This is a genomic window from Pseudomonas sp. Con_6 (assembly GCF_059379395.1).
Window position 1 is genome coordinate 680,173 of sequence record NZ_CM182011.1, and the last position, 44,828, is coordinate 725,000.

General features: G+C 63.1%; 41 protein-coding genes and 1 pseudogene (2 of these 42 only partly in view). 20 read left to right on the forward strand and 22 right to left on the reverse strand.

Annotated elements, in window-relative coordinates; translation table 11 throughout:
• From AC5QPF_RS03050 to AC5QPF_RS03100, 11 genes are all read right to left on the reverse strand, one after another.
• A protein-coding gene (locus tag AC5QPF_RS03050) for a multifunctional CCA addition/repair protein (RefSeq protein ID WP_494961971.1) crosses the window boundary here: on the reverse strand, window positions 1–300 show its beginning. Its footprint begins 930 nt before the window's first position; the window shows 300 of its 1,230 coding nt (coding positions 1–300); the start codon lies at window positions 298–300; its stop codon lies beyond the left edge, outside the window.
• A gap of 66 nt (window positions 301–366) precedes the next feature.
• Window positions 367–1,929, reverse strand: coding sequence for a SpoVR family protein (locus AC5QPF_RS03055; protein ID WP_494961972.1), 1,563 nt, complete (start codon window positions 1,927–1,929; stop codon window positions 367–369).
• Window positions 1,926–3,197: a DUF444 family protein gene (locus tag AC5QPF_RS03060; protein ID WP_494961973.1), complete on the reverse strand. Its 1,272-nt coding sequence runs from the start codon at window positions 3,195–3,197 to the stop codon at window positions 1,926–1,928. Before AC5QPF_RS03060 ends, AC5QPF_RS03055 begins: the two co-directional genes overlap by 4 nt.
• A gap of 141 nt (window positions 3,198–3,338) precedes the next feature.
• The gene (locus AC5QPF_RS03065; RefSeq protein WP_316920362.1) at window positions 3,339–5,261 is read right to left on the reverse strand and encodes a PrkA family serine protein kinase; all 1,923 of its coding nucleotides are present in this window, start codon (window positions 5,259–5,261) and stop codon (window positions 3,339–3,341) included.
• 282 nt (window positions 5,262–5,543) lie between these two features.
• Window positions 5,544–5,873, reverse strand: a complete 330-nt coding sequence (gene glpE / locus AC5QPF_RS03070) for a thiosulfate sulfurtransferase GlpE (protein ID WP_494961974.1) — start codon at window positions 5,871–5,873, stop codon at window positions 5,544–5,546.
• A 32-nt stretch (window positions 5,874–5,905) separates the two neighbouring features.
• Window positions 5,906–6,748, reverse strand: a complete 843-nt coding sequence (locus tag AC5QPF_RS03075; RefSeq protein ID WP_494961975.1) for a symmetrical bis(5'-nucleosyl)-tetraphosphatase — start codon at window positions 6,746–6,748, stop codon at window positions 5,906–5,908.
• The gene (apaG, locus tag AC5QPF_RS03080; protein ID WP_330074374.1) at window positions 6,748–7,128 is read right to left on the reverse strand and encodes a Co2+/Mg2+ efflux facilitator ApaG/CorD; all 381 of its coding nucleotides are present in this window, start codon (window positions 7,126–7,128) and stop codon (window positions 6,748–6,750) included. The genes AC5QPF_RS03075 and apaG overlap by 1 nt, the downstream gene beginning before the upstream one ends.
• A gap of 103 nt (window positions 7,129–7,231) precedes the next feature.
• A complete protein-coding gene (gene rsmA, locus AC5QPF_RS03085; RefSeq protein ID WP_494961976.1) occupies window positions 7,232–8,035 on the reverse strand; it encodes a 16S rRNA (adenine(1518)-N(6)/adenine(1519)-N(6))-dimethyltransferase RsmA in 804 nt (267 codons plus the stop codon).
• On the reverse strand, window positions 8,032–9,021 hold the full coding sequence (gene pdxA, locus AC5QPF_RS03090; protein ID WP_494961977.1) for a 4-hydroxythreonine-4-phosphate dehydrogenase PdxA: 990 nt from the start codon (window positions 9,019–9,021) through the stop codon (window positions 8,032–8,034). Before pdxA ends, rsmA begins: the two co-directional genes overlap by 4 nt.
• Entirely contained in the window at window positions 9,018–10,337 is a 1,320-nt protein-coding gene (surA, locus tag AC5QPF_RS03095) for a peptidylprolyl isomerase SurA (protein WP_494961978.1), read from the reverse strand. The genes pdxA and surA overlap by 4 nt, the downstream gene beginning before the upstream one ends.
• Window positions 10,318–13,176, reverse strand: a complete 2,859-nt coding sequence (locus AC5QPF_RS03100) for an LPS assembly protein LptD (RefSeq protein WP_494961979.1) — start codon at window positions 13,174–13,176, stop codon at window positions 10,318–10,320. The genes surA and AC5QPF_RS03100 overlap by 20 nt, the downstream gene beginning before the upstream one ends.
• Before the next feature lie 272 nt (window positions 13,177–13,448).
• Here AC5QPF_RS03100 and AC5QPF_RS03105 point away from each other — a divergent pair, with 272 nt between their 5' ends.
• Genes AC5QPF_RS03105 through AC5QPF_RS03115 form a run of 3 tightly spaced genes read left to right on the forward strand, consistent with a single transcriptional unit; the run spans window position 13,449 to window position 15,893 of the window.
• Window positions 13,449–14,462 carry a phosphotransferase gene (locus AC5QPF_RS03105; RefSeq protein ID WP_494961980.1) on the forward strand — a complete coding sequence of 338 codons (1,014 nt, stop codon included), beginning with the start codon at window positions 13,449–13,451 and terminating at the stop codon, window positions 14,460–14,462.
• Window positions 14,459–15,130, forward strand: coding sequence for an N-acetylmuramate alpha-1-phosphate uridylyltransferase MurU (murU, locus tag AC5QPF_RS03110; RefSeq protein ID WP_494961981.1), 672 nt, complete (start codon window positions 14,459–14,461; stop codon window positions 15,128–15,130). Before AC5QPF_RS03105 ends, murU begins: the two co-directional genes overlap by 4 nt.
• 1 nt (window position 15,131) lies before the next feature.
• The gene (locus tag AC5QPF_RS03115; protein ID WP_494964119.1) at window positions 15,132–15,893 is read left to right on the forward strand and encodes a TerB family tellurite resistance protein; all 762 of its coding nucleotides are present in this window, start codon (window positions 15,132–15,134) and stop codon (window positions 15,891–15,893) included.
• Here the strand turns inward: AC5QPF_RS03115 and AC5QPF_RS03120 are convergent.
• Complete coding sequence (locus tag AC5QPF_RS03120; RefSeq protein ID WP_494961982.1) at window positions 15,890–16,882, reverse strand: DUF3530 family protein; 993 nt, start codon at window positions 16,880–16,882, stop codon at window positions 15,890–15,892. The genes AC5QPF_RS03115 and AC5QPF_RS03120 overlap by 4 nt on opposite strands.
• A gap of 95 nt (window positions 16,883–16,977) precedes the next feature.
• Here AC5QPF_RS03120 and AC5QPF_RS03125 point away from each other — a divergent pair, with 95 nt between their 5' ends.
• The 9 genes and pseudogenes from AC5QPF_RS03125 (at window position 16,978) to trpE (ending at window position 27,801) form a co-directional block, all read left to right on the forward strand.
• Complete coding sequence (locus AC5QPF_RS03125; protein WP_494961983.1) at window positions 16,978–19,362, forward strand: PAS domain S-box protein; 2,385 nt, start codon at window positions 16,978–16,980, stop codon at window positions 19,360–19,362.
• A gap of 15 nt (window positions 19,363–19,377) precedes the next feature.
• A complete protein-coding gene (locus tag AC5QPF_RS03130; protein ID WP_494961984.1) occupies window positions 19,378–20,007 on the forward strand; it encodes a response regulator in 630 nt (209 codons plus the stop codon).
• 289 nt (window positions 20,008–20,296) lie between these two features.
• Window positions 20,297–21,421: an ABC transporter ATP-binding protein gene (locus AC5QPF_RS03135; RefSeq protein ID WP_458980237.1), complete on the forward strand. Its 1,125-nt coding sequence runs from the start codon at window positions 20,297–20,299 to the stop codon at window positions 21,419–21,421.
• A gap of 40 nt (window positions 21,422–21,461) precedes the next feature.
• A complete protein-coding gene (locus tag AC5QPF_RS03140; protein ID WP_494961985.1) occupies window positions 21,462–22,496 on the forward strand; it encodes an extracellular solute-binding protein in 1,035 nt (344 codons plus the stop codon).
• 66 nt (window positions 22,497–22,562) lie between these two features.
• Window positions 22,563–23,810 carry an ABC transporter permease subunit gene (locus AC5QPF_RS03145; protein WP_494961986.1) on the forward strand — a complete coding sequence of 416 codons (1,248 nt, stop codon included), beginning with the start codon at window positions 22,563–22,565 and terminating at the stop codon, window positions 23,808–23,810.
• 10 nt (window positions 23,811–23,820) lie between these two features.
• Complete coding sequence (locus tag AC5QPF_RS03150) at window positions 23,821–24,648, forward strand: ABC transporter permease subunit (protein ID WP_494961987.1); 828 nt, start codon at window positions 23,821–23,823, stop codon at window positions 24,646–24,648.
• A gap of 111 nt (window positions 24,649–24,759) precedes the next feature.
• On the forward strand, window positions 24,760–25,434 hold the full coding sequence (gene rpe, locus AC5QPF_RS03155) for a ribulose-phosphate 3-epimerase (RefSeq protein WP_494961988.1): 675 nt from the start codon (window positions 24,760–24,762) through the stop codon (window positions 25,432–25,434).
• A pseudogene (locus AC5QPF_RS03160) lies at window positions 25,431–26,247 on the forward strand (phosphoglycolate phosphatase). Before rpe ends, AC5QPF_RS03160 begins: the two are co-directional and overlap by 4 nt.
• 72 nt (window positions 26,248–26,319) lie before the next feature.
• On the forward strand, window positions 26,320–27,801 hold the full coding sequence (gene trpE, locus AC5QPF_RS03165) for an anthranilate synthase component I (protein ID WP_494961989.1): 1,482 nt from the start codon (window positions 26,320–26,322) through the stop codon (window positions 27,799–27,801).
• Between the two features lie 121 nt (window positions 27,802–27,922).
• Here trpE and estP read toward each other — a convergent pair whose 3' ends face one another.
• The gene (gene estP, locus AC5QPF_RS03170; RefSeq protein WP_494961990.1) at window positions 27,923–29,827 is read right to left on the reverse strand and encodes an esterase EstP; all 1,905 of its coding nucleotides are present in this window, start codon (window positions 29,825–29,827) and stop codon (window positions 27,923–27,925) included.
• 365 nt (window positions 29,828–30,192) lie between these two features.
• Between estP and AC5QPF_RS03175 the strand changes: the two genes are divergently transcribed.
• From AC5QPF_RS03175 to AC5QPF_RS03190, 4 genes are all read left to right on the forward strand, one after another.
• Window positions 30,193–30,786 carry an aminodeoxychorismate/anthranilate synthase component II gene (locus AC5QPF_RS03175; RefSeq protein ID WP_494961991.1) on the forward strand — a complete coding sequence of 198 codons (594 nt, stop codon included), beginning with the start codon at window positions 30,193–30,195 and terminating at the stop codon, window positions 30,784–30,786.
• 9 nt (window positions 30,787–30,795) lie between these two features.
• The gene (gene trpD / locus AC5QPF_RS03180) at window positions 30,796–31,845 is read left to right on the forward strand and encodes an anthranilate phosphoribosyltransferase (RefSeq protein ID WP_494961992.1); all 1,050 of its coding nucleotides are present in this window, start codon (window positions 30,796–30,798) and stop codon (window positions 31,843–31,845) included.
• Window positions 31,842–32,675 (forward strand): indole-3-glycerol phosphate synthase TrpC, encoded by an 834-nt coding sequence (trpC, locus tag AC5QPF_RS03185; RefSeq protein ID WP_494961993.1) that lies wholly within the window; start codon window positions 31,842–31,844, stop codon window positions 32,673–32,675. Before trpD ends, trpC begins: the two co-directional genes overlap by 4 nt.
• A gap of 146 nt (window positions 32,676–32,821) precedes the next feature.
• Complete coding sequence (locus tag AC5QPF_RS03190) at window positions 32,822–33,526, forward strand: lipoyl protein ligase domain-containing protein (RefSeq protein WP_494961994.1); 705 nt, start codon at window positions 32,822–32,824, stop codon at window positions 33,524–33,526.
• On the opposite strand, the gene crp is transcribed toward AC5QPF_RS03190, so the two are convergent.
• Window positions 33,523–34,167, reverse strand: a complete 645-nt coding sequence (gene crp, locus AC5QPF_RS03195; protein WP_330074398.1) for a cAMP-activated global transcriptional regulator CRP — start codon at window positions 34,165–34,167, stop codon at window positions 33,523–33,525. The two genes, AC5QPF_RS03190 and crp, sit on opposite strands and share 4 nt — an antisense overlap.
• Before the next feature lie 191 nt (window positions 34,168–34,358).
• Between crp and AC5QPF_RS03200 the strand changes: the two genes are divergently transcribed.
• The gene (locus AC5QPF_RS03200; RefSeq protein ID WP_494961995.1) at window positions 34,359–34,781 is read left to right on the forward strand and encodes an OsmC family protein; all 423 of its coding nucleotides are present in this window, start codon (window positions 34,359–34,361) and stop codon (window positions 34,779–34,781) included.
• Window positions 34,782–34,785: 4 nt separating this feature from the next.
• Here the strand turns inward: AC5QPF_RS03200 and AC5QPF_RS03205 are convergent, their stop codons facing one another.
• The 6 genes from AC5QPF_RS03205 to hemJ form a co-directional block, all read right to left on the reverse strand.
• Window positions 34,786–35,826 carry a DUF2157 domain-containing protein gene (locus AC5QPF_RS03205; protein WP_494961996.1) on the reverse strand — a complete coding sequence of 347 codons (1,041 nt, stop codon included), beginning with the start codon at window positions 35,824–35,826 and terminating at the stop codon, window positions 34,786–34,788.
• A gap of 6 nt (window positions 35,827–35,832) precedes the next feature.
• Entirely contained in the window at window positions 35,833–36,480 is a 648-nt protein-coding gene (coq7, locus tag AC5QPF_RS03210) for a 2-polyprenyl-3-methyl-6-methoxy-1,4-benzoquinone monooxygenase (protein WP_494961997.1), read from the reverse strand.
• A 65-nt stretch (window positions 36,481–36,545) separates the two neighbouring features.
• Window positions 36,546–36,884, reverse strand: a complete 339-nt coding sequence (locus AC5QPF_RS03215; protein WP_009408519.1) for a histidine triad nucleotide-binding protein — start codon at window positions 36,882–36,884, stop codon at window positions 36,546–36,548.
• A gap of 72 nt (window positions 36,885–36,956) precedes the next feature.
• Window positions 36,957–37,730, reverse strand: a complete 774-nt coding sequence (locus AC5QPF_RS03220; protein ID WP_494961998.1) for an SDR family NAD(P)-dependent oxidoreductase — start codon at window positions 37,728–37,730, stop codon at window positions 36,957–36,959.
• A gap of 72 nt (window positions 37,731–37,802) precedes the next feature.
• The gene (locus AC5QPF_RS03225) at window positions 37,803–38,759 is read right to left on the reverse strand and encodes a nitronate monooxygenase (RefSeq protein ID WP_494961999.1); all 957 of its coding nucleotides are present in this window, start codon (window positions 38,757–38,759) and stop codon (window positions 37,803–37,805) included.
• A gap of 30 nt (window positions 38,760–38,789) precedes the next feature.
• Entirely contained in the window at window positions 38,790–39,212 is a 423-nt protein-coding gene (gene hemJ / locus AC5QPF_RS03230) for a protoporphyrinogen oxidase HemJ (RefSeq protein ID WP_494964120.1), read from the reverse strand.
• A gap of 142 nt (window positions 39,213–39,354) precedes the next feature.
• Between hemJ and argC the strand changes: the two genes are divergently transcribed.
• Entirely contained in the window at window positions 39,355–40,389 is a 1,035-nt protein-coding gene (gene argC / locus AC5QPF_RS03235) for an N-acetyl-gamma-glutamyl-phosphate reductase (protein ID WP_494962000.1), read from the forward strand.
• 142 nt (window positions 40,390–40,531) lie between these two features.
• Window positions 40,532–40,882 carry an iron-sulfur cluster insertion protein ErpA gene (gene erpA, locus AC5QPF_RS03240; RefSeq protein WP_330074406.1) on the forward strand — a complete coding sequence of 117 codons (351 nt, stop codon included), beginning with the start codon at window positions 40,532–40,534 and terminating at the stop codon, window positions 40,880–40,882.
• 57 nt (window positions 40,883–40,939) lie between these two features.
• Here the strand turns inward: erpA and AC5QPF_RS03245 are convergent, their stop codons facing one another.
• Window positions 40,940–42,031 (reverse strand): anhydro-N-acetylmuramic acid kinase, encoded by a 1,092-nt coding sequence (locus tag AC5QPF_RS03245; protein WP_494962001.1) that lies wholly within the window; start codon window positions 42,029–42,031, stop codon window positions 40,940–40,942.
• 3 nt (window positions 42,032–42,034) lie between these two features.
• A complete protein-coding gene (locus AC5QPF_RS03250) occupies window positions 42,035–43,462 on the reverse strand; it encodes a peptidoglycan DD-metalloendopeptidase family protein (protein WP_494962002.1) in 1,428 nt (475 codons plus the stop codon).
• Window positions 43,463–43,675: 213 nt separating this feature from the next.
• Here AC5QPF_RS03250 and tyrS point away from each other — a divergent pair, with 213 nt between their 5' ends.
• Window positions 43,676–44,828 carry the 5' portion of a tyrosine--tRNA ligase gene (gene tyrS / locus AC5QPF_RS03255; RefSeq protein ID WP_494962003.1) on the forward strand. 47 nt of this gene lie beyond the right edge of the window, so 1,153 of the gene's 1,200 nt are visible here — the first part of the coding sequence; its start codon is at window positions 43,676–43,678; its stop codon lies beyond the right edge, outside the window.

Here is a 44,828-nt window from a genome sequence, read left to right on the forward strand (position 1 = left end):
CTCGGCCATGGCATTGATGGTCAGGTCGCGTCGGATCAGGTCCTGTTCGAGGGTGACATCGGGGCTGGCGTGGAAGGTGAAGCCGCCGTAGCCGACGCCACTTTTGCGTTCGGTACGGGCCAAGGCGTATTCCTCACCGCTTTGCGGATGAAGGAACACCGGGAAGTCCGTGCCCACAGGCCGATAGCCGAGGGCCTGCATCTGCTGCGCGGTAGCGCCGACCACCACCCAGTCGTTATCGGTGACCGGCCTGCCGAGCAGGCGATCGCGCACGGCGCCGCCGACTTTGTAGATCTGCATGAAAAACCTCCGTAGATGCCCCACAGGATAACCTGTGTGACATCACGGAGGCGGCTGGTGTTGGTGTCAGAGGTGAACGACGGCGAGGTCGAGGCGACCGTGGTCGCCACCATCGCTGTGTTCGCCCCGTGGCGGCACGTGGTGGGTCTTCATCAACTGGTCGCCCTGCAGGGTTTCCAGGTGGATATCGAAGCCCCAAAGACGGTGCAGGTGCTTGAGGACTTCCTCGGTGGAGTCGCCCAGCGGCTTGCGGTCGTGCTGTTGGTGGCGCAGGGTCAGGGAACGGTCGCCGCGACGGTCGATGCTCCAGATTTGCACGTTGGGCTCGCGGTTGCCAAGGTTGTACTGCGCCGCGAGGGTCTCGCGGATGATGCGATAGCCGCCTTCGTCGTGGATGGCCGGGACCAGCAGGTCGTCGCGCTGGTCGTCATCGAGGATGCTGAACAGCTTGAGGTCGCGGATCACCTTGGGCGACAGGTACTGCAGGATGAAACTCTCGTCCTTGAAGCTGCTCATGGCGAACTTGATCGCGGATAACCAGTCGCTGCCGGCGATTTCAGGGAACCAGCGGCGGTCCTCTTCCGTGGGGTTCTCGCACATGCGGCGGATGTCGGTGTACATGGCGAACCCAAGGGCGTACGGGTTGATGCCGTTGTAGTAAGGGCTGTCGAAGCCGGGTTGGAACACCACGCTGGTATGGGACTGCAGGAACTCCATCATGAATCCGTCGGTGACCAGCCCTTCGTCGTACAGGTCGTTCATCAGTGTGTAGTGCCAGAAGGTGGCCCAGCCTTCGTTCATCACCTGGGTCTGGCGCTGTGGATAGAAGTACTGGGCGATCTTGCGCACGATGCGCACGATCTCCCGTTGCCAGGGTTCCAGCAATGGCGCGTGCTTCTCGATGAAGTACAGGATGTTTTCCTGTGGTTCGGCAGGGAAGCGTGCGGTGTCCTTCTCGCTGATCTTGTCGGCGCTCTTCGGAATGGTCCGCCACAGGTCGTTGATCTGTTTCTGCAGGTGCTCTTCCCGGTCCTTCTGCCGCCGCCGCTCCTCTTCGGCCGAGATGGGGTAGGGGCGTTTGTAGCGGTCGACACCATAGTTCATCAGGGCATGGCAGGAGTCGAGCAGGTCTTCCACTGCGTCGATGCCGTGGCGTTCCTCGCACTGCATGATGTACTGCTTGGCGAACACCAGGTAGTCGATGATCGAACTAGCGTCGGTCCAGGTGCGGAACAGGTAGTTGCCCTTGAAGAAGCTGTTGTGCCCGTAGCACGCGTGAGCCACCACCAAGGCCTGCATGCAGATGGTGTTTTCTTCCATCAGGTAGGCGATGCACGGATCGGAGTTGATCACGATCTCGTACGCCAGGCCCATCTGGCCACGGCTGTAGGACTTTTCAGTGCTGAGGAAGTGTTTGCCGTAGGACCAGTGGTGATAGCCCAGCGGCATGCCCACCGAGGCGTAGGCATCCATCATCTGTTCGGCAGTGATTACTTCGATCTGGTTGGGATAGGTGTCCAGAGCGTAGCGCTCGGCCAGGCGACTGATTTCGCGGTCATAGGCCTGGATGAGTTCGAACGTCCACTCGGACCCGGTGGAGAGGGGTTGGCGCTTCTCTCTGGCGGTCATGTCACTAACCTGCGCTGGAAGAGTTCACGGAAGACCGGATAGATATCACCGGCCGACACCAGCTGTTGCTGGGCAAACGTATCGGGGAAGGCGTCGCCGATGCGCTCGTATTCGAACCACAGTGCCTGATGTTCGCGAGGGGTGATCTCGACGTAAGTGTAGTACTGGACGAACGGCATGATCTGCTTGCTGAGGATGTCCCGGCAGATTGGCGAGTCGTCGTTCCAGTTGTCACCGTCCGAGGCCTGGGCGGCGTAGATGTTCCATTCGTTGGCCGGGTAGCGTTCGGCCATGATCTCCTGCATCAGTTTCAGGGCGCTGGAGACGATGGTGCCGCCGGTTTCGCGGGAGTAGAAGAATTCTTCCTCGTCCACCTCGCGGGCGCTGGTGTGATGGCGGATGAATACCACCTCGATGCGGTCGTAGTTGCGCTTGAGGAACAGGTACAGAAGGATGAAGAAGCGCTTGGCGATATCCTTGGTGGCCTGGGTCATTGAGCCGGACACGTCCATCAGGCAGAACATCACCGCCTTGGAGCTGGGGTTGGGGTGTTTGACCAGCAGGTTGTACTTGAGGTCGAAGGTGTCAAGGAAAGGAATGCGGTGAATGCGTGCGCTCAGCCGCTCGATTTCCGCCTCGATCTCCTGGATATCGCCGAAATTGTCTGGTTCTTCCCGCTTCAGGCGTGCCAGCTCTTCCTTGGCTTCGCGTAGCTTGGCGCGGCTGCTGCCGGAGAGGGCGATGCGTCGGGCATGAGCAGAGCGCAGGGTCCGGATGATGTTGATCCGCGACGGATTGCCTTCGTTGCTGATCCCGGCGCGTACGGTCTTGAAGGTATCGGTGCCGGTCAGGTGACGTTTGACCAGGTTGGGCAGTTCGAGGTCCTCGAACATGAATTCGAGGAATTCCTCCTGGGTGATCTGGAAGACGAACTCATCCATGCCTTCGCCGGAATTGCCTGCCTTGCCGCGCCCGCCGCCGCCTCCGCCACCCTGTGGCCGCGGGATGTGTTCGCCGGCGGTGAATTCCTTGTTGCCCGGATGCACAACGGTCTGCTTGCCGCCACGGCCGTGGTGCAGCACAGGTTCGTCGATATCGCGGCCGGGGATGCTGATCTGCTCGCCATGCTCCATGTCGGTGATGGAGCGGCGGCTTACGGCCTCCTCGACGGCTTTCTTGATGTGGTCACGGTAACGCCGCAAGAAGCGCTGGCGATTGACCGTGCTCTTGTTCTTGCCGTTCAGGCGTCGGTCGATGACGTAGCTCATGGGCCCTCCGGTAGCTGGGAAACAGCTGCAAGCTTCAAGCTACAAGCTGCAAGAAAGAGCATTCGCCACAGCCGCTGGCCGTGCGGTGCGTCTGCACGCACCGCGGACGGCTTGCAGCGTGTGGCTGACAGCTTGCAGCTGCTACTGGGACTTTCTGACCCGCAGATACCACTCGGAAAGCAGGCGAACCTGTTTGTCCGTGTAGCCGCGTTCCACCATGCGCGTGACGAAGTCGTTGTGTTTCTGTTGGTCCTCCTTGCTCGCCTTGGCGTTGAAACTGATGACCGGCAACAGGTCCTCGGTGTTGGAGAACATTTTCTTCTCGATGACCACCCGCAACTTCTCATAGCTGAGCCAGGTCGGGTTCTTGCCGTTGTTGTTGGCCCTTGCGCGCAGTACGAAGTTGACGATCTCGTTGCGGAAGTCCTTCGGATTGCTGATCCCGGCCGGTTTCTCGATCTTCTCCAGCTCCTCGTTGAGGGCGATGCGGTTGAGGATCTCGCCGGTTTCCGGGTCGCGGTACTCCTGGTCCTGGATCCAGAAGTCCGCGTACAGCACGTAGCGGTCGAAGATGTTCTGGCCGTACTCGCTGTAGGACTCCAGGTAGGCGGTCTGGATTTCCTTGCCGATGAATTCGATGTAGCGCGGCGCCAGGTATTCCTTCAGGTAGCGCAGGTAGCGTTCGCGCACCTCGGCGGGGAATTGTTCCTGCTCGATCTGCTGCTCCAGCACGTAGAGCAGGTGCACCGGGTTGGCGGCGACTTCATGCGGGTCGAAGTTGAACACTTTGGACAGGATCTTGAAGGCGAAGCGGGTCGACAGACCGTTCATGCCCTCGTCGACGCCGGCAGCATCGCGGTATTCCTGGATCGACTTGGCCTTCGGATCGGTGTCCTTGAGGTTCTCGCCGTCGTACACGCGCATCTTCGAGTAGATGTTGGAGTTCTCCGGCTCCTTCAGACGCGAGAGCACGGTGAACTGGGCCAGCATCTTCAGGGTGTCGGGTGCGCAATGGGCCTTGGCCAGGGAACTGTTGAACAGCAGCTTGTCGTAGATCTTGATCTCGTCACTGACGCGCAGGCAGTACGGCACCTTGACGATGTAGATCCGGTCGATGAAGGCCTCGTTGTTCTTGTTGTTGCGGAAGCTGTGCCATTCCGATTCGTTGGAGTGGGCCAGCAGGATGCCGGAGTAGGGGATCGCGCCCAGCCCTTCGGTACTGTTGTAGTTGCCTTCCTGGGTGGCGGTGAGCAGCGGGTGCAGAACCTTGATCGGCGCCTTGAACATCTCGACGAATTCCATCAGGCCCTGGTTGGCCCGGCACAGCGCGCCCGAGTAGCTGTAGGCATCGGCGTCATTCTGTGGGAATTCTTCCAGCTTGCGGATATCCACCTTGCCCACGAGGGCCGAGATGTCCTGGTTGTTTTCGTCGCCCGGCTCGGTCTTGGCCACGGCGATCTGGTTGAGAATCGAAGGGTAGAGCTTGACCACCTTGAACTGGCTGATGTCACCACCGAACTCGGCCAGACGCTTGGTCGCCCAAGGCGACATGATGGTGTTCAGGTAGCGCCGCGGGATGCCGAAGTCTTCTTCCAGAATGGCCCCGTCCTCGGCAGCGTTGAACAGCCCGAGGGGCGATTCGAACACCGGCGAGCCCTTGATTGCGTAGAAGGGCACCTTCTCCATCAGTTGCTTCAGCTTTTCTGCCAGGGATGACTTACCGCCACCCACCGGGCCGAGCAGATAAAGGATCTGTTTCTTCTCTTCCAGACCCTGGGCTGCATGACGGAAGTAGGAGACGATCTGGTCGATGCACTCCTCCATGCCGTGGAAGTCCGCGAAGGCCGGATAGCGGCGGATCACCTTGTTGGAGAAGATCCGCGACAGCCTGGAGTTGTTCGAGGTGTCGACCAGTTCCGGCTCGCCAATGGCCATGAGCAGGCGCTCGGCCGCTGAGGCATAGGCGCTGCGGTCGTTCTTGCAGAGCTCCAGGTACTCCTGTAGCGAGAGCTCCTCCTGACGGGTGGACTCGAAGCGTTGTTGGAAGTGGCTAAAAATACTCATGACGTCACCTCGCTCGATACGTGGAGCCGACGCCGGATCAGTCAGCTGATGCTGGCATGCAATCGGGATGGACGATTGCTGTATACCCCCCAGAACACCTTGAAATCGCTACCGATGACCCGCACGCCGGTGTACCGGCTCTCCCCTTTTTTGGATGGCCTGGGCTTAAGGATAGTTGGTAATCGGCGAGGTCAAGGGCGGATGAGGGATAAGTTCGCCATGACCGTTCGTCTGGTCAGGCGCGAGCCCGCGCGGGACGCGGGCTGCGGGGGCGGGAAAAAATTATTCTGCAGATCCCTGGCTGGTTTCCGCGGGGAAGGTGCCGCGCCACAGCTCGAAGCCGCCGTCGAGGCTGTAGACATCCGAGAAACCCTGGCTGACCAGGTAGGCCGCGGCGCTCTGGCTGGAGTTGCCGTGGTAGCAGACCACTACGGTCGGGGCGTCGAGGTCGGCGTTGCGGATGAAGTCGGCCACCGTGTGGTTGTCCAGGTGACTGGAGCCGGTGATGTGGCCGCTGGCATAGGCTTGCGGGTCGCGAATGTCGACCACGACCGCACCTTGTGTGCGCAGGGCCTGGGCCTGCTCCGGAGGGATGCGCTTGAATTCGCTCATGGGGCGGTTTCCTTCAACAATGACAGGGCATTCTACTTTGCTGCTGCCGGCGTGGCATCCTTGCCAGCGCATTCGCAGCGATGCAGTTCGCCGCTGTCGACGTTCATCAGGGTCATTGCCCCGCCCCACACGCAACCGGTGTCGAGGGCAAACACGTTGGGCGCGTTGCAGCGCCCTTCAAGGGCCGCCCAATGGCCGAAGATGATCTTTACGTGCCGTGAGCGGCGGTCCTTGTGCGCGAACCAGGGCTTGTAGCCGGGCAGCGCGGTATCCGCACCTTCCTTGCCTTTGAGATCGAGCTTGCCCTCGGCGGTGCAGAAGCGCATGCGGGTGAAGTAGTTGGTGATGACCCGCAGGCGCTCGACGCCGGTCAGGTCCTTGTTCCACTTGGCCGGCTCGTTGCCATACATGCCGTCCAGGTACTGCTTGAGACGCAGGTCGTCGCGCAGCACGTCCTCTACTTCTGCGGCATGCTCCAGGGCCTTGCCCAAGGTCCATTGCGGCGGGATACCGGCATGGACCAGCACGGCCCCACGGGCTTCGTCGAAATGCAGGAGCTTTTGCCGGCGCAGCCAGTCCATCAGCACGGGGGCATCCGGCGCCTCGATGATTTCGCGCAGGGTATCGCTTTTCTTCAGGCGCTCGATGTTGTGCCAGACCGCCAGCAGGTGCAGGTCGTGATTGCCCAGCACGCAGACCAGCGAGTTGCGCATGGCGTACAGGTAGCGCAGGGTTTCCAGGGACTGCGGGCCGCGATTGACCAGGTCACCGACCAGCCACAGGCGATCGACGGCTGGATTGAACTTGACCCGTTCCAGCAGGCACTTGAGCGGGTCGAGGCAACCTTGCAGGTCGCCGACGGCATAGGTCGCCATCAGTGCAGGGCCCCGGGTACAGCGAGGCGAAACGGCGCGATATCGGCTTCGAAGCGCGTTCCGTCCTGGGCGAACATCTGGTAACTGCCTTCCATGGTGCCAACCTTGCACGAAAGAACCGCGCCGCTGCTGTAGGTATGGCTTTGACCCGGCGCGATGAGCGGTTGTTCACCGACGACGCCATCGCCGCGCACTTCTTCCACCTTGCCGTTGCCGTGTGTGATCACCCAGTGGCGCGACATCAGCTTTGCCGCGAGGCTGCCGTTGTTGCTGACGGTGATGGTGTAGGCAAAGGCGTAGCGGTCGTTTTCGGGTTGCGACTGCTCCGGAAGGAAGCGGGTGACGACGCTGACGTCGACCTGGTACAGGGGATCGGACATGCGGAAAGCCTTCAAGACGAACGGATGCTGCGATTTGAGGGTCAGTCTAGGCCATGGGGATGGCAGCCGGCCAGCCTCACGGGGAGGCTGGCCATGCCAGTGGTCACTTGGCGGACTGTTCGGCGAGTTTGTCCGCGAGGCGGACGAAGGCGGCGAGGTCGAGTTGCTCGGGGCGCAGGCTGCCATCGACGCCAGCCGCTTCAATGGCTTCGCTGCTGAGCAGGGCCTTCAGGGTGTTGCGCAGGGTCTTGCGACGCTGGTTGAACGCTTCGCGGACGATGCGCTCAAGCAGGCGGTGGTCCTTGGCCGGGAAGGGCAAGGTCTCATGCGGTACCAGGCGGACGATTGCCGAGTCCACCTTCGGCGGCGGATTGAACGCACCGGGACCGACGTTGAACAGGTGCTCCACGCGGCAGTGGTACTGCACCATGATCGACAAGCGGCCCCAATCGCCACCGCCGGGGCCTGCTGCCAGGCGCTCGACGACTTCCTTCTGCAGCATGAAGTGCATATCGCGGATCAGCTCGGCATTGTCCAGCAGGTGGAAAATCAGTGGCGTGGAGATGTTGTACGGCAGGTTGCCAACCACTCGCAGCGAGCGGGGTGCTGCGCCGAGGGTAGTGAAGTCGAATTTCAGCGCGTCGCCCTGGTGCAGGCGGAAGTTGTCGCGGCTGGCGAACTGCTGGTTGAGGATCGGCACCAGGTCCTTGTCCAGTTCCACCACATCCAGTTGCGCGCCACTGCCCAGCACGCCCTCGGTCAGGGCGCCCTGGCCGGGGCCGATTTCGAGGATGTGTTCGCCGGCTTTGGCGTTGATGGCACGGAGGATACGGTCGATCACGCCCGCGTCATGCAGGAAGTTCTGACCGAAGCGCTTGCGCGCCCGGTGTTGGTATTGCTCGGTCATAGTCGGGTCTCGGCCATCTGGTAGGCGGTTTCCAGGGCGACCTGCAGGCTGCCGGTGTCGATCCTGCCGGTGCCGGCAAGGTCCAGGGCGGTGCCGTGATCCACGGAGGTGCGGATGATCGGCAGGCCGAGGGTGACATTCAGTGCAGCGCCAAAGCCCTTGAACTTGAGCACGGGCAGGCCCTGGTCGTGGTACATCGCCAGCACTGCGTCGCAGTGCTCCAGATATTTGGGGGTAAACAGGGTATCGGCCGGCAGCGGGCCGCGCAGGTCCATGCCTTCGGCGCGCAGGCGTTCCAGCGTCGGCTCGATGATGTCGATTTCCTCGCGGCCCAGGTGACCGCCTTCGCCGGCATGCGGGTTTAGTCCGCACACAAGGATCCGTGGCTGGGCGATGCCGAACTTCTGTTGCAAGTCGGCATGCAGGATCCGCGTGACCCGTTCCAGGCGCTCGACGGTGATGGCATCGGCGACCTCGCGCAGCGGCAGGTGGGTGGTGACAAGGGCCACGCGCAGGCCGCGGGTGGCTAGCATCATCACCACTTGGGCGGTGTGGGTCAGCTCGGCGAGGAATTCGGTGTGGCCGGAGAAAGCGATACCGCTCTCGTTGATCACGCCCTTGTGCACCGGGGCGGTGATCATGCCGGCGAAGTGCCCGTCCAGACAGCCTTGTCCGGCGCGGGTGAGTGTTTCCAGGACGAAGGCGGCATTGGCCTTGTCCAGTGTGCCGGCTACGGCCTTGTGCGCCAGTGGCGTGTCCCAGACATACAGGCTGCCCGCAGGTGCGGGCTTGTCGGGAAGGGCGGAGGGGCTGGCCGGCAGCAGGTTGACGGCCACACCCAGCTGTGTGGCCCGCTCGGCGAGCAGGTCACGGCTGGTGATGGCGATCAGGGGGTGAGGCTGGGCTTGCGAGGCGAGCAGCAGGCACAGGTCTGGACCTATGCCTGCGGGTTCGCCGGGGGTGAGGGCGAAGCGCTGCGGTTTCACTGGGCGGCCTGTTCGGCGCCAGGAAGCTTGATTTCCACGTAGGCTTCGTCGCGGATCTGACGCAGCCAGCTTTGCAGCTCTTCATCGTACTTGCGGTTGCGCAATACGGTCATGGCCTGTTGCTCACGAGCCTGGGCGGTGCTGTCGGTCGCACGGCGGCCAAGAACTTCCAGGACATGCCAGCCGTACTGGGTCTTGAACGGCTTGCTCACCTGGCCTTGTGGCGCGTTGGCCATGACTTCGCGGAACTCCGGTACCAGAGCGTTCGGGTCGATCCAGTTGAGGTCGCCGCCGTTGAGTGCGGAGCCCGGGTCTTCCGAGAAGCTCTTCGCCAGTTCGGCGAAGTCTTCGCCGGCCTGGATGCGATCGTACAGTCGCTGGGCCAGGACCTTGGTTTCGGCTTCGCTGCGGATCTCGCTTGGCTTGATCAGGATGTGGCGCACATGGACTTCGTCACGCAGTTGGGTCTGGCCGCCACGCTTCTCTTGTAGCTTGAGGATGATGAAGCCGCCCGGGGTGCGGACAGGCTCGGTAACATCACCCACGGCCATGGTGCTGAGCATGCGGTCGAACGGCGGTGGCAACTGGGCTGCCTTGCGCCAGCCCATCTCGCCGCCTTCCAGCGCGGTTTCGCTGGCCGAACGGGCGATTGCCAGTTGGGCGAAGTCGGCACCCTGTTTCAATTGCTGGTAGATCTCGCCGGCCTGGCGGGCCGCGGCCTGGATAGCGGTGGAACTGGCGCTTTCCGGGGTAGGGACCAGGATGTTGGCCAGGCGGAACTCTTCGGACAACTGCATCTTGCCCATGTCGGAGGCGAGGAAGTTCTTCACTTCCTGCTCGGATACCTGGATGCGCTCGGCGACACGGCGCTGGCGCACGCGGCTGATGACCATCTCGCGGCGTACCTGCTCACGGGCGTCGTCGAAGGACAGGCCGTCATGGGCCAGGGCAGCGCGGAACTGCTCCAGGCTCATGTTGTTACGCTGGGCAATGGTGCCGATGGCCTGGTTCAGTTCTTCGTCGGTGATGCGGATGCCGGAGCGCTCGCCGATCTGCAGTTGCAGGTTCTCGACGATCAAGCGCTCCAGTACCTGCTGGTCGAGGACGCTGGCCGGAGGTACGGCGCCGCCGCGCTTGGCGATAGTCTGCTGGACCTCGTGGACGCGCTGGTCCAGCTGGCTCTGCATGACCACGTCGTTGTCGACGATGGCGACGATCTTGTCCAGGGACTGCACCGCGGCGTGGGCGGCGGTGCTGCTCAACATCACAGCGCCCAGCATCAGCGGGCGCAGACAATCAATAAGCTTGGTCTTCACGTGTACGGTAACCTTGAATGCCTGTGTCGAGGAAACTCTCGACCTTGTTGCCCACCACGCCACCGAGGCCTTTCAGCACGATCTGCAGGAAGACGCCGTGGTTGCCTTTTTCGTTTTGCGGAGTTGCCTGGCTGAAGTCGTCGTAGTCAACCCAGTAACGGTTGATCAGACGCAGCTTCCAGCAGCAGTTGTCGTACTCGAAGCCACCGAAGGCTTCCAGCGTGCGGTTGCGGTTGTAGTCGTGCTGCCAGCGGGCGATCGCAGTCCACTGAGGAACGATCGGCCACATGACGGAGAAGTCATGTTGCTGGATCTTGTAGTAGTCCTTGACGTAGTTCGCGTCGCCCGGCTTACCGTAATCCCCGCCGCCCACCTGCCACTGACCGGTGGTGGTGTTGTAGGAGATCGTGTCATTGCGATAGCGATAGCCAAGGTTGACGACCTTGTTCACGTTGTCTTCAGGCTGGTAGTGGAACATCGCGCTGCCCGAACGGGTACTGCGGCTGTCCGGATCCCAGTTGAAGTCGGAGTTGAAGCGCCAGTCGCGGTTGAAGCGATACTCGTATTCCAGTGCATACGGCGAGACGTCGGATTGCGAGTCGGTACGGGTGCGGTAATCGATGCCTGGCAGCTGGACCTTGCGGTCCTTGAAGTACAGTGCCTGGCCGATACTGAAGCGCTGGCGCTCGAAGCCATTTTCCTCGATCCAGCGGTTGGTCACGCCCAAGGACAGCTTGTTCTCGTCACCGATACGGTCAGCGCCGCTGAAGCGGTTGTCGCGGAACAACGAGGCGTAGTTGAACGTGGATTCACCTGTATCGAACAGCGGGATATCGCTCTGGTCCTTGTAAGGCACATAGAGGTAGTAGAGCCGCGGTTCGAGCGTCTGGTTGTAGTTCTTGCCGAACCACTGGGTGGCACGGTCGAAGTACAGGCCGCTGTCTACGCTGAAGATGGGCACGTTGCGGGATTGCGAGCCACTGTAGTCGCCATTCAGGCGCAGGGTTTCTGTATCGCCTCTCGCTTTGGCGGTCGCAATGTCATCCTTGCCCTTAGCGTCTAGGTCAAGGTTGTAGTAGGTCGTTACGTATTTGAGCGATGGAGTAATGTAACCATAGGTGTTGCTCAGAGGCAGGCTGATCTTCGGTGCCGCGTTGAGGCGGGTGCCATTTGCACGGGCCACGCCGAAGATGTTCTCGTCGAGACGTTTGCCACCAATGACGTTATCCAGAGAGTCCAAGACAGAACCGGCGGAGAGGTCCGGGTTGCCTTCCTTGTCGAACACCAGATCGTTCTTCAGATTACGGTCGAAACGAACCGCTTCGGTGGAGTAGCTGAAGTCAAGACCACCCGGGTGGAACGGAAGCTCCCCGTCGAGCGTGATCTGGGGCAGGCGATTGTAAGGGGTGATCTGCGAGATGGTCGCCATCTCGTACGCCTGGACGTTCAGGCCAGCGGTATAGGACTCGCCCCGATAGGTCAACTTGCCTTGCTGGTTGACGAAATCGCGTTTCTGCACACCGATCTGATCGGACTCCAGATCCTGGAAATAGAACGGATCGCTGATGTCGGTGTAGTCGACTTCCGTCATCAGGCGTTCGTCCAGACCACCCTTGTGCTGCCAGTTGATCATCCAGCGCTTGTCGGTGTAGTCGGTCTGCTTCTTGCGGTCGTCGTCCTGATCATTCAGCCAGGCACCGCCGAACTGTCCTTCGCTGGACTTGGTCAGGTAACGGAACTCGCCTTCCATCAACAGGCCGCGCTTGGCCATGTAGCGTGGATACAGGGTGGCGTCGTAGTTCGGCGCAAGGTTGAAGTAGTACGGCGTGACCAGCATGAAGCCGGTGTCGCTGCTGGTACTGAAGGACGGCGGCAGGAAGCCGGACTGGCGACGGTCGTCGATCGGGAAGTAGATATACGGCGTGTAGAGCACCGGAATATCCTTGACCCGCAGGGTGACGTTGGTCGCGGTACCGAAGCCGGTGGCCGGGTTCAGGGTGATGTTGTTGCCCTTGAGCTGCCAGGCGTTGCTGTTCGGCTCACAGGTGGTGTACGTACCGTCCTTCAGACGGATGATGGCATTCTCGGAACGTTTGGCGTACAGCGCGTTACCGCGGATACGCGACTTGTGCATCACGTACTCGGCGTTGTCGACCTGCGCTTCGCCGGTGTCGAGCTGGATCTCGGCGCGGTCGCCGACGACCAGCGAGCCGTTGTCGCGGATCTTCACGTTGCCGACCAGCTCGCCGCGGTTCTCGGCCTGGTACAGGTTGGCCTCGTCGGCCTCGGCCTGCATGCTGCCTTGGCGCATGACCACGTCACCGGCGAGGGTGGCGACCTGCTGTTCCTGCTGGTAGCGGGAGACCTTGGCGCCGAGGAAGGTCGGCGACTCGTCCTTCGGCGTGCTGTCGTTCATGCCTGGACGCGGTGGCTCGATGTAGGTACCGGAGCAGTACGGGCCGGTCTCGGCCAGTTGGGCCGCGGTCAGCTTCTCGCGGGGTACCCAGTCGAGGTGGCTGTAGTCGGCGCTACGGGATTTCAGACCACGGCCTTTGGATTCGGTGACCAGGACCGGGCGCGGGCCCTTGTCCTCGCCCGAACCGGTCTGTTCGGGCGTGGCGTTGCCCGAACTGACTGCGGCGCCGTCATGCACCGGGCGCGGTGGCAGGGCATTCGCACTGGTCTTGGGCTTGCAGTCCCATCCACCGGCGGCGGACACCTGGCAGTCATACTGCTCGGCAGCCACCACGTACGACGTGGCCAGAGGTTGCAGGGCCAGCAGACCGCCAGTCACCAGCAACGGGAATTTTTTACGAAACGCGGGGGATTTCAATGCCATCTTATTAGTCCGGGCTTCCTGCGTGCCATCTGCCCGCGTGTGGGGCCGCACGCCTCTCGATGGTCTGAAAAAGATGCTGGATGATAAAGCATGCCCCGCTTGACGGCTAGGCTCTGTAAGAAATGCATCCCAGTCGCTGGCGGTGGGGTGAAAACAGGCTCGGAATGCGCATTTACAAGCAGTAAACTCCGCTTCCTTGCCTGTATTCGCCTGGCCTGGCCGGGGTGCGAATACCTTTCATACAGAGCCCGGGGCCGTCGGAGACCCTTGCAATGCCCGATCACGATGTACGCCTGCAACACCTCAACGTCTGGCTCGATGAGCAACTGGCAATCCTTTTTCGAACGCAGGACTGGGGACCTGTTCCCGCCGGCAGCCTGACCGCGGCCAGCAGCGACGCCAGTTTCCGCCGCTATTTCCGCTGGCAGGCGGAGGGCCGCAGCTTCATCGTCATGGATGCGCCGCCACCGCAGGAGAACTGCCGTCCGTTCGTCGATATCGCCCGTCTGTTGGCGAGCGCCGGGGTCAATGTGCCGGTGATCCATGGCGAAGACCTGGAGCGTGGCTTCCTGCTGCTGAGCGACCTGGGCCACCAGACCTACCTGGACGTGATCGACGCCGACAACGCCGACGCCCTGTTCCATGACGCCATCGATGCACTGCTGGCTTTCCAGCGCCTGCCAATGGAGGCACCGCTGCCCAGCTATGACGTGGCTCTTCTGCGCCGCGAACTGGAGCTGTTCCCGGAGTGGTATGTCGGTCGCGAGCTGGCGAAGACCTTCGATGACGTCCAGGCCGCCGCCTGGCAGCGCGTCAGCACCTTGCTGATCGACAGCGCCCTGGCCCAGCCGAAAGTCCTGGTGCACCGCGACTACATGCCGCGCAACCTGATGCGCAGCGTGCCCAACCCCGGCGTGCTGGATTTCCAGGATGCGGTCTACGGCCCGGTCACCTACGACATCACCTGCCTGTTCAAGGACGCCTTCCTCAGTTGGCCGCAGGCGCGGGTCGCCGGCTGGCTGCGTGACTATTGGCAACGTGCCCAGGTAGCGGGGATCCCGGTCCAGGCTGACTTCGAGGACTTCCATCGAGCCAGCGACCTGATGGGCGTTCAGCGTCACCTCAAGGTGATCGGCATCTTCTCCCGCATCTGCCACCGCGACGGCAAGCCGCGCTATCTGGGCGACGTGCCGCGCTTCTTTGCCTATATAGATGAAGTGATTGCCCGCCGGCCGGAGCTGGCCGAACTGGGCGAACTGATCGCCAGCCTGGGGGCGCGTCCATGAAGGCGATGATCCTCGCGGCCGGCAAGGGCGAACGAATGCGCCCGCTGACCCTGCACACGCCCAAGCCATTGGTGCCGGTAGCGGGCGTGCCGTTGATCGAATACCACCTGCGCGCCCTGGCAGCCGCGGGTTTTACCGAGGTGGTCATCAACCATGCCTGGCTCGGCCAGCAGATCGAGGATCACTTGGGCGATGGTTCGCGCTGGGGCCTGAGCATCCGTTTCTCCCCGGAAGGCGAGCCGCTGGAAACCGGTGGCGGTATCTTCAAGGCGCTGCCGCTGCTGGGTGACGAACCTTTCCTGCTGGTCAACGGCGACATCTGGACCGACTACGACTTCACCCGCCTGCAGCAGCCGCTGCAAGGCCTGGCACACCTGGTGCTGGTGGATAACCCGGGTCATCACGGTGCCGGTGATTTTCGCCTGAATGTCGATCAGGTCGAGGATGGCGCCGGGGCCAGCGACACGCTGACCTTCAGTGGCATCTCCGTGATCGACCCGGCCTTGTTCGACGGTTGCAATGCTGGCGCCTTCAAGCTGGCGCCGCTGCTGCGTCAGGCAATGGCCAACGGCCAGATCAGTGGCGAGCATTTCCGCGGCCACTGGGTGGATGTCGGCACCCTGGAGCGTCTTGCCGAAGTCGAGCGCCTGCTCGCCGAGCGCCGCTGACATGCTGTGGCCGAGCACAGTGATTGGAGCCGGTGCCGGCTTCGCCATCGCCAGTATCCCTGGCGCGCTGTTGGGAGCCCTGCTCGGGCAGGCGATGGACCGCCGTTTGCAGTTGCACAGTTGGGCGCACCTGCGGGAGAAACTTGGCGGCCGTCCGGTCCTGCGCGATGACGAAGTGCTGTTCGTCCTGCTGGGACGCCTGGCGAAGAGCGACGGTCGGGTCGTCGACGGGCATATCCAGCAGGCACGGCATGAAATGCAGCGCCTGGAGATGGACGACGGTGCACGCAAGAAGGCTATCGCTGCCTTCAACCTCGGCAAGGCCGGTCGGGAAAAGGTCGATGGCCATCTGCAGCGTCTCAAGCAGCAGCCGAATGCCGCCGAGGGCGTGCTGCGCGCCTGCTGCCGCATGGCCTGGGCCGACGGTCGCGCAGGGCGTGAAGAGCGTGAACTGTTGCTTAACTGGGGCAAGAAGCTCGGCTGGTCAGCCGCCAAGGTTCAGGCCCTGGCCGGAGATTACGAGCCGCGCAAAGCGTCCCTGGAGGGGCCGGGCAGTTTCGCCGAAGCCTTGCGCCTGCTTGGTGTTGGTCCGGATACCACCACGGCACAGATCAAGCAGGCCTATCGCCGTCTGGTCAGCCGCCATCATCCGGACAAGTTGCAGGGCAGTGGCGCCAGCCCGGCCCAGGTCCGCGAGGCGACCGAGCGCACCCGCGAACTGCACCAGGCTTACGCCATCATCCGCAAGCACCGCGATCTTTAATCGACCGCACTCGGACTCAGCCAGCCGCGAATCCGCCTGAACAACTGCTCCTGCTCCGCGGAGCGGTTGCCGGGCATCGCGGCCAGGGCGACCTGCTTGTAGTTGCTGTCCTTCTGGCGCTTGCTGGCTTGCAGGCGCTGCTTCGCTGCCTGCAGGGCGCTTCCTTGATCGTTGTAGTAGAAGTCGGCAGTCGGTACTTTCAGTGCCGCAGTCAGGCTGTCCACGCTGTGTTCGGCCTTGAGCGGCGTCTGTACCGAGACCATCACCAGCTTCTGCACCGGTGCCGGCTGGCGTTCACTCATGTAGCGCGCGGCCCAGTAGGCGCCGGTGCCACTGCCGAGGACCACGATGCTGCGCGCGTTCTGCTGCTGGGCGTAGGCCACGGCGGCGTCGAGGCGGGCGAAGATGCGCTCGGCATCACTGGTGTCGCTGCTCGCATCGGCATTCGCGGTATCGCTGGGCTCAGCCTCGGTCTCTGGTGCGGTGGCCTGGGCGATGTTGGCGTTGGCGTCGGCAGGGGTGTCCTTGGCCGGTGCCGCCTTGCTGGTGTCTTGCGCTTTTGGCGCCGGCGCCGGGCTTTCACTGCGGGCCACCGGGCTGTCGGTGAGCAGGTCGGGCAGGGCCAGGCTCAGGGTGCCCCAATCGGCATCCGGGAACTTGCGTCGCAACGGGCCGACGGTCTTTGGCCAGTCGGCGGTTTCGCCGGCACCGGCGAGGATCACCAGCACCCCGTGAGGCGCTGGGGCGTTGGCCGGTTTCCACAGGGCCAGGAAGCTGTCGCTGCCAGCCTGCAGGGTTTGCTGTTCTTCTTTCGGAACCTGGCGCTCCAACGCCAGGGCATCTTCCTGGTTGCGCTCGACAAGGGCAGGGCGTTGCATACTGGTATCCGCCGCAGCTTCTGGCTTTTTGCCATCCTCGGCATGGACGCCGCAAGGTAGTATCAAGGTCAGGCATAACGCAGGAAGCGTCGTGCGATAAAGTGAGAACATTGCTCGATCCAGGCCAGAATGATTACCGGCAGCCTAATGGTATTTGTCCGGGACGGCCACGTTTGGCGGCCTTCCTTCTATTGACGAGATTCAAGATGATTCGTTTGCGCCGTCTGTGGGTTATCGGCTGTCTTTGCTTGCCCTTGATCGTCGTGGCTGCGCCGGCACCCAGCACGGTTCAGCTGGATCCGGCGCAGAGCCAGTGGCTTGAACAGCATCGCAGCCTGCGGGTCGGGCTGGTCCTGCAGGCGCCGTTCGCTCAGTTCGATCGTCGCTTGCAGCAGCTGTCCGGGGTCAACGTCGAGGTGATGCACCTGCTGGCGCGCAATCTTGGCCTGGACCTGACCTGGCGCAATTTCGCCGACCAGGCCGAGCTGGAGCACGCCCTCGCCGGGGGCGAGATAGACCTGGCTCCGGGTCTGAGCCAGACCCCCGCCGGCCTGCGCCTGTGGTTGTTCAGCGACCCCTACATGCGTGTGCCGCAATTGATCGTCGGCCAACGCAGTGGCGCGGTGGCCGTGGACGTGGAGAAGATCGGCGACCTCGAACGGGTCGCCGTGCGCATGCCCAGCTCGGTTGCCGATCACTTGCGCGCCACTTATCCCAACCTCAACCTCCAAGGCGTTCCTGGCGAGCGCCAGGCCCTGCAGTTGGTGGTCAGCGATCAGGCGCGCTTCGCGGTGGTGGACGAGGCGCAATTGAGCCGGCTGTCCCGGGAAAGCGAGTTCAGCGAACTGGCGGTGGTCGGCGACATCGGCTTTCCGCAGTTGCTACGGGTGGCGTCACGGCGCGACTGGCCGCTGCTGGCGGATGTGCTCGAACGCGGTTTGCAGGCGATCCCGGCCAGGGACCTGGAAGAGTTGCACAGCCGCTGGCTGCAACCCAAGTACCCGCGTCTGAGCGAGTCACCTGGCTTCTGGCAGAACCTCGCGCTGTTGTTTGCCGCGCTGTTCTTCAGTGGCGTGGCGATCATCATCTGGCAACGCCGCCAGCAGCATTTTCTCGAACACAGTCTGCTCGCCGCGCGGGAAGATCTTGCCCTGCGCCTGGGCCGCGAAGAAGCCTTGCGCCTGAGCCAGTTTTCCCTTGACCAGAGCACCGTGGGCATCCTCTGGGTGCATTGGGACAGCCACGTGCGCTACGCCAACCGCGCGGCGGAAAGCATGCTCGGCTATGCCCCGGGCGGGGTGCTGGAGCGGCCGCTGATCGACTTCGAACCTCAATTGCACATGGACCGCTGGCTGGACCTGTGGAAGCGTGCCCGGGCCAGCGACGAGTCTGCGCAACGCTTCGAGACCCAATGGCTGCGCGCCGATGGCAGCCTGCTACCGGTGGACGTGTCGCTGAGTTTCCTGCGCTTTCGCGACGCCGAGTACCTGGTGGTCTACCTCACCGACGTCAGCGAGCGCCGCCGCGCCCAGGCCGCCCAGCGCGAGAGCGAGGCCCGGCTCAAGGGCATCGCCGCCAACGTGCCGGGCCTGGTGTTCCGCCTGGAGCGCGATCCGGGTATCGACGAACTGGAATTCCCCTACATCAGCGAGGGCAGCGAAGCGCTGGTCGGCTATGCCCCGGCGGAGATCCAGGACCCGGACATGGGCCTGCGCAACCTGGTGCACGCCGACGATCGCGCCGACTATCACCGGGTTCAGGACCAGGCCCTGGCCAGCGACAGCGACTGGTCCTGGCAGGGGCGCATCCTCACCCGCCAGGGCGAGCAGCGCTGGGCCGACATCAAGGCCAGTGCGCGGAGCCTGAGCAATGGCCGGGTGGTGTGGGACGGCATCGTCTGGGACATCACCCAGAGCAAGCAGGTCGAACTGGAACTGGCCAGTTCCCAGGAGCAGTTGCGCGAGCTGGCCGCGCACCTGGAAAGCGTGCGCGAGGAAGAGAAGGCGCGGATCGCCCGGGAGGTGCACGACGAATTGGGGCAGATGCTCACCGTGCTGAAACTGGAGACCTCCATGTGCGAACTGGCCTACGCCGACCTAGACCCTGGGCTGACGGAGCGTCTGGGCAGCATGAAACGCCTGATCGCCCAGCTGTTCCAACTGGTACGCGACGTGGCCACGGCCCTGCGCCCGCCGATCCTCGATGCCGGCATCGCCTCGGCGATCGAATGGCAGGCGCGACGTTTCGAGGCGCGCACGCAGATCCCGTGTCTGGTGCAGGTTCCGGAAAACCTGCCGCCACTGAGTGATGCAAAGGCCACCGGGTTGTTCCGTGTGTTGCAGGAGGTGCTGACCAATGTCATGCGCCATGCCCGGGCGCATACTGTCGAGATCAGCCTGACCCAGGAGGGGCCGATGCTATGCCTGCGGGTCAGCGACGATGGCGTCGGTTTTGTGGTCGAGGACAGCCGTCCCAGCTCCTTCGGGCTGGTCGGCATGCGCGAGCGGGTATTGATGCTGGGTGGCGACATGCACCTGGAAAGTGAACCGGGCGAGGGCACCAGCCTGAGCGTACGTATTCCTCTGGACTGAAACAGGAGCGCGGCAGTGATTCGAGTATTGGTGGCCGAAGACCACACCATCGTGCGCGAGGGCATCAAGCAGCTCATCGGCCTGGCCAAGGACATGCAGGTGGTGGGCGAGGCGGGCAACGGCGAGCAGTTGCTGGAGGCGTTGCGGCATACGCCGTGCGAGGTGGTGCTGCTGGATATCTCCATGCCCGGGGTCAATGGGTTGGAGGCGATCCCGCGGATCCGTGCGCTGACGGCGCCGCCGGCGATCCTTGTGCTGTCGATGCATGACGAGGCGCAGATGGCCGCCCGTGCGCTGAAGATCGGTGCCGCCGGCTATGCCACCAAGGACAGCGACCCGGCGCTGCTGCTGACGGCGATCCGCCGGGTGGCCGGGGGAGGGCGCTACATCGATCCCGAGCTGGCTGACCGCATGGTCTTCGAGGTGGGGCTGACCGATGCCCGGCCCCTGCACTCGCTGCTGTCGGAGCGGGAGTTCTCGGTGTTCGAGCGCCTGGCCCAGGGCGCCAACGTCAACGATATTGCCCAGCAACTGGCGCTGAGCAACAAGACCATCAGCACGCACAAGGCGCGGTTGATGCAGAAGCTCAATGTCACGTCGCTGGCTGAGCTGGTGAAGTATGCGATGGAGCATAAGCTGCTCTGAGTGTTCTGAAAGCGACCTCTGCAAGATCGATGTAGTTCAGGCGGGCCTCATCGCAGGCTTCGCCAGCTCCCACAGGGTTCAGCAGCGCCGCGGACATTGTGGGCGCTGGCGAAGCCTGCGATGAGGCCATCAGCAACGACACATATCTAAAACCGTCATCTTTGTAGGGCAATCCCTACAATCCCCCTTCCACCCGACTGATATCAATCTCTCAGCACCCCCGATTTTCCCAGCCTGCGCGCTTCCCTACATTTGGATCACAGCAGTCATCCAACAAAAAGGTGCGGGTATGAGTGAGGTCAATTCGAACGCTGCGACCGGCGAGACGCTGGTCAGCTTCCGTGGTGTGCAGAAGAGCTACGACGGCGAGTCGCTGATCGTCAAGGACCTCAACCTGGATATCCGCAAGGGCGAGTTTCTCACCCTGCTCGGTCCGTCCGGTTCGGGCAAGACCACCAGCCTGATGATGCTGGCCGGCTTCGAAACGCCGACTGCCGGCGAAATCAAGCTGGACGGCCGCTCGATCAACAACGTGCCGCCGCACAAGCGCGACATCGGCATGGTGTTCCAGAACTACGCGCTGTTCCCGCACATGACCGTCGCCGAGAACCTGGCTTTCCCCTTGACCGTACGCAACCTGAGCAAGACCGACGTCAGCGAGCGGGTCAAGCGCGTGCTCAACATGGTCCAACTGGACGCTTTCGCCCAGCGCTATCCCGGCCAGCTTTCCGGTGGCCAGCAACAGCGCGTGGCCCTGGCCCGGGCGCTGGTGTTCGAGCCGCAACTTGTGCTGATGGACGAACCCCTCGGCGCCCTCGACAAGCAGCTGCGCGAACACATGCAGATGGAGATCAAGCACCTGCACCAGCGCCTGGGCGTGACCGTGGTCTACGTGACCCACGACCAGGGCGAGGCGCTGACCATGTCCGACCGCGTCGCGGTATTCCACCAGGGCGAAATCCAGCAGATCGCTGACCCGCGCACCCTCTACGAAGAGCCGAAGAACACCTTCGTCGCCAACTTCATCGGCGAGAACAACCGCATCAACGGCCGCCTGCTCAGCCGCGACGGCGATCGCTGTCTGGTGGCGCTGGCCCGTGGCGAGAAGGTCGAGGCGCTGGCGGTCAATGTCGGCGAAGCTGGCGAGCCGGTAACCCTGTCGGTGCGCCCGGAGCGCGTGCGTCTCAACGGCCACAGCGAAAGCTGCGTCAACCGCTTCTCCGGTCGCGTGGCCGAATTCATCTATCTGGGCGACCACGTGCGGGTCCGCCTGGAGGTCTGCGGCAAGGCCGACTTCTTCGTGAAGCAGCCGATTGCCGAACTCGACCCGGCGCTGGCCGTGGGCGACGTGGTACCGCTGGGCTGGGAGGTCGAGCACGCACGTGCCCTCGATCCTATCCTGGAAGCCCACTGAGGTTTGCTAACCAACACCCTGCACTGTGGAGAGAATAAGAATGCTCAAACACTTGAAGTTGACCGCTCTGGCACTGGGTCTGTGCACTGCGACCCACGCACTGGCGGCAAGCGATCTCACCGTGATTTCCTTCGGCGGCGCCAACAAGGCGGCGCAGGTCAAGGCCTTCTACGAGCCGTGGGAAAAGGCGGGCAAGGGCAAGATCGTCGCGGGTGAATACAACGGCGAGATGGCCAAGGTGAAGGCCATGGTCGACACCAAGAGCGTGTCCTGGAACCTGGTGGAAGTCGAGTCGCCGGAACTGGCCCGTGGTTGCGACGAAGGGATGTTCGAGGAACTGGACCCCGCTCTGTTCGGCAACGAATCCGACTACGTGCCGGGCGCCATCCAGCCCTGCGGTGTGGGCTTCTTCGTCTGGTCCACGGTCATGGCCTACAACGCCGACAAGCTGAAGACCGCACCGACCAGCTGGAAGGACTTCTGGGATACCAAGAACTTCCCGGGCAAGCGCGGCCTGCGCAAGGGCGCCAAGTACACCCTGGAGTTCGCCCTGATGGCTGACGGCGTGGCGCCGAAGGACGTGTACAAGGTCCTCGCCACCAAGGAAGGCCAGGACCGCGCCTTCAAGAAGCTCGATGAGCTGAAGCCGAACATCCAGTGGTGGGAAGCCGGTGCCCAGCCGCCGCAGTACCTCGCTTCCGGCGACGTGGTCATGAGCTCGGCCTACAACGGGCGCATCGCTGCGGTGCAGAAGGAAAGCAACCTGAAGGTGGTGTGGAACGGTGGTATCTACGACTTCGATGCCTGGGCCATTCCGAAGGGCGCGAAGAACGTAGAGGAAGCCAAGAAGTTCATTGCCTACTCGGTCCAGCCTGAGCAGCAGAAGACCTACTCGGAAAACATCGCCTACGGTCCGGCCAACTCCAAAGCGGTTGCCCTGCTGTCCGACGAGGTCAAGAAGGACATGCCGACCACTCCGGAAAACATCGCCAACCAGGTGCAGATCGACGTAGCGTTCTGGGCCGACAACAGCGAACAGCTGGAACAGCGCTTCAACGCCTGGGCCGCCAAGTAAGACGCCCCATCGGAGCGTCGGCCCCAGGCCGGCGCTCCCCGTTTTCCAAGATTTCCGGAGTTCGCTATGGCCATCGCAGTGCCCATCAAAGAAGGCTCGGGTCCTACCCTCAAGCAGCGTCTGGCGCGTGCCGAGCGGGTCAACCGCTTCAAGGCGCAGGCGTTGATCGCGCCGCTGGCGCTGTTCCTGCTGCTGGTGTTTCTCGTACCGATCGCCGCGCTGCTGTACAAGAGCGTGGGCAACCCCGAAGTGGTGGGCGGCCTGCCGCGTACCGTGGTCGCCGTAGCCGAGTGGGATGGCAAGAGCCTGCCGGGCGAGCCGGTGTACAAGGCGCTGAGCGAAGACCTCGCCGAATCACGCAAGAACCAGACCCTGGGCGACCTGTCCAAGCGTCTCAACATGGAACTGGCCGGCTATCGCAGCCTGCTGGCGAAAACCGCCCGGGCCCTGCCGTTCAAGGCCGAGCCAGCCTCTTATAAAGAAGCCCTGCAGGAGCTCGACGAGCGCTGGGGCGATCCCGCCTACTGGCAGGCGATCCGCCGCAACACCAGCAGCGTGACTCCGTTCTACCTGCTGGCGGCCCTGGACCACCGTATCGATGACCTCGGCGAACTGGCTCCAGCCACCCCGGACCAGTCGATCTACCTGGACATCTTTACCCGAACCTTGTGGATGGGCTTCGTCATCACCGCCATCTGTCTGGTGCTGGCCTACCCCTTGGCCTACCTGCTGGCCAACCTGCCGACCCGGCAGAGCAACCTGCTGATGATCCTCGTGTTGCTGCCGTTCTGGACCTCGATCCTGGTGCGGGTGGCGGCGTGGATCGTGCTGCTGCAGTCGGGAGGCCTGATCAACAGCGCACTGATGGCCATCGGCATCATCGACCAGCCGCTGGAACTGGTGTTCAACCGCACCGGTGTTTACATCTCGATGGTGCACATCCTGCTGCCGTTCATGATCCTGCCGATCTACAGCGTGATGAAGGGCATCTCGCCGACCTACATGCGGGCTGCGATCTCCCTTGGCTGCCATCCCTTCGCCAGCTTCTGGCGCGTGTACTTCCCGCAGACCTACGCCGGCGTCGGTGCCGGGTGCCTGCTGGTGTTCATCATGGCCATCGGTTACTACATCACCCCGGCGTTGCTGGGCAGCCCGAACGACCAGATGGTCAGCTACTTCGTGGCCTTCTACACCAACACCAGCATCAACTGGGGCATGGCGACCGCGCTGGGCGGCCTGCTGCTGCTGGCCACCGTGCTGTTGTACCTGATCTATAGCTGGCTGGTCGGTTCCAGCCGCCTGCGCCTGAGCTGAGGAGCGAATCATGCTGAGTCCGTACATGTCGCCCGTCGAACGGGTGTGGTTCTACAGCTTGCGCATTCTCTGCGGGCTGATCCTGCTGTTCCTGGTGTTGCCGGTGCTGGTGATCATCCCGCTGTCGTTCAACAGCGGCAGCTTCCTGGTCTACCCGTTGCAGGGCTTCTCGTTGCAGTGGTACCACAACTTCTTCGCCTCCGATGAATGGATGCGTGCGCTGAAGAACAGCATCATCGTCGCCCCGGCGGCCACGGTGCTGGCCATGGTCTTCGGCACCCTGGCCTCGATCGGCCTGACCCGCGGGGACTTCCCCGGCAAGTCACTGATCATGGCCCTGGTGATTTCGCCGATGGTGGTGCCGGTGGTGATCATCGGTGTCGCCAGCTACCTGTTCTTCGCCCCGCTGGGCCTGGGCAACAGCTTCCTGTCGCTGATCCTGGTGCATGCGGTGCTGGGCGTGCCATTCGTCATCATCACCGTGTCGGCGACGTTGCAGGGCTTCAACCACAACCTGGTACGTGCTGCGGCCAGTCTGGGGGCCTCGCCGATCACCACGTTCCGCCGGGTGACCCTGCCGTTGATCGCGCCTGGGGTGATCTCGGGGGCGTTGTTCGCCTTCGCCACCTCGTTCGATGAAGTGGTGGTGACCCTGTTCCTGGCCGGTCCCGAGCAGGCGACCCTGCCACGGCAGATGTTCAGCGGCATCCGCGAGAACCTGAGCCCGACCATCGCGGCCGCGGCCACGCTGCTGATCGCCTTCTCGGTGATCCTGCTGCTGACCCTGGAGTGGCTGCGCGGGCGCAGCGAGAAACTGCGGACCCAGCAGCCTTCTTGAGCTTGACTGGCCCCTGCGGGAGCTGGCAAGCCAGCTCCCGCAGGGTTCGCGCCGCTCTTGCGATCCCTGATGTACAATGCGCGCCACCGTGAATTTGCCCAAAGGTGCGCCATGCAGCCCTTCGCTATTGCCCCCTCGATCCTTTCCGCCGACTTCGCCCGTCTGGGCCAGGATGTCGATAACGTGCTGGCCGCCGGCGCCGATATCGTCCACTTCGATGTCATGGACAACCACTACGTGCCAAACCTGACCATCGGCCCGATGGTCTGCTCGGCCCTGCGCAAGTACGGCGTCACCGCGCCGATCGACGTGCACCTGATGGTCAGTCCGGTCGACCGCATCATCGGCGACTTCATCGAGGCCGGCGCCACCTACATCACCTTCCACCCGGAAGCCTCGCAGCACATCGACCGCTCCCTGCAACTGATCCGCGACGGCGGCTGCAAGGCCGGCCTGGTGTTCAACCCGGCCACCAGCCTGGACGCGCTGAAGTACGTGATGGACAAGGTCGACATGGTCCTGCTGATGAGCGTCAACCCGGGCTTCGGCGGGCAGAAGTTCATCCCCGGCACCCTCGACAAGCTGCGCGAAGCCCGCGCCCTGATCGACGCCAGCGGCCGTGATATCCGCCTGGAAATCGACGGTGGCGTCAACGTGAAGAACATCCGCGAGATCGCTGCAGCTGGCGCCGACACCTTCGTCGCTGGTTCGGCAATCTTCAACGCGCCGGACTACAAGGCCGTCATCGACCAGATGCGCGCCGAACTGGCCCTGGCCCGCCCATGAGCGGCTTCGAGCAGCTGTTCCCGCAGAGCCTGCCGAAGCTGGTGATGTTCGACCTGGACGGGACCCTGATCGATTCGGTTCCGGACCTGGCGGCGGCCGTGGACCGCATGCTGCTCGAAATGGGTCGCGCCCCGGCCGGTGTCGCCGCCGTGCGCCAATGGGTCGGCAACGGTGCTCCGGTGCTGGTGCGCCGGGCCCTGGCCGGTGGCCTCGATCACTCGGCCGTCAACGATCATGAAGCCGACTACGGCCTGGAAATCTTCATGCGTGCCTATGGCGAGAGCCATGACCGCACGGTGATCTACCCAGGCGTGCGCGACACCTTGCGCTGGCTCCAGGTCGAAGGCGTGGAAATGGCCCTGATCACCAACAAGCCGGAGCGCTTCGTCGGTCCGCTGCTGGACCAGATGCAGATCGGCCTGTACTTCCGCTGGGTCATCGGCGGTGACACCCTGCCGCAGAAGAAGCCGGACCCGGCTGCGCTGCTGCATGTGATGCACCTGGCCGGCGTCGCGGCGGACGAGGCGCTGTTCGTCGGCGACTCGCGCAGCGACGTGCAGGCGGCGAAAGCCGCGGGCGTCAAGTGCGTCGGCCTGACCTACGGCTACAACCATGGCCGACCGATCAGCGAGGAATCCCCGGCGCTGGTGATCGACGACCTGCGCGCCTTGCTCCCGGTTGCTTCGGTGCAGCCACTGAGCTAACGTTGAGCCCTTCAACTCCCCACCCGGTAGAGATTCCATCGTGGTAGCACCTGGCAAACTCTGGATGAAAGTCATCAAGGCCCTGGCCCGTTGGCGTTGGCGCGCCTGACTTCCTCCAGGCCGGCTCCGATCCGGCACGTTTGCCATTTGTCTTTTCTTGCCCTACCGCCACGAGGCAATCATGACCCGCGAAGAATTCCTGCGCCTGGCCGCTGAAGGCTACAACCGCATTCCCCTGGCCTGCGAAACCCTGGCCGACTTCGACACGCCGCTGTCTATCTATCTGAAACTGGCCGACCAACCCAACTCCTACCTGCTCGAATCGGTGCAGGGCGGCGAGAAGTGGGGGCGCTACTCGATCATTGGCCTGCCATGCCGCACAGTGCTGCGGGTGCATGAGTACCAGGTGCGCATCACCGTCGATGGCGCCGAGACCGAGCGTCACGACGTGGAGGATCCGCTGGCCTTCGTCGAGACCTTCAAGGACCGCTACAAGGTGCCGACCATTGCCGGTCTGCCGCGCTTCAACGGTGGTCTGGTCGGTTACTTCGGCTACGACTGCGTGCGTTACGTCGAGAAGCGCCTGGGCAAGTGCCCGAACCCGGATCCGCTGGGCGTGCCGGACATCCTGCTGATGGTCTCGGATGCCGTGGTGGTGTTCGACAACCTGGCCGGCAAGATGCACGCCATCGTCCTTGCCGATCCGTCCCAGGAAAACGCCTACGAACAGGGCCAGGCGCGTCTGCAGGAACTGCTGGAGCAACTGCGCCAACCGATCACCCCGCGCCGCGGCCTCGACTTCAGCGGCCCGCAGGCTGCCGAGCCGGCCTTCCGCTCCAGCTTCACCCAGGCGGACTACGAACGCGCGGTGGACACCATCAAGGAATACATCCTCGCCGGCGACTGCATGCAGGTGGTGCCGTCGCAGCGCATGTCCATCGACTTCGGCGCTGCGCCGATCGACCTGTACCGCGCCCTGCGCTGCTTCAACCCGACGCCGTACATGTACTTCTTCAACTTCGGCGATTTCCACGTGGTGGGCAGTTCGCCGGAAGTGCTGGTGCGGGTCGAGGACAACCTGGTCACCGTAAGGCCGATCGCCGGTACTCGCCCGCGTGGTGCCACCGAGGAAGCTGACCGGGCGCTGGAAGAAGACCTGCTCTCGGACGAGAAAGAGATCGCCGAGCACCTGATGCTGATCGACCTGGGCCGCAACGACACCGGTCGGGTGTCGGAAGTGGGCTCGGTGAAGCTGACCGAGAAGATGGTGATCGAGCGTTATTCCAACGTGATGCACATCGTTTCCAACGTCACTGGCCAGTTGAAGAGCGGCCTGACCGCGATGGATGCGCTGCGGGCGATCCTGCCGGCGGGCACCCTGTCGGGCGCGCCGAAGATCCGTGCGATGGAAATCATCGACGAGCTGGAGCCGGTCAAGCGTGGTGTCTACGGTGGCGCGGTGGGTTACTTCGCCTGGAACGGCAACATGGACACCGCGATCGCGATTCGTACTGCGGTGATCAAGGATGGCGAACTGCATGTGCAGGCGGGGGGCGGCATCGTCGCCGACTCGGTGCCGGCGCTGGAGTGGGAAGAGACCATCAACAAGCGTCGGGCGATGTTCCGTGCGGTGGCGCTGGCTGAGCAGACTCCCCGCAAGTAAAAGTCGGCCCCAATCGCTGGCAAGCCCACAAGGTTCTCTACTGTCCTTTGGAGCAGCGCGGTACCTGTGGGAGCTGGCTTGCCAGCGATGAGGCCATCAGCAACAACATGGCCTCTTCAGGTCAAAAGTCCAGGCTCAACGCCAAATTGACTCCCTGCTGGGTCAATTCGTCACTGGTCACCCGGTTGTAGCTCCCACGCAACGCTACTCCCGGAGCCAGCTTCTGGCTCACCCCGACACTCACCCGCGTCAGGCTGCTGTGCGGCGTATACCCGGTCAGGGTGAACTCATTCCCCGGCAGGCTGTTGAGGTGCATGGTCAGGTCCTGCCGGTCATCCTCAAACTCATGCTCCTTGGCTACCTCGCCAAACGCCAGCGTCTCCGGGGTCACCTGGAATTTCCCCTGCAGACCCAGGCCCAGCCGGCGCGAATCACGCTTCTGGTCTTCGAAGGTCAGCGCTGTGGCGCGTGAGCCTTGCTCGTTGTAGCCATCCACCCTGATCCGCGCGTAGTCGGCGCTGACGAATGGCGACAGATGCCACGGGCTGCCCGGTTCTGCCAGATCGAAGCCGAGGCGGGCGGACGCGGCGAACAGGTCGCCGTCGGTGTCGCCTTTCTCGCTGCGATCGTTCGGCCCGAGGGCGAAGGTGCGCTTCAGGTCGTCGTAGTCCAGTTTTCCGCCAGTCAGCGCCGCATCGGCCCACCAGCGGTCATGGTTGAACTGGGCGAAGACGGTGGCGAGGTAGCTGTTCAGACGGTAGTCGGAGTCCTGCGCGCCGGCCTCCAGCTTCTGCCGGTAGAAGCCGCCGGCGATGCCGACACGCCAGTTTTCGTCGAGGCGATAGCTGCCACCCACGGTAAGGCTGTAGCCGTGCCCGTCGGCGCTGGCCGAGCTGCTCTGGCTGTCGAGGTCCAGTTTCTGGCCGCTGGCAGCGACGATCGTTTGCCATTGCCCGACGGCTTGCCAGTCGGCCTGCCACTGGTTGCGCAGCTCGCTCTGGTGGGCGTTCAGGGTGCCGTAGGCCATTTCCGGCAGGAGGGTCAGCTCCCAGGGGGCGGAGAGAATCGAGTAACCGTAGTCGGCGATCATCTTCTGGCCGGCGATGGTCGGGTGCACCGAGTCGTTGAACAGCAGCTTGGTCGGATCGGGGTTGGTGCCGCTGGCGCCATACACCGGGTTCTGCGTGCAGCCGTTGCCGCTGTAGCAGGTCTGCAGCAGGTTCTGGTCGGCGGCCAAGCCGAACTGTGCGGGGGCGGCCAGGGCTTCACTGAACAGCAGAGGGATGTTCAGCGGGATGATTTCGGCATCGATCTGCGCCAACTGAGTGACCAGAGTCTGGTTGAACACGGCACCGAGTTGCGAGAAGGTCGTTTGCAGGGGCGTACCGTTGAGCGCCGGAGTCAGCCCGAGATCAGGCAGTAGCCAGACCATGATGTAGCGCGCGCCTGCCTTTTGCAGCGCTTGGGCGCTGGCGGCCAGTTCGGTGGCCGACGTGGCGGCAGCAGCAGGTGAAGTGATCAACCCCTGAAGGAAATCGTTGCCACCACCGGTGAGGTAATACAGCGCATTCGGATCGGCCAGGCGCCCGCCAGCCAGGTAGCCCGGACGTTGGCGCAGCACGGTGCCGGCTCCGGGATTGCCTTGCGGGATTGTCACCACGGATTCACCGACGATGGACTCCAGGATCTGATCGGTACGGTAACCCCCGGTCGCCCAGTTGTTGCCGTCGGGGATCCCGAGCGCGGCATTCACCGCCGAAGTGGATGCATTCAACTGGTCCGCAGGAACGCCCAGGTAGCCGCCGAGAATCATCGACGAAACGGGGGCGAAGGTGCCGTCAGCATTGCGGTTGGTATAACGCTGACTGGAGCCGGGCCTGGTGGGGTCGGGGAACTGGCCGGCGTCGGCGAGGCTGTCGCCGAACACGATCATGGTGGAGTAGGGCGAGGGGGCTGCCATGGCGCTGGAGCAGGCAACGGCCAGCAAGCAGGCGGCGGATTGACGCAGATAACGGCTTTTTCTCATCGCAAGGGTCCTTTTGTCGTTGTTTTCTGGCATTGCGCCGGATGACGGTAGCAAATCCTTCGCTTCATGGCCTGCCGATATTGCGCGCATTGTTTCCGTAAGCTACTGTGCCGAAACGTATGAACGAGACCTACCCCGTGTTGATCGTCAGCAAACTCTTGATGCGCGTTATCAAGGCCCACGCCCGTTGGCGTTGGCGCGCCTGACTTTATCTCCTGCCGGTTTACCGGCCCGTTGTTTTTTGCCTTTCTGAAACGTTTCCACATACCTCTGCAACAGTTCGAAACGACTGGCGGAGGCGGAACTGCATGTCAGCAGTCGGGAAGGCGACCATTCAAAGTCAGTATTCAAGAGGTTGAGCCCAGATGTTACTGATGATCGACAACTACGATTCCTTCACCTACAACGTCGTCCAGTACTTCGGCGAGCTGGGTGCAGAGGTCAAGGTCATTCGCAACGACGAACTGACCATCGAACAGATCGAAGCCCTGCAGCCGGAGCGCATCGTCGTCTCCCCGGGCCCGTGCACCCCGACCGAGGCCGGCGTGTCCATCGCTGCCATCCATCACTTTGCCGGCAAGCTGCCGATCCTGGGTGTGTGCCTGGGCCACCAGTCCATCGGCCAGGCCTTCGGCGGCGACGTCGTGCGTGCCCGCCAGGTGATGCACGGCAAGACCAGCCCGGTTGTCCATGAAGACAAGGGTGTGTTCGCCGGCCTCAACAATCCGCTGACCGTGACCCGCTACCACTCGCTGGTGGTCAAGCGCGAAACCCTGCCGGACTGCCTGGAAATGACCGCCTGGACCGCCCTCGAAGACGGCTCCGTCGACGAAATCATGGGCCTGCGTCACAAGACCCTGAACATCGAAGGTGTACAGTTCCACCCTGAGTCGATCCTCACCGAGCAGGGTCACGCGCTGTTCGCCAACTTCCTCAAGCAGACCGGCGGCCGCCGTTAAGGACTGAGCATGGATATCAAGACTGCCCTGGGCCGCATCGTCGGCCACCTGGACCTGTCCACCGAGGAAATGCGCGATGTGATGCGCGAGATCATGACCGGCCAGTGCACGGAGGCGCAGATCGGCGCCTTCCTGATGGGCATGCGCATGAAGAGCGAGAGCATCGACGAGATCACCGGTGCGGTGTCTGTCATGCGTGAGCTGGCGGACAAGGTCGAACTGGAGACCCTCGACGGCGTGGTCGACATCGTCGGCACCGGCGGCGACGGCGCCAACATCTTCAACGTTTCCACCGGTTCGGCCTTCGTCGTCGCGGCGGCTGGCTGCACCGTGGCCAAGCATGGCAACCGCGCAGTATCCGGCAAGAGTGGCAGTGCCGACCTGCTGGAAGCCGCCGGCATCTACCTGAACCTGACGCCGGTCCAGGTTGCCCGCTGCATCGACAGCGTGGGCATCGGCTTCATGTTCGCCCAGACCCACCACCGTGCCATGAAACACGCCGCCGGCCCGCGCCGCGACCTGGGTCTGCGGACCCTGTTCAACATGCTCGGCCCGCTTACGAATCCGGCTGGTGTAAAGCACCAGGTCGTTGGCGTGTTCACCCAGGCCCTGTGCCGCCCGCTGGCGGAAGTATTGCAACGCCTCGGTAGCAAGCACGTGCTGGTGGTGCATTCGAAGGATGGTCTGGACGAGTTCAGTCTCGCTGCGCCGACTTTCGTTGCCGAACTGAAGAATGGCGCGATCACCGAATACTGGGTCGAACCGGAAGATCTCGGCATGAAGAGCCAGAGCCTGCACGGCCTGGCGGTCAACGGCCCGGAAGAGTCGCTGGCGCTGATCCGCGACGCTATCGGCCGGCGCAAGACCGAAAACGGCCAGAAGGCTGCCGAGATGATCGTCCTCAATGCGGGCGCCGCGCTCTATGCTGCGGATCTGGCAATGACCCTCAAGCAAGGTGTCGAGCTGGCCCATGACGCACTGCACACCGGTCTCGCTCGGGAAAAGATGGAAGAACTGGGCGCCTTTACCGCGGTATTCAAACTGGAGAATGAAGGATGAGTGTCCCGACGGTTCTGGAAAAGATCCTCGCTCGCAAGGTCGAGGAAGTCGCCGAGCGCAGCGCCCGGGTGAGCCTCGCTGAACTGGAGCGCCTGGCCGCTGCCGCCGATGCGCCGCGTGGCTTTGCCAATGCGTTGATCGAGCAGGCCAAGCGCAAGCAACCGGCGGTGATTGCCGAAATCAAGAAGGCTTCGCCGAGCAAGGGCGTGATCCGCGAGAACTTCGTACCGGCGGAAATCGCCGTCAGCTACGAAAAGGGTGGGGCGACCTGCCTGTCGGTGCTGACTGACGTCGATTACTTCCAGGGAGCGGATGCCTACCTGCAACAGGCCCGCGCGGCGGTGAAGCTGCCAGTGATCCGCAAGGACTTCATGATCGATCCGTACCAGATCGTTGAGGCCCGTGCCCTGGGCGCCGACTGCGTGCTGCTGATCGTTTCCGCCCTGGACGACGTGAAGATGGCCGAGCTGGCGGCCACCGCCAAGGGCGTCGGCCTCGACGTGCTGGTAGAAGTGCATGACGGCGACGAGCTGGAGCGTGCGCTGAAGACCCTCGATACGCCGCTGGTCGGAGTCAACAACCGCAATCTGCACACCTTCGAAGTCAGCCTGGAAACTACCCTCGATCTGCTGCCGCGCATTCCTCGCGATCGCCTGGCCATTACCGAGAGCGGGATCCTCAACCGTGCTGATGTCGAGCTGATGGAAATCAACGAGGTCTATTCCTTCCTGGTCGGCGAGGCGTTCATGCGCGCCGAGCATCCTGGGGTGGAACTGCAGCGTCTGTTCTTTCCCGGGCGGGTGGTGCAAGGCCTGAACGGGCTGGACTGATCGATTCGAAGCCGGCGTTTGCCGGCTTTTTCATTTCAGGCTTAAGGCCGGGCTATGGTTTCGTGTACACCGCTGAACCTTGTGGGAGCGGGCGTTGCCCGCGATGAGGCCATCAGCAACAGCACAAGGTAAAAGGAAATAACCCCATGAGCGAACAACCTGTTGCCGTCACCGTCGAAGCCGGGCTGCATGCCGAGCAGGATCTGCTGGCGGCGGTGTGCAAGGGCGAACGCGATCACGGCCTGTTGTTCTGGCGTCCGACCGACCGGGCGTTGGTGATGCCGCGGCGTATGAGCCGGCTGGAAGGATTCGAGGCCGCCTGTGGCGAGCTGGCGATCGCGGGCTGGCCGGTACTGCTACGGGAAACCGGTGGTGAGCCGGTGCCTCAGTCGCCGGCGGTGATCAATATTGCCCTGGTCTACGTGGCACCGCGCAGCGAGGGCGATCAGAACCGGATCGAGAGTGCCTACGAGCGCCTGTGCCTGCCGCTGTGCGAAGTGCTGCGGGAGTGGGGAGGAATGGCCTCCGTAGGCGAGATCGAGGGGGCGTTCTGCGACGGGCGTTACAACGTCAATCTCAATGGCCGCAAGCTGGTCGGCACAGCTCAGCGCTGGCGCCAGGGCCGCGAAGGCAGGCGTCCGGTGGTGCTGGTACATGGGGCGCTGCTGTTGGATAACGAACGCGAGTCGATGGTTGCGGCGGTCAACCGCTTCAATGAGTGCTGCGAGCTGGAGCAGCGCTGTCTGGCTGACAGTCATATCGCCCTGCACGAGGTAGTGCCGGAGGCACCGCTGCTGGTGCGACTGGCCCAGGCCTACGCCCAGACCATCGCAGCCATTGCGCAGGACTAGCGGGTGCCGTAGACCACCATGGTCTTGCCCTTCACGTCCACCAGGTTGCGTTCTTCGAGGTCCTTGAGAACGCGACCGACCATCTCCCGCGAACAGCCGACGATACGCCCGATTTCCTGGCGAGTGATCTTGATCTGCATACCGTCCGGGTGAGTCATGGCGTCGGGCTGCTTGCACAGCTCCAGCAGGCAGCGGGCGACCCGGCCGGTCACGTCGAAGAACGCCAGGTCGCCGACCTTGCGCGTAGTGTTGCGCAGGCGCTGGGCCATCTGGCTGCCCAGGGCATAGAGAATGTCCTGGTCCTGGCGTGCCAGTTCGCGAAATTTCTCGTAGCTGATTTCCGCCACTTCACATTCGGTCTTGGCCCGCACCCAGGCACTGCGCTGCTGTTCCTTGCCCGCTGGTTCAAAAAGGCCGAGTTCGCCGAAGAAATCGCCGCTGTTGAGGTAGGCGATGATCATCTCCCGACCATCGTCGCCCTCGATCAGGATAGTCACCGAACCCTTGACGATGAACGACAGGGTTTCGGCCGTGTCGCCGGCACTGAGGATGTTGCTTTTGGCCGGGAAGCGGCGGCGCTGGCAATGCGCGAGCAGCTTGTCGACGTTCTTGATCTTGGCTGAAAGTGTTGCGGCAACCATGGTTAAGCCCCGAAATACGCGGTCCGTGAGTATTTATAGTTTTGGGATGGGTGCAAAACGCCATCAATTTGGCGTCAGTTTATCAGACACAGCCCCTGTATCGGCATATTTACTCGAACGCTTAAGCCTTTTCGCTTTTGCCCGTAGGGACTAAGCTGGCAGCCATTTTTTCGAGATGCGGAGAGCGGGTTATGAAGGCGCGTATCCAGTGGGCCGGTGAGGCCATGTTTCTGGGCGAATCGGGCAGCGGCCATGTCGTGGTAATGGACGGTCCGCCCGATGCCGGCGGGCGCAACCTGGGCGTGCGGCCGATGGAAATGCTGCTGCTGGGCCTGGGTGGCTGCAGCAATTTCGATGTGGTCAGCATCCTGAAGAAATCCCGCCAGGCCGTGGAAAGCTGCGAAGCCTTCCTCGAGGCTGAGCGTGCCGACGAGGATCCCAAGGTATTCACCAAGATCCATCTGCGTTTCGTGGTCAAGGGCCGCGGCCTGAAGGACGCCCAGGTCAAGCGTGCGGTCGAACTGTCCGCGGAGAAGTACTGCTCGGCGTCGATCATGCTCGGCCGTGCAGGTGTGGATATCACCCACAGTTACGAGATTATCGAACTCGGCTAAGCCTTCAGCGCCGTAGCGCCGGCAGCCATTCCAACAGACTGGCCGGCAATGCGGCGCGCAGTTTCTCGCTGAGCCGTTCGCGGTGCTTCTGGTAGAGCAGGCCGAGACCGATCACCGCCACGCCGATCAGGCTTAGCACCAGCGGAAACAGCAACGACTCGGTGAACACTTCGTACGACAGGTAACCGAGGTAGGCGGCCACCCCCAAGGCGCCGAAGACCATGAACATCGGCCGGCGCAACAGCACCGCGAGCAGCATCAAGCCCACGTTGATCAGGCAGTACAGCGCCTTGCCCACCTCGCTGTCACTGTTCATCGAGGTCAGTCCGCCCCAGAACGCCAGCAATCCAGCCAGGTAGCCCCAGAACGCGTAGTCCCTGCGAGTGCGGCCGTCGATCAGCACGAACACCAGCAGCAAGCCGAGACCGAACCAGAGCGAGACGTTTTGCCGTTGTTCCCAAGTGAACACCTCTCCATAGAACCATTCGCTCAGGTCCATGGACATGAACCACAGGGCCACAGCGATCGGCATGACGATGAAGGGGAAGGGGATCAGGCGGAGCACCAGCAAGCCGGCGCACACCGTGGCCACTTCCATCAGCAGCCAGCCGCCCTGCACATAGCGGTAGTAGTTGTGATAGTCGCTCTGGACATCATCCAGCGGCCAGAAGCCCGTCAGGCGTTCGATCGCGAATACCGCTAGCGGTACGATGCTCACTGCCACTGCAGCCAGTACGCCGCCGGGAATCATCTGGCCACGGCGTTGCATGGCCAGGCCGGCGCCAGTCAGCAGAGTGATGTAGAGAAGGGCGACGCCGAGCAGGGCGCCATCGCCGACGCGCATCCAGGCTTCGCTGAGCAGCCAGCCCATGGCACCCATGATCAGCAGAGCGCCAAGGTAGAAGGCCACATGGGCCAGCTGGAAAGCGGGCTGTTGCTGCGGTTGCTGGCGCAGGAAGCGCAGTAGCGTCTGTTCCTGTTCGGCGCTCAACAGGCCCGCATCAACCGCGCGGGCCAGATCTTTCGCTTCGAAGTGCTCGGCCATGACGGCTCAGATGCGGTAGGTGCTTTTGGTCATGACCTTGGCCATCAGGCTCATGCCGAACTTGACCGGGGCCGGGAAGCGGAAGCCGCCGGCGTCCAGGGCCATGTCGGCGTGGTGTTCCTCGTCGATGCGCATCTGTTCGAGGATCGCCCGGGACTTCTCGTCTTCCGGAGGGATCTGCTCCAGGTGTTCGTCCAGGTGCTTGCACACCTGGTGCTCGGTAGCGGCGACGAAACCCAGGCTGACCTTGTCGCTGATCAGGCCGGCGACCGCGCCGATGCCAAAGGACATGCCGTAGAACAGCGGGTTGAGCACGCTGGGGGAACTGCCCAGCTGGCGAATGCGTTGTTCGCACCAGACCAGATGGTCGATTTCCTCGTCGGCGGCCTGCTCCATCGCCTTGCGCACTTCTGGCAGCTTGGCGGTCAGGGCCTGGCCCTGATAGAGCGCCTGGGCACAGACTTCACCGGTGTGGTTGATGCGCATGAGGCCGGCGATATGGCGGGTCTGCTTATCGTCGAGCTCGGCTTCGGGCTGGATGATCGCAGGAGAAGGACGGGTGGGCTGGCCGCTGAAGGGCAGCAAGGTGCGCATGGCGGTGTCGGCCTGCAGCAACAAGCGGTCGAGCGGCGAGTAGTGACGTTCGGTAGCCATCGGGCACCTCCGCAAGAATGTGCCCGACAGTCTAACTCAATCCCCGTGACAGGGCTTGCGCTGGATCAGCCCGGCGGCCAGTGCATCTGGCGCTGGCCGAGGACGTGCATATGGATGTGGTAGACGGTCTGGCCGCCCAGCTCGTTGCAGTTCATCACGACGCGGAAGCCGTCCTCGCAACCCAGTTCCTTGGCCAGGCGCTGGGCGGTGAACAGGATATGCCCGGCCAGGCCCTTGTCTTCCTCGGTGAGGTCGTTGAGGGTGCGGATCGGCTTCTTCGGGATGACCAGGAAGTGTACCGGCGCCTGCGGGGCGATATCGTGGAACGCCAGGACCTGGTCGTCCTCGTAGATGATCTTCGCCGGGATTTCCCGGTTGATGATCTTGGTGAAGATAGTTTCCACAACGCTTCTCCATGGTGGTGGTCGGGCCCGAGTGTACTCAGCCGGCGCGCCGCCGCCCAGTGGCGATTCGCTTCAGCGCGGGCAGTAGGCCTTGTTGATCACGCCGGCCAGCTTGCGGCTGAGCCAGCGGCCCAGCAGGTGCGGGGCGCGGGCCAGCCAGCGGTTGCGCCGGCCGGGGATGATGATCGCCTGGTTGCGGTCCAGCGCGCGCACCGTGTACAGCGCCACTTCTTCAGGGCTCAGGCAGCGCTTGCTGTTGTCCAGCCGCGGGATGCGCCGGTTCGGCGAGCGCACCGGGCCGGGGCAGAGCACCGAAACCTTGATGCCGGTCTGGCGCAGTTCTTCCCGCAAGCTTTCGGAGAAATGCAGCACGTAGGCCTTGCTCGCGGCATAGCTGCTCATCCACGGCCCCGGGGCGAAGGCGGCCAGCGAGGCGACATTGAGGATCTGCCCGCCGCCCTGCACGGCCATGGCATTGCCCAGGGCATGGCAGAGGCGGGTGAGGGCAAGGATGTTGACCTCGATCAGGTCCTGCTCGTCAGCCCATTCCTGGGCGAGGAAATGTCCGTAGGAGCGAATCCCGGCACAGTTCACCAGCAGGTCGATCTGCCGCTCGCCTTCCTCCAGTTCCAGCAGGAAACCGGACAGGCGCAGCGGCTCGCCGAGGTCGCAGGCGCGGAACAGAACCTCCACGCCGAAACGTTGGGTCAGCTCGATGGCCACGGGCTCGAGCATTTCGCGCTGGCGCGCCACCAGGATCAGGTTGCGCCCCCGCCGCGCCAATGCTTCGGCCAGTGCCAGGCCCAGACCGCTGGAGGCACCGGTGATCATGGCGTAACGGGTCATGCAGTTCTCCAGGGGCGGGGGCGTTCGAAAGGGCGAGTAGTCTACAGCGAGTGCGGGACAAAGGCTGCCCCGTCAACGCGGCCATTGCGTGGCCAAACGATTCGCTTTCTGCAGCGCGTGGCGGTACTCGTTGTCGAGGCGGGCGATCAGCTGATCCACCGGCAGTTGCGCGTCGATATCGCCCACGCCCTGACCTGCGGACCATACGGTTTTCCAGGCCTTGGCTTCCTCGTGGATCGGCTTGAGCTGGATTTCTCCGCCTTTCGCCAGGTTGGCCAGGTCGTAACCGGCCTTTTCCAGGCTCTGGCGCATGAAACTTGCGGGAACGCCGGACACTACTGGGGTGTGGACGATATCGGCGGCCCGGGCTTCCAGCAGCATGGCCTTGTATTCCGCCGAGGCCTGGCTTTCCTGACTGGCGATGAAGTGCGTGCCAAGGTAGGCCAGGTCGGCGCCCATCAGTTGGGCGGCGAGGATCTCGTGGCCACGGTTGAGGCAGCCGGCGAGAAGCAGGGTCTTGTCGAAGAATTGGCGGATCTCGCTGACCAGGGCGAACGGGCTCCAGGTCCCGGCATGCCCGCCGGCACCGGCGGCGACGGCGATCAGACCGTCGACCCCGGCCTGGGCGGCCTTTTCCGCATGGCGGCGGGTGGTGACATCGTGAAACACCAGGCCGCCGTAGCTGTGCACGGCGTCCACCACTTCCTTGACCGCGCCAAGGCTGGTGATGATCACCGGCACCTTGTGCTCGATGCACACTGCCAGGTCGGCCTGCAGGCGCGGATTACTCTGGTGGACGATCAGGTTCACCGCGTAGGGCGCGGGATTCTCCAGGTCGGCCAGGCCGGCATCGATTTCCTCCAGCCAGGCCTTGAAACCGGCGGTGTCACGCTGGTTCAGCGCGGGAAAACTGCCCACCACGCCATTGCGGCAACAGGCCAGGACCAGTTGCGGGTTCGAGATCAGAAACATCGGTGCCGCCACCACGGGCAGGCGCAGGCGTTGTTCGAGCAGAGCGGGCAATGACATGGCAGGTTCTCGCGTTGGAGGTGGCTACTGTCAGAACGGCTTGACGACCACCAGAATTACGATGAGCAGGAGGAACAGCACGGGTACTTCGTTGAACCAGCGGAAATAGGTGTGGCTGCGGTTGTTTTCGCCGCGGGCGAAGCGCTTCACGTTGGCACCGCACATGTGATGGTAGCCGGTGAGCAGGATCACCAGGGTCAGCTTGGCGTGCAGCCAGCCCTGACTCAGCCATCCGGGGGTCAGGATCAGCATCCAGATGCCGAAGACGAACGCGGCGATCATCGCCGGGCCCATGATGAAGCGGTACAGCTTGCGCTCCATGACCACGAAGCGGTCGCGGCTGATCTGGTCTTCGCTGGCGGCGTGGTAGACGAACAGGCGCGGCAGGTAGAACAGGCCGGCAAACCAGCAGACGATGCTGACGATGTGCAGGGCTTTGATCCAGAGGTACAGCATGTTTTTTATTCCTTGGCGATTCACGGTCGTCAGATAGTAGTAAATCGGTGCCGCGCCCGTCATCTCAACGGTTGTGGGCGTCATCCGCGCCCCCTATCATCACTGGTTTTCCAGTCGGTTCGTTGATAGGGGGCAATTCATGGTCAAGGTGGGTATCGTCGGCGGCACGGGTTACACCGGTGTCGAGTTGCTGCGTCTGCTGGCACAGCATCCTCAGGCGGAAGTCGCCGTCATCACCTCGCGCTCGGAAGCGGGCCTGGCGGTGGCCGACATGTACCCGAACCTGCGAGGCCATTACGACGGCCTGGCCTTCAGCGTGCCGGACACCAAGACCCTGGCCGCCTGCGACGTGGTGTTCTTCGCCACTCCGCATGGCGTTGCCCATGCCCTGGCTGGCGAACTGCTGGCGGCCGGGACCAAGGTCATCGACCTGTCCGCCGACTTCCGCCTGCAGGACGCCGACGAATGGGCCAAGTGGTACGGCCAGCCGCATGGCGCTCCCGAGCTTCTGAAGGACGCGGTCTACGGCCTGCCGGAAGTCAACCGCGAGCAGATCCGCCAGGCGCGCCTGATCGCCGTGCCGGGTTGCTATCCGACCGCCACCCAGCTGGGCTTCCTGCCGCTGCTGGAAGCGGGCATCGCCGATAACTCGCGGCTGATTGCCGACTGCAAGTCGGGCGTCAGCGGCGCTGGCCGTGGTGCCAGCGTCGGTTCGCTGTTCTGTGAAGCGGGCGAGAGCATGAAGGCCTACGCGGTGAAAGGTCACCGTCACCTGCCGGAAATTCGCCAGGGTCTGCGTCGTGCGGCCGGTGGCGACGTAGGCCTGACCTTCGTGCCGCACCTGACCCCGATGATCCGCGGCATCCACTCGACCCTGTACGCCACCGTCGCTGATACCTCGGTCGACCTGCAGGCGCTGTTTGAGAAGCGCTACGCCGACGAGCCGTTCGTCGACGTAATGCCTGCCGGCAGCCATCCGGAAACCCGCAGTGTGAAGGGCGCCAACGTCTGCCGTATCGCCGTGCACCGTCCGCAGGGCGGCGACCTGGTAGTGGTGCTGTCGGTCATCGACAACCTGGTGAAGGGCGCTTCCGGCCAGGCGGTACAGAACCTCAACATCCTCTTCGGCCTCGACGAGCGCCTGGGCCTGTCCCACGCTGGCTTGCTGCCGTAACGGTTATCACATCAGGTTGCGAGCGACGCTTATACCTTTCGCTCGTAGCCTGATGCCGCTTCTATAGTTGACCGATTTTCTAGGGGAAGCGGATAATGCGCGCCATCACGCAATGGCGGCATAACGCCGGGAGATATTCAGCATGAGCGTCGAATCCTTCACCCCTTCGGCTTTGCAGTTCACGCACAACGCCGCGCACAAGGTGAAGACCCTGGTTGACGAAGAGGGCAATGATCGTCTGAAGTTGCGGGTTTTCGTGACGGGCGGTGGCTGCTCCGGCTTCCAGTACGGCTTTACCTTCGATGAAGATGTCGCTGAAGACGACACCATCGTCGAGCGCGAGGGCGTGTCCCTGGTGGTCGACCCGATGAGCTTCCAGTACCTGGCCGGTGCCGAGGTGGACTACCAGGAAGGCCTGGAAGGTTCGCGTTTCGTCATCAAGAACCCGAACGCCACCACCACCTGCGGGTGTGGTTCCTCGTTCTCGATCTGATACGCCGGGATCTTTTGCTGACGCCGCGCCCATGCGCGGCGTTTTGCTTTCTGATGTTTACGCCGGGTAGATGGCGCCGAGCACACGCAGGCCGCGGGCACCGGTGACGCTGGGGCGGTTGCCGGCGATGCCTTCCAGGCAGCAATGGGCCAGCCAGGCGAAGGCCATGGCTTCGACCCAGTCCGGATCGACGCCGAATTGCGCGGTGCTGCTGACCCTGGCCTTGGGCAGCAGGGCGGCCAGCCGGGCCATCAGTGCGCCGTTGTGGGCGCCGCCGCCACAGACCAGCAGGACCTGGGTGTCGTCCTGGGCCTTTTGCAGCGAATCGACGATGCTCAGGGCGGTCAGTTCAAGCAGGGTCGCCTGGACATCCTCGTCGGCGCAGGCCGGCTGGGTGCTCAGGTGATGCTGTAGCCATGGCAGGTTGAACAGCTCGCGACCGGTGCTCTTGGGGCCGGTGCCAGCGAAGAACGGGTCGCTCAGCAGGCTGCCCAGCAGGCCCGGCAGGATCTTGCCGCTGGCGGCCCAAGCGCCGTTGGCGTCGTAGCCGAGGCCCCGTTTCTCGTTGATCCAGGCATCCAGCAGCACGTTGCCGGGGCCGCAGTCGAAACCGCTGACCGGCTTTTCCTGTTCGATCAGGCTGAGGTTGCTGAAACCGCCGACGTTGAGCACCGCAAGGCGTTCGCCCTGGGTATTGAACAGTGCGTCGTGGAAGGCTGGGACCAGTGGTGCGCCCTGTCCGCCGGCGGCGACGTCGCGCCGACGGAAGTCGCCGACCACGGTGATGCCGGTCAGCTCCGCGAGCAGGGCAGGGTTGCCGATCTGCACGGTGAAGCCGCGGGCGGGTTCGTGGCGGATGGTCTGGCCGTGGCTGCCAATGGCGCGGATGTCTTCGGGGCGCAGGTTCTGCGCGGCGAGAAGGTCGGCGATGCCCTGTGCCGCTAGACGTACCCATTCGGCTTCGGCCAGGGCGGCGCGGGCGATCTCGTCGGGGCCGCTGGCACACAGGCCGAGCATGGCCAGGCGCAGCGCTTCTGGCATGGGGATGTAGTGGCTGGCGAGTAGCGAGACGCGCGGTGCCTGTTCGATCAAGGCGATGTCCAGCCCGTCGAGGCTGGTGCCGGACATCACTCCCAGGTAAAGGGCCATGGGTCAGCGCTTGTTCATGGCCAGCATGGTGGCCTTTTCCTGGTCCATACGTGCCATCAGCGGTTGGCTCAGTTGCATGAAGCGCTGGCGCTCGGCCTTGGCGATCGGGTCGGCCATCGGCAGCTTCTGGCCCAGCGGGTCGACGTGCACGCCATTGACCTGGAACTCGTAGTGCAGGTGCGGACCAGTGGACAGGCCGGTGGTGCCGATATAGCCGATCACCTGGCCCTGCTTGACGCTGCTGCCGGTCTTCACGCCTTTGGCGAAGCCCTGCATGTGCCCGTAAAGGGTCTGGTAGGTGCTGCCGTGCTGGATGATCACGGTGTTGCCGTAGCCACCGCGACGTCCGGCCAGCAGGACCTTGCCGTCACCGGCTGCCTTGATCGGCGTTCCGCGTGGCGCGGCATAGTCAACGCCCTTGTGCGCGCGGATCTTGTTCAGGATCGGGTGCTTGCGGCCGGCGGAGAAGCGTGAGCTGATGCGGGCAAAGTCTACCGGGGTACGGATGAACGCCTTGCGCATGCTGTTGCCGTCGGCGGTGTAGTAGCTGGTGGTACCGGCCTTGTTGGTGTAACGCACGGCACTGTAGGTCTTGCCGCGGTTGGTGAAACGCGCGGACAGGATGTTGCCGGTGCCGACGACCTTGCCGTCGACCATCTTCTGTTCGTAGATCACGTCGAATTCGTCGCCCTGGCGGATGTCCTGGGCGAAGTCGATGTCGTAGCCGAAAATGTTGGCCATATCCATGGTCATGTTGTGCGACAGGCCGGCACGCTGCGCCGAGGCCGACAGCGAGCTCTTGATCACGCCATGCACGTAGGCGGAGCGGGTGACCGGCTTGGTCACCTCGCGGTTGAAGGCATAACCGTTGGCACTCCTGGTCAAGCGGATGGTTTCGAGATCGCTTACCTTGCTGTGCAGGCTGGCCAGTTGGCCATCCTTGTCCAGTTCGATCTGCAGTACCTGGCCATGCTTGAGCTGGCTGAACTGCTTCGCCTGCTTGTTGCTGGCGAGCACTTCGTGCACGGCGCTGGCAGGCAGACCGAGCTTGGCGAACAGCGTCGACAGGGTGTCACCGCGGGCCACGGTCACTTCACGGTGGCCAGGCTCCTTTGCGGAGGTCTCCTCGGCGACGTCTTGTGCTTTCGGTTCGGGTTCGGCCTTGGCGGCCTCTTCGCCAGGGGCTTCGGCGCTGTCGATCTGGGCGAAAGGCGAGGCGCTGGTTTCTTCGGCGGCCAGTGGCTGTTCGGGCTGAGCCTTGAGTTGCTCGGCCGGGGCTTCCAGTTCCAGGTTGAGAGTAGTCCGTTTGGCTTCGACTTCGCTGGATGGGAATACCAGCAAGGCCAGGCTGAGCAAGGCGGCGATGCCGCTTGCGGCCAACAGGTGACTCTTCGGATAAAGCGGAGGCGCTTTAGTCGGTTCGTTGGTCATGGGTGAATTGACTTTGAAAAAAGGTGAAATGGAAAAGATGAATGACATGATGAAGATGAAATAACTGTATAAAATATAACCAAATCCCTTCCAAAGCAAGCAGCGCAGACGTCAGCAAGTGCTACGTGGGTCACATCCGGCCCATGATCTTGTAATTGATGGCTGATCTTGTATGGTTGGGGCCCTTTAGAATCTGAGCCTGCGGGTCTGTTTATGAAGTCGGTTGAAGAGCAGCTAGCGCTGATCAAGCGTGGAGCGGAAGAGGTACTGGTCGAGTCCGAACTGGTCGAGAAACTAAAGCGTGGCCAGCCACTGCGCATCAAGGCGGGTTTCGACCCTACCGCACCTGACCTGCATCTGGGCCATACGGTGCTGATCAACAAGCTGCGCCAGTTCCAGGACCTCGGTCACCAGGTGATCTTCCTGATCGGTGACTTCACCGGCATGATCGGTGATCCGAGCGGCAAGAGCGCCACTCGCCCGCCGCTGACCCGCGAGCAGGTGCTGGACAATGCCGAGACCTATAAACAGCAGGTTTTCAAGATTCTCGACCCAGCCAAGACCGAGGTGGCCTTCAACTCCACCTGGATGGACAAGCTGACCCCGGCCGACTTTATCCGACTGGCGTCGCAGTACACCGTGGCACGCATGCTCGAGCGCGACGACTTCGACAAGCGCTACACCAGCAACCAGCCGATCGCCATCCACGAGTTCCTCTATCCGCTGGTGCAGGGTTATGACTCGGTGGCGTTGAAGGCGGACGTCGAGCTGGGTGGCACCGACCAGAAGTTCAACCTGCTGATGGGGCGCGAGCTGCAGCGTGGTTATGGTCAGGAGGCTCAGAACATCGTGACCATGCCGCTGTTGGAAGGTCTTGACGGCGTTAAGAAGATGTCCAAGTCGCTGGGCAACTACGTCGGCATCCAAGAAGCGCCTGGCGTGATGTACAGCAAGCTGGTGTCGATCCCTGATACCTTGATGTGGCGCTATTTCGAGCTGCTCAGCTTCCGCACCATGGAAGAGATTGATGGCTTCCGTGCCGAGGTTGCAGCAGGTGCCAACCCGCGTGACATCAAGATCAAACTGGCCGAAGAAATCGTTGCTCGCTTCCATGGCGAAGAAGCAGCGGCCAACGCTCACCGTGCTGCGGGTAACCGCATGAAGGACGGCGAGCTGCCGGAAGATCTGCCGGAAGTTGAAGTGACCGCTGCGGAAGACATGCCGATCTCTGCCGTGCTGAACAAGGCTGGCCTGGTGAAAAACTCCGCAGCTGCCCGTGACCTGCTGGCGGCCGGCAGTGTGCGCATCGACGGTGAAGTGGTTGATCGCGGCTTTGTCTTCGCGCTGGGCAAGACCCATGTCTGCC

Bases quoted from the DNA above. Each gene is read 5' to 3' on its own strand.
- AC5QPF_RS03055 (WP_494961972.1), bottom strand. From the start codon at position 1,929: ATGACCGCCAGAGAGAAGCGCCAACCCCTCTCCACCGGGTCCGAGTGG.
- AC5QPF_RS03060 (WP_494961973.1), bottom strand. From the start codon at position 3,197: ATGAGCTACGTCATCGACCGACGCCTGAACGGCAAGAACAAGAGCACG.
- AC5QPF_RS03065 (WP_316920362.1), bottom strand. From the start codon at position 5,261: ATGAGTATTTTTAGCCACTTCCAACAACGCTTCGAGTCCACCCGTCAG.
- glpE (WP_494961974.1), bottom strand. From the start codon at position 5,873: ATGAGCGAATTCAAGCGCATCCCTCCGGAGCAGGCCCAGGCCCTGCGC.
- AC5QPF_RS03075 (WP_494961975.1), bottom strand. From the start codon at position 6,748: ATGGCGACCTATGCCGTCGGCGACCTGCAAGGTTGCCTCGACCCGCTC.
- apaG (WP_330074374.1), bottom strand. From the start codon at position 7,128: ATGTCCGATCCCCTGTACCAGGTCGACGTCAGCGTCGTCACCCGCTTC.
- rsmA (WP_494961976.1), bottom strand. From the start codon at position 8,035: ATGACCGAGCAATACCAACACCGGGCGCGCAAGCGCTTCGGTCAGAAC.
- AC5QPF_RS03100 (WP_494961979.1), bottom strand. From the start codon at position 13,176: ATGGCATTGAAATCCCCCGCGTTTCGTAAAAAATTCCCGTTGCTGGTG.
- AC5QPF_RS03105 (WP_494961980.1), top strand. From the start codon at position 13,449: ATGCCCGATCACGATGTACGCCTGCAACACCTCAACGTCTGGCTCGAT.
- murU (WP_494961981.1), top strand. From the start codon at position 14,459: ATGAAGGCGATGATCCTCGCGGCCGGCAAGGGCGAACGAATGCGCCCG.
- AC5QPF_RS03115 (WP_494964119.1), top strand. From the start codon at position 15,132: ATGCTGTGGCCGAGCACAGTGATTGGAGCCGGTGCCGGCTTCGCCATC.
- AC5QPF_RS03120 (WP_494961982.1), bottom strand. From the start codon at position 16,882: ATGTTCTCACTTTATCGCACGACGCTTCCTGCGTTATGCCTGACCTTG.
- AC5QPF_RS03125 (WP_494961983.1), top strand. From the start codon at position 16,978: ATGATTCGTTTGCGCCGTCTGTGGGTTATCGGCTGTCTTTGCTTGCCC.
- AC5QPF_RS03135 (WP_458980237.1), top strand. From the start codon at position 20,297: ATGAGTGAGGTCAATTCGAACGCTGCGACCGGCGAGACGCTGGTCAGC.
- AC5QPF_RS03140 (WP_494961985.1), top strand. From the start codon at position 21,462: ATGCTCAAACACTTGAAGTTGACCGCTCTGGCACTGGGTCTGTGCACT.
- AC5QPF_RS03145 (WP_494961986.1), top strand. From the start codon at position 22,563: ATGGCCATCGCAGTGCCCATCAAAGAAGGCTCGGGTCCTACCCTCAAG.
- AC5QPF_RS03150 (WP_494961987.1), top strand. From the start codon at position 23,821: ATGCTGAGTCCGTACATGTCGCCCGTCGAACGGGTGTGGTTCTACAGC.
- rpe (WP_494961988.1), top strand. From the start codon at position 24,760: ATGCAGCCCTTCGCTATTGCCCCCTCGATCCTTTCCGCCGACTTCGCC.
- trpE (WP_494961989.1), top strand. From the start codon at position 26,320: ATGACCCGCGAAGAATTCCTGCGCCTGGCCGCTGAAGGCTACAACCGC.
- estP (WP_494961990.1), bottom strand. From the start codon at position 29,827: ATGAGAAAAAGCCGTTATCTGCGTCAATCCGCCGCCTGCTTGCTGGCC.
- AC5QPF_RS03175 (WP_494961991.1), top strand. From the start codon at position 30,193: ATGTTACTGATGATCGACAACTACGATTCCTTCACCTACAACGTCGTC.
- trpD (WP_494961992.1), top strand. From the start codon at position 30,796: ATGGATATCAAGACTGCCCTGGGCCGCATCGTCGGCCACCTGGACCTG.
- trpC (WP_494961993.1), top strand. From the start codon at position 31,842: ATGAGTGTCCCGACGGTTCTGGAAAAGATCCTCGCTCGCAAGGTCGAG.
- AC5QPF_RS03190 (WP_494961994.1), top strand. From the start codon at position 32,822: ATGAGCGAACAACCTGTTGCCGTCACCGTCGAAGCCGGGCTGCATGCC.
- crp (WP_330074398.1), bottom strand. From the start codon at position 34,167: ATGGTTGCCGCAACACTTTCAGCCAAGATCAAGAACGTCGACAAGCTG.
- AC5QPF_RS03200 (WP_494961995.1), top strand. From the start codon at position 34,359: ATGAAGGCGCGTATCCAGTGGGCCGGTGAGGCCATGTTTCTGGGCGAA.
- AC5QPF_RS03205 (WP_494961996.1), bottom strand. From the start codon at position 35,826: ATGGCCGAGCACTTCGAAGCGAAAGATCTGGCCCGCGCGGTTGATGCG.
- coq7 (WP_494961997.1), bottom strand. From the start codon at position 36,480: ATGGCTACCGAACGTCACTACTCGCCGCTCGACCGCTTGTTGCTGCAG.
- AC5QPF_RS03220 (WP_494961998.1), bottom strand. From the start codon at position 37,730: ATGACCCGTTACGCCATGATCACCGGTGCCTCCAGCGGTCTGGGCCTG.
- AC5QPF_RS03225 (WP_494961999.1), bottom strand. From the start codon at position 38,759: ATGTCATTGCCCGCTCTGCTCGAACAACGCCTGCGCCTGCCCGTGGTG.
- argC (WP_494962000.1), top strand. From the start codon at position 39,355: ATGGTCAAGGTGGGTATCGTCGGCGGCACGGGTTACACCGGTGTCGAG.
- erpA (WP_330074406.1), top strand. From the start codon at position 40,532: ATGAGCGTCGAATCCTTCACCCCTTCGGCTTTGCAGTTCACGCACAAC.
- AC5QPF_RS03245 (WP_494962001.1), bottom strand. From the start codon at position 42,031: ATGGCCCTTTACCTGGGAGTGATGTCCGGCACCAGCCTCGACGGGCTG.
- AC5QPF_RS03250 (WP_494962002.1), bottom strand. From the start codon at position 43,462: ATGACCAACGAACCGACTAAAGCGCCTCCGCTTTATCCGAAGAGTCAC.